A 57,671-nucleotide genomic window follows, 5' to 3' on the forward strand; every position below is an offset into this window, starting at 1 on the left:
AATTTTTTCAAAAATTTAAAAAATTATAGTTTTTATAAGAAATATGCATAAAACAATTATTTAATTAAAAATCAATAATTAATAAAATCATTAAATTAAATAAAGCCTTTTTAAATGAAATTGTAAATTAATTTGCTAAACACCTATTCGCAGAATATTTTTTAGAAGCACAAAAATAAATAAATTTTAATAAACAATATTAACCAAATGATAAAGTGAGACTATCCACATGATTGAATGGTTACAAAATGAATTAAAGCATAGTCCTGAAATACTCTTATTTTTATCTCTTGCAATTGGTTTTTGGATTGGTCAATTCCAGTTTGGAAAATTTCAATTTGGAGGAGTTGCAGGCTCATTACTTGTCGCGGTTGTATTAAGTCTAATTGGTGTCCCTGTCGATAATGGAGTTAAAGCTCTTCTATTTGCACTTTTTATTTATGCGGTTGGCTTCGAAAGTGGTCCCCAGTTTTTTAAATCGCTGGGACCACAATCAATAAAAGAAATCTTACTTGCGGTATTTATGGCCATTAGTGGACTGATTACTGTTTTGCTGATGGCAAAGATTTTTAATCTAGATAAAGGTTTAGCTGCTGGTTTAGCCGCAGGTGGAATGACGCAATCTGCAATTATTGGGACTGCTGGTGATGCCCTGTCTCGACTAGACTTACCACTTGCAGAAATTCAAAAACTCCAAGCGAATGTCGCTATTGGCTATGCCGTCACCTACATTTTTGGATCTCTGGGCGCAATTATTATCTGTGTGAATATCTTGCCGAAATTCATGGGGCGAGAAATTCACGATGATGCTTTAAAAGCAGAAGCTGAACGCCTTAAAGGTGCTTTTGAACTCGCTCCAGGTCAAGAGCTTGCCATACCTGAAATTGTCGGTCGTATTTATAAAGTCCAACAAGCAGCGGGACAAACGCTAGCAGAAATTGAAACCCAAACACCAAGCTTGACTATTGAACGGTTAAAACGAAAAGATAAATTGATTGATGTGAGCCCTGAACTCTCACTTCAAACTGATGATGTCGTACTTGTGGTGGGTCGTCGTGCCAGTGTAGTTGCCGCCGCTGATCATATCGGGACCGAACTCCAATCCTCAGCAGGAATGGAAATGGTCATGGAAACCACAGATATCATTCTTAGAAACTCTAAATATATTGACCGAACACTGGGTGATGTTAAAGCCAATACCCCTGCTTATTTAAAGCATGGCATTTACGTTCTCGGTATTAAACGTAATGAAGAAGCTCAACCTTTAAGTGATGACACGATTCTTCGCCAAGGTGATGTTGTGACAGTTTATGGCACTAAAAGTGACTTAGAACGTTTAATCAAAGAAGCCGGTAAAGCATTACCAGAAAGTCTTAAAACAGACTGGATTTTTCATGGTGCTGGTCTAGTGGTGGGCTTATTGATTGGCTTATTTGTCATTCGTATTGGAGATGTCCCTCTCACACTCGGTGCAGGCGGTGGCGCATTATTATCGGGCCTTTTATTTGGTTGGCTACGTAGTCGAAATAAAGTTCACGGCAATATGCCTTTAGCTGCATCACAACTACTTAAAGATTTAGGTCTTGCAGGCTTTGTCGCTGCCGTCGGCTTACAATCAGGTTTACAAGCAATTCAGACCATTAAAGAAAGCGGTCTGTCTTTATTTATGATTGGTGTCGTTGTCACGCTAGTGCCTTTAATTCTGTCCATGTTCTTTGCACGCTATGTGCTTCGTTATGACAATGTTGCAGTTATGGCAGGTGCCCTTTCGGGTGCACGAAGTGCAAATCCAGCATTCGGTGGAGTACTAGATAAAGCTGGAAACTCTATTCCAACCGTACCATTTGCCATTACCTATGCATTAGCAAATGTATTTTTGACTTTACTCGGACCACTCATTGTCGGTTTGGCCTAAACAAGTTTTTATATCTAAAACACTTACACTTCACGATAATTAAGGAGACACCCCATGGGGAATGTTGATTACTCAAAATATGCAAAACTAAGCCCATTTGAACTCAAAGATGAACTCATTGCATTAGCTTTAAGTCATACAGATCGTATGATGCTCAATGCGGGGCGCGGAAATCCAAACTTTCTTGCAACCGTACCACGCCGTGCTTTTTTTCAGCTTGGTTTATTCTCGGCAACTGAGTCTGAATTTTCATTTTCCTACATGCCAGAAGGGCTAGGTGGTTTTCCTAGAGCCGAAGGGCTACAGTCACGCTTTGATCATTTCGTACTAGAAAATCGAGACAAACCTGGTGTCGTCTTTTTGGGTAAAGCAATTTCCTATGTCCGTGATCAATTGGGGTTAGATCCAGATGCTTTCTTACTGGAGATGGTTGAAGGTATTCTCGGTTGTAACTACCCCGTACCAGACCGAATGCTTAAAGTCAGTGAAAAAATTATTAAAGAATATATTTTACGTGAAATGGGTGTTCAAGGAATGCCACAAGAAGGATTAGACCTATTTGCAGTTGAGGGTGGCACAGCTGCAATGGCGTATATTTTTAATTCACTGAAAGAAAATAAAATTATTTCTACTGGGGACCGAATTGCAATTGGTTCTCCAATTTTCACCCCTTATTTAGAAATCCCAAAACTCAATGATTATCAGCTTGAAGAAGTGCTGATTGAAGCAGATGCTAACCTTGGCTGGCAGTATCCAGAATCTGAATTACGCAAATTAGAAGACCCTTCTATCAAGGCATTCTTTTTAGTTAACCCAAGTAACCCTCCATCTGTGAAAATGAGTGACGAAGGCTTAGCGATACTGGCGGATATCGTCAAAAAACGTCCAGACCTGATTATTCTTACAGATGACGTATATGGCACATTTGCAGATAACTTTAAATCCTTATTTGCGATATGCCCAGACAATACAATTTTGGTTTATTCATTCTCGAAATATTTCGGAGCTACGGGTTGGAGACTCGGTGTAATTGCGCTCAGTAACAACAATATTTTAGATCAGAAAATTGCCAATCTCTCTAAAAAAGATAAGTTAGAACTCGAAGAACGTTATTCATCTTTGACCACCGATCCATCGAGCATCAAGTTTATTGATCGCCTTGTAGCCGACAGTCGAAATGTCGCCTTAAATCATACTGCGGACTTATCAACGCCACAGCAAGTTCAAATGGTACTTTTTGCATTATTTAATATGATGGATTCACGTCAAAGCTACAAAAAAGCGGTGAAATCTGTGGTTCGTGAACGTGATGCCACTCTATATCGTCAACTGGGTGTTGAAATTCCACAAGACCCAAATTCTGTCGATTATTACACATTGGTGAATTTGGAAAAAACCTCTCGCACTTTATATGGCGATGAGTTTGCTGAATGGATTATGAAAAATAAGAATCCAACAGAATTATTATTCCGTGTTGCGGATGAAACAGGTGTCGTACTTTTACCAGGTTCTGGCTTCGGCGTTCAGCATCCATCTGCTCGAGCATCATTGGCAAATTTAAATGAGTTTCAATATGCAGCCATAGGAACATCTTTACGCAAATTTGCCGAAGAAGCCTATGAGGAATTTAAAAAAGCCAATAAGAAAAAAGCGAAGTAGTTTCACGCTTTTATTGTAATATTTAAAAGATGGCTTAATGAATTGATGATTAAGCCATCTTTTAAATTATGTAGAATTTCTTTACCACAAAATAAATTATTTCAAAGCATCAATTATGTGCCTAAAAGGATTTCGAAATATTCCCGAAACGGCAAAATTTAGCTCACGTATTAAAATGACTAAATGCAAGATCTAAAGATTTAAAAAACAAAGACTGGAAAATCTCACAAAATTTAGCATGAAATTTTATTATTAATTTTATGCTTAATCGTTATTAAGTCATTGATTTTATAGTGATATATGGTGCGGCCAGCGGGAATCGAACCCACGACCCCAAGCTTCGGAAACTTGTACTCTATCCAACTGAGCTATGGCCGCGCGTGCACATCATAACAAAAAAATAAAGAAGTGAAAGCAACTATATATAAATCATTCATTTTTATGATTAGAGTTTAATCAATGTTCTAAGCATGCAACGCAGTATTCCCTGTAATTTACTTGGTTTATTCATCAAGATCGCTCACAATAGTCACACTCTATATGCTGTGAGAACTTCATGACCGATGCATTACTGATCAGAGATTTGTCCAAAACTTATCGTAATGGCTTTCAAGCCCTTAAAGGAATTAATTTAACCGTGCCAGAAGGTGAGTTTTATGCGCTTCTTGGACCGAACGGTGCTGGCAAATCGACGACCATCGGCATCATTAGTTCTTTAACCAAAAAGACCGCAGGTACTGTCGAAATTTTTGGTCATAATCTCGATACGCACCCATCACGTGCCAAGCAATGCTTAGGTGTTGTGCCACAAGAATTTAACTTTGGTCAATTTGAAAAAACATTCGATATTTTGGTGACGCAAGCAGGCTATTACGGTATTCCCCGTAAAATTGCAGAGCAACGTGCCGAACATTATTTAGAAAAATTAGGGCTTTGGGAAAAACGAAATACCCAAGGTCGTATGCTGTCAGGTGGTATGAAACGCCGCCTCATGATCGCACGTGCCATGATGCATGAACCAAAACTTTTGATTCTGGATGAACCTACTGCGGGTGTCGACATTGAACTGCGTCGTTCAATGTGGGATTTCCTGACGGAAATGAATGAAAATGGTACATCCATCATTCTAACGACCCATTATTTAGAAGAAGCTGAAATGTTGTGTCGCCGTATTGCTATCATCGACCGCGGTGTCATTAAAGAAGATACCTCCATGAAAGCATTCCTCAATCAATTACATGAAGAATCATTTATTTTTGACTTGGCTGAGCCAATTCAACCTCTGCATCTCGATATTATTGGTGTTCGCTTCAATTTAATTGATCCTGTAACGCTTGAAGTCACCATGGACAAAGCGCATACCTTAAATCAGCTATTCCAGTTACTTGAAGCACAAGGCATTCAAGTGCGTAGTATGCGCAATAAATCTAACCGCCTTGAAGAACTGTTTGTCAGACTTGTGGAGAAAAATTTGGAGGGAGCTACACCATGAATATGACTCAAATGCGTGTTGCCCTTTTCACATTAGTACATAAAGAAGTTCGCCGCTTTATGCGCATCTGGCCGCAAACTCTCTTACCACCAGCCATTACCATGAGTCTATATTTTGTGATTTTTGGTAATTTAGTCGGTTCTCGTATTGGGCAAATGGGCGGCTTTAGCTATATGCAATTCATTGTGCCTGGCTTAATTATGATGGCGGTGATTACCAATAGCTATGCCAACGTTTCCTCCAGTTTCTTTAGTGCCAAATTCCAAAAAAGTATTGAAGAATTAATTATGAGTCCTGTCCCTTTACATTTAGTCCTTTGGGGCTATGTCTTGGGCGGATTATGTCGTGGTGTACTGGTTGGGATTATTGTGACGGCTATGAGTCTGTTTTTTACTGACTTATATATTACCAACTGGTTTGTGACTATATATACAGTGATTGTGACCTCATTATTATTTTCATTAGGCGGTTTTATTAATGCTGTTTACGCCAAATCTTTTGACGATATTTCAATCATTCCAACTTTTGTACTTACCCCTTTAACTTATTTAGGCGGTGTATTTTATGCGATTAGCGCACTTAGCCCATTTTGGCAAAATTTGTCTTTAATTAACCCAATTGTCTATATGGTTAATGCTTTCCGTTTCGGAATTCTAGGTCATAGTGATGTGAACGTTTCGATTTCACTCACCGTGGTTACTTTATGTTGTGCTGTCCTTTACGGTATAGCGTATTATTTACTTTCTCGTGGCTCAGGAATGCGTGAATAATGAGTGTAGAACTTTCTTTACTCGGTAAAGACACCCAATATCCATCAACATATCAACCAGATATTCTTTTTCCAATTGCACGTGCTCAGGCACGTTCAAGCTATGCCCATATTGAGGGTATTCAACAGGGTAAAGACTGGTGGCATGTATTTGAAATTTCTTGGCTCAATGCTCAAGGTATTCCTCAAGTTGCGATTGGTCGCTTAACGCTGCCAGCTTCTTCGCCCAATTTAATTGAGTCCAAATCACTCAAGCTTTATTTTAATAGTCTGAACTTTACCCAATTCGATTCTGAAGCCACATTTATAGCTACTGTAGAAAAAGATTTATCTGCGGCTGCGGGCGCTACAGTAACAATTCAATTGTTCCAAGTGGATGATTTAGCCATTTATCAGCCCGAAGGCATCTGTATTGATGACTTGGTTCCTGAACGTCTGGAAAATCAACCCGATGCTTCCCTACTCAGTTTCGATCATGAAAATACAGACAACCTAGAAGTACAACTCTATTCACATTTACTGCGTAGTAACTGCCCTGTGACAGGTCAACCCGATTGGGGTACGGTATTTATCCGCTATCAAGGTAAAAAGCCTTGTTATCGCTCACTTTTAGCCTATATTATCTCCTACCGCCAGCATAATGGTTTCCATGAGCAATGTGTTGAACAGATGTTTGCCGATATCTGGCAAAATCTACAACCTGAAAAGCTTATGGTTTATGCAGCTTATACCCGCCGAGGTGGTTTAGACATCAATCCTTGTCGTGTATCGGATTTAACATGGATGCCTCGCCCAATTCGCTTGGCGCGACAATAAAATGAATAATACTGAGGTTAAATAACAATGCCTTTTTTTGGTTTTGTCCCTTCTGAAACACTATTAAATAGTATTCAAACAGGTCAGCAGAAGAAAAATTCAAGTGAAGCACTCTACCCTTTGCGCGATCAAACTGCTTTATTGATTAATGACGAAATTATTGACGCCATTTTAACGGAGTTAGTTCGTCGTTTTCCGCCGAGTGATAAACGTGATACTGCCGAAAAATTAGCAGGTTACATTAAATCTACGGTTGCGGTGCTATTGAAGCAACTTTTAAGTAAAGCTCCAAATGATGTGGTGAAACAATCGATTGAGTTTTCTGAAAAAAGCTTATTTAAAGATGCACAAGGTCAATATCGCGTAGGTGAAAGTTTAGATGCCAGCTTGGTGACTAATTTAAAGACTACATTTGCTGATATTCGTGCAGGTAGTGATACCAATAAAGCCGTTTTGATCGAATTATACAAACAGTTCGCAGAAGCCACTGTACGTCATTTCATGAATGATTTTAACAAAACCCTCGATTTAGGCATGATTAAGCGTAAAGCGGCAGATATCGGCTCTGCGGCGGTCATTAAAGCCGTACATATTGCAATTGATAAAATCTTCCCACATTTAACCAAGGAAGAATTGATTATTTTGGCTGAGTATCACGATACGTTGTTCCATCATTGATAGAAATTTAAACTATCGAAAACCTAGCTTTTGCTAGGTTTTTTTATTGCTAAATATTGATATACAGCATCCATACACAGGTATAAGGTAGCAGAGGCAAAATACGACCTAAGACTTTATTCTACAAATATCTTCCATGACTACTCTTCCACAGTCCAAATTCTTACGTCATGCACCCCGTGACGGTTTAAGCACAACTTTATTGCCATCGAAATGGCACAAATTACACTTAGATCCATGGTTATGCCTCTATTTATTGCTCACTGCATTATTAGGTTTAACTGTGCTGTATAGTGCTTCCGAACAAGACTGGAGTCTAGTGTCGAAACAAGCCATCAGTTTTGCGATTGGTTTTTTCACCATGTTAGGTTTGGCACAAGTTCCGCCAAAGGTGTATCAATCTTTTACACCTTATCTATATATAGTGGCACTGTTGTCACTTATTGGGGTCAAACTCTTTGGGGAAGTTCGTTTAGGTGCACAGCGATGGATTGATATTCCAGGACTGGGCAGTGTACAACCCAGCGAATTTATGAAAATTGCCATGCCCTTGATGATTGCATGGTTTTTATCTCGGCGGCCTTTACCCCCTAAAATCAGTCAGATTGGCATTTGTTTAATCTTTATTGGCATTCCCTTTATTTTAATTGCTGAACAGCCCGATCTTGGTACTTCATTACTGGTGCTTTCAAGTGGGATCTTTGTTTTATTTCTCAGTGGCTTGTCTTGGCGTTTGATTGCAACTGCAATCGGACTCGCAGCACTGATTATTCCTATTGCTTGGCAATTTTTACTGCATGATTATCAACGACAACGCGTTTTAACCTTGATCCATCCCGAAGCCGATGCACTGGGTACGGGTTGGAATATTATTCAATCAGAAACTGCCATAGGTTCTGGTGGAGTTTTAGGTAAAGGATACCTCTTAGGCACTCAATCTCACTTACATTTCTTGCCTGAAGGTCATACCGATTTTATTATTGCTGCATTTTCTGAAGAATTTGGGCTGATTGGTATTATCATATTGATTATACTGTACTTTGCAATCATTAGCCGAACGTTTCAAATTGGATTAAACAGTTTTCATAACTTTGGACGTTTAGTGGCAAGCAGTTTTGCTTTGTCATTTTTTGTATATGTCTTTGTCAATGCAGGCATGGTCAGTGGTATTTTACCGGTAGTGGGTGTGCCTTTACCTTTTATGAGTTATGGCGGTACTGCAATTATTACTTTAATGGCCACTTTTGGCGTTGTGATGTCAATTCATACACATCGATAATTTTTGGGATTTAACCTATATGACGAATTTGTCTATTTATAAAAAACTGAAGCGTTTATCTTTACTTATTGGTGCTTTTTCAATTACCAGTTTTTGCCAAGCAAATGATTTTGCCAATGATCCCCAATACTCCAGTTTCAAACAAAAAACCATGCAAAGCTATGGTTTAACTGCTGAACAAGTCGATTGGGCAATGAATGGCTCACGTAATCTTCCCAACATTATCAATATTATGAACCGACCTGGTGAAAGTAAGCCATGGTATGACTATAAAACCAATTTCATGTCTGAAAGTACCATTCAGCGTGGTGTTCGATTCAAAAATCAATATGCAGATACCTTAAACCGTGCGGAACAGCAATTTGGTGTTCCACAATCTGTGATTTTAGGCATTTTAGGGGTAGAAACAGGTTTTGGTGCAAATAAAGGCAATTTCATCACTCGAGATGCCTTAGCAACCCTTGCATTTGGTTATGAACGTCGTGCTGCCTACTTCCAAGATGAGCTGTCTGCACTGATTGCATGGACTTATAAAGATGGTGTGCCGGCCAACTCTGTCGTAGGGTCTTATGCAGGTGCAATTGGCTATCCACAATTTATGCCCAGTAACATTCCTAAATATGGCGTGGACTACGATGGAAATGGACATGTTGACCTAAGAAATTCAGCAGTCGATGCGATTGGTTCTATTGCAAACTATCTCGCGCAACATGGTTGGCAAAGAAATCAACCGATTGGTTTTGCGGCGCGTTACACAGGTTCGACACCTGATGCCATTATTGCCAAGAACCTTGAACAACCGACCCCTTATGGCGTATTAAAATCACAGGGTATTTCACCCATCAATCCAGTGGTACAAATTGATGATTTAGATATGATCAATGTCATTCAACTTCAAGAAAATTATGGTTCAATTTACTACATTACTTACCCGAATTTTCAAGTCATTACCACTTATAATAAGAGCCGTATGTATGCCACTGCTGTGTGGCAATTAGGTACTGAAATTGCTAGCCGCTAAGGCTAGCTTTTTACAGAAAGAAAATAAGTCAATCTTTTTTTTAACTATAAAGTGTATAAAATAGACAAATTAAATACAATGTTACAATATTGTATATTTATTAACCACAAAACAATTTAATTACCTACTTTTTGTAAAGATTTCGGTATAAAGACTAGACACCCTCACTGTGGCATGAATATTATCCATCTCGTCAAATGTAGTTGCACAAGTGAATAAATCGGCCCGTTTGCTTGTAATTCAAGGTTTTACTACTGAATTACTGCTCTGCAAACCCGCCTTTAGGAGATTTTATGCATTCTTCAATGAAATATATTCTTGCCATAACCACCACGTTCGCCCTGACCCAGTCACAGGCCGAATTGGTTCAATCATCATCATTAAATAATGACAATGATAATTCACGTTTAGCAGCACGTGTTTTAAACAAAGATGCTCAGAGTTTTAACTCTCACTTTTCAAATCTAAATAGCCTTTCAATTACTGAGAGTTCTGGAGATAAAATTCGCCGCGAAACCATTGCTGCGAAAATTGAAATCCCAGCAAATGAGCCCTCAGTCATTGACAAGTTAAATAATGTTGCGTCAAATACTGTTCGTCAATTTAGCCAAACTGGTGTTGCCTCATGGTATGGTCGTCAGTTCCATGGTCGTAAAACTGCAAATGGTGAAACATTTGACATGAATGCATTAACAGCAGCTCATCGTAGCTTGCCACTTAACTGCTACATTCGTGTGACCAACAAAAATAACGGCAAAAGTGTGGTTGTCAAAGTCAATGACCGTGGTCCATTCCATGGCAACCGTGTGGTCGATCTTTCTTATGGTGCTGCAAAACAACTTGGTATCACCAATGCAGGAACAGCAAAAGTAAGCATTGAACGCGTTGCAGGTCCCAATTCTTAATTTCACTGATGCACAATACATTTGATAAAAAGCCACGTCTAAGTGGCTTTTTTTATTTTCTAATTTAATTAATATGTTATTTTAAAAAAAAGACAAGAAATCGACAACCTGTCTGGGAAACGATCTAATGACAAAATCAATCCAATATTTAACAACTTCGCATTTAAAAGTTTTTGCTCTAATGAGTACGGTTTTATTGTCTGCTTGTAGCTACTCCATCTCAAAACATATTCATCGCGGTCAAAAAATAGACCCCAGACAGAATTCTACCTTTATTCTGCATGGTGGCCCTATTCTAACCATGCAAGGCGATACCCCGACATACGTTGAAGCGATGTTGGTTGAAAATGGGATGATCAGATTTACTGGCTCTCTTGCTGAGGCAAAGCGACTCAATCTGCGTGCGCAACGTTTTAACTTAAAAAACCACACCGTTATTCCTGGGCTCATCGATGCGCATAGCCATGCCAACAGTGTCGGCTTACAACAAACCGTTGCTAATCTTTATGCCCCGCCAGATGGCAAAGTCACAGATATCCCCTCTCTGATTCAAGCAATGCAAATATGGAAAAATAATAATCCTGCTTTCATTCAACAAGCTTCGGGGTGGATTATCGGCAACGGATATGATGATGCCCAATTAACTGAAAAGCGCCATCCTACCGCGACTGAACTAGATAAAATCTCAACCGACCAACCTGTCATTGTTTTACATCAATCTGGTCATTTGGCCACGGTCAACACCAAAGCACTCGAACTACTCAAAATTGATGCCCAAACACCAAATCCAACTGGCGGTGTTATCCGTCGTAAAGCAAATTCTAAAGAACCCAATGGCGTACTTGAGGAAAGTGTGGTTTTTAAAGCCATGATTCAAATTTTCCAACATATGCCACCTGAAACCATGGAAAAAATGGCACTCACAGCGGTACAGACCTATGTCAAAAATGGATACACTACCATTCAAGAAGGTCGAGCAGATGCAGGGACTTCAGAGATGTGGCGCGATTTAGCGAAAAATGGCAAATTACCTGTAGATTTGGTGGTCTATCCAGACATTAGCACCGAAAAAAACTATATGCTGCAACATGGTACCAACCGAGAATATAAACACCACTATAGAATTGGGGGCGTTAAAATTAGTCTGGATGGATCTCCACAAGGTAAAACCGCTTGGCTGACCAAACCCTATCTAATCCCACCTGAAGGTCAAAAAAAATCTTATCGTGGTTATGCCGCCTTCCCTCAACAAAGCACAGTACAAAATCTGATTGATTTAGCCTTTCAAAATAATTGGCAAATTTTAGCGCATGCCAATGGTGATGCTGCTATTGATCAGTATTTAAATACCATTGAAAAAGCTACAGCTAAATTTCCAATCCAAGATCGACGCAATGTAATTATTCATGCGCAAACCATGCGGGAAAACCAACTAGACAAAGCCAAAGAACTAAAACTCATTCCTTCTTTCTTCTCTCTACATACTTATTACTGGGGAGACTGGCATATTCATGAGACTTTAGGTCTTCAACGCGCTCAAAACATTTCTCCTACTGGCTCAGCCTTAAGAAAAGGGATTTTATTTACCCAACATCATGATGCACCCGTCATTCCCCCAAATAGCATGATGACTTTGGACACTACTGTAAATCGTGTCACACGAAGTGGTGAAGTTTTAGGTGAAGATCAACGCGTCAGTCCTTATCTTGCGCTCAAGAGCATGACCAGTTGGGCCGCCTATCAATATTTTGAAGAAGACAGCAAAGGAACACTGGCTCCAGGGAAAGTAGCTGATTTTGTGATTCTGGATCAGAACCCCATGACTATACCGAGTGATCAAATTAAAAATATTAAAGTGCTTGCTACTTTCAAAGAAGGCAAAGAAGTTTTTCACGCAGGAAATTAGATTTGTAAATGCATCGCTAAGCGCAGTTCAAAATCATTGAGCTGCGTTAATGCATGACAAAACAAATGATAAAAATGGACTAAAATTTAATTTCAAATTTTGACCTCAGTTGTTTTCTATTTTATAGTTTCTTCGAAACATGAATAAAAAAAGTACAATAAGCAATTGCAGGAGCAACACATGAAAACTATCACCGAATGGTTCGATGAATACAGTGAAAGCCACCAAAATAAAACCAATAAAATGATTCACTGGCTTTGCGTACCGACAATCCTATTTTCAATTATTGGTATTTTGGCGCATTTTAGTGTGCTACTTACTGCTCTCATTGTGGCCCTCACTCTTATTTTTTATAGCCGACTTGATCTTGTTTTGGCTGTGGCAATGGCTGCCCTCTTATTCATAATGGCATGGCTGATTTTAATTTTACCTGTTGGCGTGGGTTTTTATATTGGATTGTTCATTTTTGCTTGGATTGGGCAGTTTTATGGGCATAAAATTGAAGGAAAGAAACCTTCTTTCTTTAAAGACCTCCAATTCCTCCCCATTGGCCCAATTTGGTGTATGGATGCATATCTAAATAAACTGGTACCCAAATTAAAAACCCATGCTAGAGCGAAAATGAACGCCATTTAGCGCATAAGTATAATTTTCACAGTGGAATTTGATCTTTTAGATGTTTTCCACTGTGAACCCGATTAAAACACCCAAGCTTCTAGTGCATAAAAAAACAGCAAACTCAAAGCCAAACTGATTAAAATTTTTCTTAAAAAGAAGGATACAAGAACGCAAAATATCGTGGCATAAAAATAACTATTGCCCTGCAACGATCTCCATTCACCGTGATCAAAAAAGATAATCGGTATACAAATTGCGCTTAATAAACAGGGTGCTGAATATTTCAACATTCGCTCGAAAAACATCGGGAATTGAATAGCAACTTTAGGTTCTAAAAACAGATAACGATTAAAAAATACAATTGCAGCCAACAAAAAAATAAATGACCAACTCATGTTTTTTGCTCCCAGTGTTCCAGACACACCGCAACAAACATTCCCAACATGCCAGAGATTAAAATTGAGGCTTCTATATGCAACGCGGTTAAACACAGCGAGCTTAGAATTGTGGTGATGACACCAACCAAACTCATCCAATTTTTAATAAAGGGAACAATAATCGCCACCAAAACAGCAACGATAGAAAAATCTAAATGCAAGTTCGACAAATTAGGAACTGTCGAAGCCAAATAAATTCCCAATAGACTAAATAGCACCCACGCGAGATAAAAACATAAGCCTGCACCCAATAAATAATATGGTCCACGCAGTTGCTTGGTCATGGCGACTGCAAATAATTCATCCGTCAATAAAAATCCCAAAGGAATTCGGTAATAACTCGCCAAAACCGAAATATCTTTGCGCAAGGTTAAGGCATAAATAAAATGCTGACTGGTTAAGAAAAATACTGTAATTGCAATTGTAAGTGCTGTTGCATCCGCAGACCACATTCCCAAACTTACCAGTTGTGCTGCTCCCGCAAACACAACCGCCGACATCGCTACTGCCTGTGGAATGCTCAGTCCTGCATCAATGGCAACTGAACCCGCCAAAATCCCCCATGGTAGTACCGCAATCGATAAAGGAACGATATCGATTGCGCCTTGGATAAAATCTTGCGACTTATGATAGGCCCTAGCTCTTAATTGCTGTTGAGAAAGATCCATAACAACATCTACTGAATAAACACATCTATAAAATAGGCGTTTTACAGAAGGATGATCTTGTACAAAATTGCTGAATAATCATGAAATAATCAAAGCATGAAACGAAGCGAATAATCTTAATTAAATTTATAAACTTGAATCATTTAAATAACACATTAAAATTAGAATCACTTCTTCTAACGTAGACTCATCACGTATTGCAAAGGTGTCACTCCCACCGATTTTTTGAAATGCCGATTAAAATGACTCTGATCTGAAAAGCCACATAAATCGGCCACCAAAGCAATATTTTCACCGCGTTTTAACAGTTGCTTCGCTTGATGCAAACGAAACTGAATGAGCCATGCATGTGGTGGAAGACCCGTATATTTTTTAAATTGTCGCAAAAAATGCCAAGGGCTTAAACCTGCTGTTTCTGCCAGCTCATTCAGTGAATAATCTTTTTCAGGTGCACTCGCCAATAAATCTTTAATCATCAATATACGATTTTGCGCTTCAGGCAATGGCAACTCACCCAGCTTAGTACGGCTGTGATGTGACATTAAATAAGCCAGCGTAGATAGGTATAAAGTTTGTTTAAACAATTGATTATCTTTATTTTCTAATAAGTCGAATAGCAAGCTAAGTTGTTGTGCCAAGCCTTCATCCTGAATCACTGCATGGGGAAACCACGGCATGGTTCCTGAAGGTTGGAAAAGGTCTTGACTCACATCTCTTAACATTTCAGGTGTCGGATAAATGGCGCGATAACGCCACCCTGTTTCCACTGCAGATGAACCCGTATGCACTTCATCTGCATTCACCAAAATGATATGCCCTTTAGGTGCAATATGCAGTGCACCTGTCCGATAAAAAGACTGCGCACCCTCTTCTATCACCCCGATGCAATAGCCTTCATGCACATGTTTAGAGAATTGCTTTTGTATATACGAAGCATTCAGTAACTCTAAGCCACCCAATTCTTGGACATGCTTAAATTTAACAAACTCATGCTTCACTTCGCTCATACAATTAATTCTTCATTCATGCCAGTCAAACCTATTGCACATGCAAAATAGCATGTCTATTTTTGCTGTATAGAACAAAATTGCTCTCTGATTTTTTATTGATAAATTCTTCCTTGATGTTTTAACCAACCACCAATGTGCTGCCGCTCTGGATCATGATGCGTCCAATGAATTATCCCACCCTTCGGGTTGTATTCATATTCACCATAAAACTCAACCGTATCCCCTTTTTGTACATTTTCTATTCTGGGTGCTAAATCAATATTATGTGCGACCAATACTGTTAATCCGTTCTTTAATAACAATATAAATTTCTGGTGCCTTGAGCCTTCATGATCATCCGCAAGAATCGCTTTGACCACACCACTTGCACGGACTTGAACATTATTTTGTTGTTGCTGAAATGCCTGTTGTATTTTCTGACGATCATCAACTGTTGATACTGTTTCCGATGGCGTTGTGATCGGAGATTCATTTTTAGGAGGCGTATGCTGTTCTCGGTTTATTCCTAGATATGCAGCAATAAGCACTAGAATAACGACGCCTATTCTCAAATTTGTTTTATTCATCATTTTTTATCCTTTTTATTTGATATAAAAAAAGCCCCAGAAGGGGCTTTTTTTTGCAAAATAAAATTATTTTGCAGCAGCTTGAGCAGCAGCAACTTCTTCAGCAAAAGAAAGTTCAGCTTTTTTCTCAATGCCTTCACCCACTTCGAAACGAACGAATTGAGCAACAGTTGTACCAGTCGCTTTTAATACGTCAGCAACTTTCTTATCGTTGTCAATTACGTACATTTGACGCTCAAGTACAACTTCGTTCAAGTATTTCTCAACTGAACCAGTGACCATCTTCTCAACGATGTTTGCTGGCTTGCCAGATTCAATCGCTTTCGCTTCAGCAATTTCTTTCTCTTTCGCGATAAGCTCAGCAGAAACGCCTTCAGCAGTTACAGCAACTGGGTTGAACGCAGCAACGTGCATTGCAACACCTTTACCAGTGTCAGCTTGACCAGTATAAGCAACTACAACACCAATTTTTAAACCGTGTTTGTAAACTGCAAGGTTTTCACCTTCAACAATTTTAGCACGACGTACTTGGATGTTTTCACCGATTTTTTGAACAAGAGCAATACGCGCTTCTTCAACAGTCGTGCCATCTTCAAGTTTAAGTTCAGCAATTTTAGCAGCATCAGTTTCGCCAGCAGCAAGTGCAGCAGCAGCAACTTTCGCAGAGAAGCCAGCAAAGTTTTCGTCTTTAGCAACGAAGTCAGTTTGGCAGTTTACTTCTAAAAGAATAGCTTTGTTGCCTTCTTGAGCAATCGTGATCGCGCCGTCAGCAGCGATGTTACCCGCTTTTTTAGCAGCTTTAGCTTGACCAGATTTACGAAGGTTATCAATCGCTAATTCGATGTCACCGTTCGCTTCTGTTAATGCTTTTTTACATTCCATCATTGCTAAACCAGTACGGTCACGCAATTCTTTAACCATGCTTGCAGTAATAGCAGTCATGTGTATCTCCTAAAAATCGGTAGAAAATGAATTCTTTTTAGAACAGAAACGGCCCAGAGGGATGCTCATGGGCCGTCTGCATACATGACGCTTACTTTGCCACCATCACATGTCGCAAAAATGACAAGCTTGCGTCAAAACGCATTAAGCCTCAGGAGCTTCTTTAGCAGCTTCGTCGCCTTTTGCTTGTGCATTTGCTTGTGTTTGAGCGTACTCTTTACCAGCAAGGATCGCATCAGCCATAGCAGAAGCGTAAAGTGTTACTGCACGGATCGCATCGTCATTACCCGGGATAACGAAATCTACGTTGTCTGGGTTAGAGTTTGTATCAACGATACCGATTACAGGAATACCAAGGTTTTTAGCTTCTTTAATCGCGATTGATTCGTGGTCAACGTCGATTACGAATAATGCGTCAGGTAAACCACCCATGTTTTTAACGCCGCCTAAAGCACGTTCAAGTTTGTCCATCTCACGAGTACGCTCTAAAGCTTCACGTTTAGTAAGCTTAGCAAAAGTACCGTCTTGAGATTGAGTTTGAAGGTCTTTCAAACGGTTGATAGATTGGCGAAGTGTTTTCCAGTTCGTCAACATACCACCTAACCAACGGTGATCTACATATGGTTGACCAGCGCGTTGAGCTTGTTCACGGATGATGTTAGAAGCAGCACGTTTAGTACCAACGAACAATACTTTGTTCTTTTTGCTTGCAAGATTGTTAACAAAGTTCAAAGCATCGTTTAACGCAGGAACAGTGTGCTCAAGGTTGATGATGTGAATTTTGTTACGCGCACCAAAAATGTATTGACGCATTTTTGGGTTCCAGAAACGAGTTTGGTGACCAAAGTGCGCACCTGCTTGAAGAAGGTCGCGCATGCTTACGTTGTAATCTGCCATTTTCTTTACCTTAAAGTTTGGGTTAGGCCTCCATATATCCGCATTCTCCACCCTTAAAAGGGCACCCAGAGTAATGTGTCGATATATGTGCGGATTTTTTACCTATTTCAATCAAATGACTCGTAAAGATATTCACGAAAAAGCATTTGATAAAATGGGCGGCTATTTATACCATAGTCACATATAAATTTCCAAAAGTTTTTAGAGATCATGAATACAACTTATCAAGCTCCCCGTCGATTAATTAAAACTGCCGATGAAATTGAAAAAATGCGTGTGGCGGGACGACTGGCGGCAGAAGTGTTGGATATGATCAAACCGCATATCAAACCAGGGGTAACAACCCTCGAATTAGACACGATTTGTCACGATTATATTGTGAATGTACAAAATGCGATCCCTGCATGTTTAGGTTATGGTGCGGCACCAGGCCGTCCAGCATTTCAACATACCATTTGTACTTCTGTGAACCATGTGGTGTGTCACGGTATTCCATCTGAAAGTAAAATCTTAAAGAAAGGCGATATCTTAAATATTGATGTCACTGTGATTAAAGATGGTTATCACGGCGATACCAATATGATGTACGTGGTGGGTGAAGAGACATCTATTCTTGCTGACCGCTTATGTAAAGTTGCTCAAGAAGCCATGTATCGTGGTATTGCGACGGTTAAACCAGGTTCGACCATTGGTGATATTGGTTTAGCGATTCAAAAATATGTTGAATCAGAACGCTTTAGCGTCGTTCGTGAATACTGTGGTCACGGTATTGGTACGGTATTCCATGACGAACCTCAAGTATTGCATTATGGTCAAGGCAACAGTGGCATGATTCTGGAAGAAGGCATGACCTTTACCATTGAACCAATGGTCAATGCAGGCGTATGGCAAACTAAGTTATTGGGTGACAAATGGACAGTTGTGACCAAAGATCATAAGCTTTCTGCGCAATATGAACATACCATTTTAGTCACTAAAGATGGCGTTGAAATTTTAACAGCCCGTCCTGAAGAAGATTTATCTCGTTTTCAGACTGAAACCGTGTCATTGGCTTAAAATCTAAGTCAGTTGTCAAAAAGGTCACCTTCGGGTGATCTTTTTTTATATCCCCAAATAACCATCCCAAACTATTTTCTTTTTCATTAATAAGTATTTAGAAAAGACTCAAATAAGTTGTGCCACGTGCGCTCACTCTTTTTAGAAATAACATGATTGATTGATAAGTAACAGAACCATAAAAAAATCACGGTAATTTTCACAATTTTTTAAAACTATACCTGTTCGAAAACAACAGTTTTCTTTCGCTGCTCTATTGAATAATGCCCCTGAATAAAAATGATGAAAATGGACATGGAGTCCCCTATGCAGAAAACAGGATTAGCATTTTCAATTGCGATGACCCTTATCCCTACATTTAGCCATGCTAAATTCCCTTATTTCAGCCTAGAAGATGGTGATGGCTTTAAACGTTTTTCCATTTCTGTGGGTGCATTACATGTTATGCCACAAGGTCAAGCCCAACCATTTCGAGTCAATACGGCTGTCAAGGAAGGTGAAACTGCAAAGGTCGGCACTATTCAGGCACAAACCGTTTTAGACAATATTCGATCAGGCAGTGACGTTAATCCACTGTTGAAAGCAGCTCTTAAAGGATTGGCTGCAATTGATGCTCCCGTCCCTTCAAGTCTCAGCGGTACTGCCCAAATACACGGCTTAAGCCAATGGGACAATGCAGGTACTGGACTTCAGGCAGATGATGTTACAACTTTAGGCATCATGAGCAATTATTTCTTTACCGACCATGTTTCCGTTGAAGTCAAAGCAGGGATTCCCCCTAAGGTCGATTTACAAGGTCAAGGAAAAATCTATGCTCCCTTTTCAGCCATTGCCAGTCCTTTAGGCAGTGTTTTAGGTCAACTGGAACTTGAAAATGATATTTTGATTACCGATTTGTCTGCTCATGGCACTGCTGCTTCGGCTCGGGCATGGACACCTGCATTTGAATTGCAATATCACTTTGGCAAAACTGGGGTGAATAAGTTTCGTCCCTATGTCGGTTTAGGTGTCATGTATGCTTATTTTAATGAATTAGAAATGAACCCACGCATTGAACAAGATTTAATTGCCGCTGGTCATATGATTGCCAATATTAAAGAAGGTCAAGCTGGCGGATCTTTGGAAGGTAAAACCAGTTCAGCCAACCCTCAAGTGGATCTTGAAGCATCTGATACCTTTGCACCTATTGCCACAGTTGGATTTACCTACGATTTTAATAGCAATTGGTTTGCTGTTGGTTCGGTCAGTTATGCTCAACTCAGTAATGACACCACCATTACCGTGACCGATGCCAAACTCGGTGAACTTATCCGCTCCAAAGCCGATATTGAGATCAATCCAATTCTCGCTTATGCAGGCATTGGTTATCGCTTTTAAAATTTGAAAACTCATTCGGATTTCTCTTCATGGTATTCATTCAAATAGTATAAATACCGTGGAATAACTCCTGAGTTTTATCCCCCCAACTTTTCATCTAAAGTGCATTGTTCTGATGCACTTTTATTGAATGCTTTAAAGAATGAATTATTTTTGATCAGATTTTATCCCTTTTTATCCAGCGGGGTTTTCTCAGAATTTCATGACCTCTGAACTCATGTTGACCAACAAACTCACGTGTTTAATCACAGTATCCGTTGAATCAAGCCAAAATCACACTTTTGGCATATTGCTTGCATTTTAATCTATAAGATGAATCAACGTCGATTCACACAGTACATAGACGGCCAACGATGTCCGTTCTGATCGGATTACAAGTCACTCGAAAAGCTTGTAAACAAAATTACGCTCAGTTCAGGGGATGGTTATGTCTTCAACAATAAATAGCGATGCAAAAAAAGCGACACAAATTAAACTTTTTAATTTTTCTACACCCGCCATGCGTGCGTTCCATATGACTTGGCTCGCATTCTTTGTCTGCTTCTTTGCATGGTTTGCCTGCGCACCGCTCATGCCTGTAATTAAAGGCGAATTTAATTTAACCAAAGATCAAATTGCCAACATTAATATTGCAGCCGTTGCGATTACTATTTTAATTCGCCTGATTGTCGGTCCATTGTGTGATAACTATGGTCCCAGAAAGACCTATACGGCCCTTTTATTACTCGGCAGTATTCCTGTATTTGGGGTTGCCGCTGCCAATACCTACGAATCCTTTTTATTTTTCCGTTTACTGATTGGTGCCATTGGCGCGAGTTTTGTCATTACCCAATATCACACCAGTATTATGTTTGCACCGAATGTCGTGGGTACAGCGAACGCAGCAGCGGCGGGTTGGGGTAATGCAGGCGGCGGCGCAACACAAGCCCTCATGCCGCTTATTCTTGGGGCAATTGTAATGTTTGGTGTAGAACAAAGCATGGGATGGCGCATTGCTCTGCTTGTACCAGGCATCATGATGGTGATTGTGGGCATCTTATATTGGAAGCTCACTCAAGATTGCCCTCAAGGGAATTTTAAAGAACTTCGTAAAGAAGGCATTGAGGTAGGAAGTGGCAAAAAAGGCGGTACAGCAATTTTGCTGCAAGCTGCACGAAATTACCGCGTTTGGATTCTATTTATATCTTATGCTGCATGTTTTGGTATTGAAATTTTCATTCATAACGTTGCTGCAATGTATTATGTAGACCACTTCAATATGGGCCTTAAAGAGGCAGGTTTAACTGCGGGTATCTTTGGTCTATTGGCACTTTTTGCTCGTGCTTTGGGTGGCATTGTTTCAGATAAAATTGCAATCGTAAAAGGCCTAGATGGACGCACCAAAGTACTCTTCACGCTGGTCTTACTTGAAGGTTTATTCTTAATCGTATTCTCTCAAATGAATACCGTCACACTCGCCATTATCAGCATGACCGTATTTGCACTCTTTACCCATATGGCATGTGGGGCAACTTATGCACTGGTGCCTTTTATTGACCGTGATGCTTTAGGAGGTGTTGCAGGGATTATTGGTGCTGGGGGTAATGTGGGTGCAGTAGCCGCTGGCTTTTTATTGAAAGGCGTATTAGACGTACAAACTTGTCTATTCATCCTTGGTGGTTTAGTCACAGTTGCGGCCTTTAGTGTCATTTTAATTCGCTTTTCAGTTGAACATAAAACCAAAGAAAAACAACTTTTTGATCAAGCTGTATTAGAACGAAATAGTTTAGCGTAAAACTTTAAATCCTCAGGTACAGATGTGTGTGTATTCACGCTCTGTACCTGATCAAAATAACCTACTCTTTCTTCTGTAAAACATTAACTTGATTCATAGACCCATAAATCACTCATTAATATAAAATTAATTCTTGAATGTATAAATCCTGATAAATGACAAATCCACGGCATCAAATGTTGAACTATTTCTAATCCAACAATGTCCTAAATATGCAAATAATGACTATTTCAGTAGCTTTCACATATTCATAAGGCTGCACTAATCCCCCAATCATTACGTCACTTTTCAAATATTTTAATCACATATCGAATGTAATCGATATATTGCGTACAATACAACCAAACTCATATTTCAAAGACGAATGCGGCAATGACCCAAAGTCAATTTTCAAAACCTCTTATTTATATGCTGATTGGCAGTGCTATCATTTTGGCGCTTTCGCTAGGTGTTCGACATGCATTTGGACTCTATTTGGTTCCTATGAGCCATGAATTTGGTTGGGGGCATAACGTTTTTAGTTTAGCAATTGCTTTACAAAACCTCATTTGGGGTGCCGTACAGCCCTTCACAGGGGCTTTTGCCGATAAATATGGCAGTAAAATTGTCGTCACAGTAGGAGGTATTCTCTACGCGATTGGCTTATTACTCATGTCCGTCAGCTCAACTGGCTTTATGCTGAATGTCAGTGTCGGTCTGATTTTAGGTTTGGCTTTATCTGCAACCTCTTTTCCTGTTTTGTTATCAGCAGTAGGTCGCGCCGCCCCCCCTGAAAAACGTAGTTTGGCTATGGGCATTGCCAGTGCCGCTGGCTCGTTTGGACAATTTATTATGCTGCCATCCACCTTATTGCTATTGCAAAATATTGGTTGGTCAGCCGCTTTAATTGTCAGTGCGATTTTAATTGCCTTTATTGTTCCGCTCGCTTGGATGCTAAAAGCACCCATGTATGTTGCACCGAATAACCAAACGTCAAGTAGTGCACCTACGCTCAGTTTTAAACAAATTTTGAACATTGCAAAAGCCCATAAACCTTTCTGGTTTTTATCTTTAGGTTTTATGGTGTGTGGCTTCCAAGTGGTCTTTATTGGTATTCACCTTCCAGGGTATCTGATTGATCATGGTTTTGATGCAACCACAGGCACCGTGTTTCTCGCTTTAGTGGGATTATTCAATATCTTTGGTACTTACAGTGCGGGCTGGTTAGGGGGAAAATTTTCCAAACCTAAACTGCTCATGGGTTTATATGCGCTGCGCGGCATCGCTATTATTGCTTTTCTAGCCTTACCGTTAAGTACATGGACAATCTATAGTTTTGGCGTCATTATGGGATTATTATGGTTATCTACCGTCCCATTAACCAACGGGATTGTCGCCAATATGTTCGGCATTCGTTATTTGTCTATGCTCAGCGGTATTGTATTTTTTACCCATCAAGTCGGTTCATTTTTTGGTGGATGGCTCGGTGGCGTGAATCATGACATGACAGGAAATTATCAAGCGGTTTGGATGATTTCAATTGCACTCAGTGTTTTAGGTGTACTGGTTCATTTCTTTGTCGATGAAAAGGCGGTGGTCCATGAATAATTCATCTGTATTTTGGATTAAAACTTCTGTTGTGATGCTCATCCTCAGTTTATTGACGCTTGCAATTATTTTATGGATGCAAACCCCACAGCTATTTGAATATTTCAATCAGGCATTTTGTCCCCATTAATCGTCTAAAGATTGACTCTACTTTTCATAAACTCAGCATTTATTCTTATTTCAAAAAATGCTGAGTTTTTCTTAGTTTAAAACAACAAGAAATTTAGAGTAATAACAATGACCAGTCTTACACAACTTTCTCAAGCCATTCACGATGCACCGCAGTGGCATTTAGCTGAAGCTCTTCAACATTCAAATGAAATTCAAATTACCCCCTTGAAAGATCAAGCTTTAGGCGCAGTTGTGACAGGCTTAGATGCACGTAAAGCGCAGTCTGGCGAAACCATTTTCCGTCTTAAACAAGCCCTAGCAGAGCATTTAGTTTTGATCTTTAAACAACAAAGTTTAGATGATTTACAATATCTAGCTTTTGCCAGCTACTTTGGTTCCATTTTCCGCCCAAGCGCTGATAATCCAGTACTTGCCAGCCAATCGGACACTGGTGTCCCGCCTGATGTTGTCCCTGTGTCAAATGCAGTGGGGCAAGGAGACTACACTGGTCACGGCGAGCTAAGTCCACATGCCGATCACCAATGGACACCTATTCCCTCTTTCGGCTCACTGCTTTATGCCATTGAACTTCCACAGAACGGTGGACAAACCACTTGGTTCAATACCATTAAAGCCTATGACGCCCTCTCAGATGAGATTAAAAAGAAAATCGACTCGTTACAGCTCATTACCTATAACCCCTTTGTCCGTGCACAAAGTAATACAGGGACAAGTGGTTATGCAGACTCACCCTACTACCGCTTTAAAGATCAACCGATTTTAGGACATGCCTATCCACATCCACTTGTACGCATTCACCCTGAAACGGGACGTAAAGCGTTGTGGCTGAATACGCGTTCGGAAGTTGAATTGGTCAATGTGAATGATATTGAAGGGAGTGAACTCATCGCCGAACTACGCGCACATATTCTAAAATCAGAGTTCCGCTACGAACATCAGTGGGAAACGGGAGATATCGTGTTTTGGGACAATCAAGTCACTTTACATTCGAGAACACCCTTTCCCGCAGAACAACGTCGCCTATTAAAACGTATTAGCTTGGCAGGTGCTCGACCTTTCTAAACGATATTTATCATTCCTCAGCGCATAAAAAAGCCCATTCATTAAAATGGGCTTTTTATTCACTTCACTGAATGTTTAGAACAAACGGTTCATACCATTCAAAGTCGCTACACGGTACGCTTCAGCCATTGTTGGGTAGTTAAATGTCGTTTCCACAAAATACTTGATGGTATTATTTGGACTGTTCATCACTGCTTGACCAATGTGAATAATTTCCGCAGCGTTATTACCAAAACAATGTACGCCCAAAATTTCCAAAGTATCGCGGTGGAACAAAATCTTCAATTCACCGACAGTATCGCCTGTAATTTGCGCACGAGCTAAATGACGGAAAGATGCCTGACCCACTTCATACGGAATTTTTTCTTCCGTTAATTGCTGTTCGTTCTTACCAATCGAAGAAATTTCTGGAATGGTGTAAATCCCTGTAGGAATATCAACTACGGGTTCAACACCTTCTTCACCACTCATGTTTGCCCCCGCACAACGACCTTGGTCATAAGCAGCAGAAGCCAGCGATGGCCAACCAATTACATCACCCGCAGCGTAAATATTCTCAACTTCCGTTTGATATTGATCATTCACAGTAATTTGACCGCGGCTGTTTGGCGTAATACCAACATTCTCTAGTCCAAGACCATCTGTATTACCCGAGCGGCCATTACACCATAAAATCGCATCAGCCTTAATTTTCTTACCACTGAGCAAATGCATCACCACGTGATCATCGAAAGTTTCAAGATGATCAATCTGTTCATTATGACGAATCAATACACCCTGCTCACGCAAGTGATACGACAAGGCATCTGAAATTTCATCATCTAAATAGCTGAGCAATTTCATTTGGGTATTAATTAAATCAACTTTATGATCTAAACCAATGAAAATTGACGCATATTCGCAGCCAATTACACCTGCGCCATAAATGATGATTTTCTGGATCGAGAAATCCAAATCCAAAATTTTATCTGAATCAAATACACGTGGATGATTAAAATCAAGCATGGCAGGACGATACGGACGGCTACCCGTCGCAATCACCAACTGCTTGAACATGATGGTTTCTTTAATCCCTTCAGGCGTAAAAACCAAAATTGTATTTTGATCTTGGATATAGGCACGGCCGTGGAAAATATCAATCTTATTACGATCGTAAAAACGCGAGTGCGTCTCAACTTGTTGCTGAATGACTTTATGCGCATTGCGTAGCACTTGTTTCATGGTGAATTGCTTCCAATCCCCCACTTTTTGGAACATTGGATCGCGTTGATAGCGAATAATGCTCGATACTGTTTGACGCAATGCCTTACTTGGAATTGTGCCAACGTGGGTACAGTTGCCCCCCAATTGCTCTCGCATATCAATAATTGCAACACGCTTGCCCGATTTAGCAAGTTTCATTGCCGCGCCTTCGCCAGCAGGACCCGAACCGAGAACGACCGCATCGTATTTCACGAAAGTTCCACTAACGACCTCTTTCTTACGTGCCATTCAACGCTCCTTTTCTATAAATCTGTGTCTATTTTCGCTCTATTATGACTGAAAATAGCTGACTTTGCTGTATTTCATAGTCATATATTGAATGATGACGACATTTAGAAAATGAATAGTGTTTTTGCCCTATCAATGTGCAATTCCGTTATAATATTTGCATATCTCTCCGTGTAAACAGTGGAAAAGTTGAATATGTCTGAAAGCCGTAAACCTGAACAGGGTGTCAAACTTCGTGGTGCAGAAAAAGTTTCACGTATTCCTGTCAAAGTTGTTCCTACGGTTGAAGTGCCTCGTAAGCCAGACTGGATTCGTGTCAAGATGACAGCGCCTGAGGAAGTTCAACGCATTAAAACAACTTTACGGGCGCAAAAATTACATACCGTATGTGAAGAAGCTGCCTGTCCAAATTTACCAGAATGTTTTGGCGGTGGTACGGCAACCTTTATGATTATGGGTGACATCTGTACTCGTCGTTGCCCATTCTGTGATGTTGCTCATGGCCGTCCAAATGCGCTTGACCCAGATGAACCACGTCATATGGCTGAAACCATTTCAAATTTAGGTTTGAAATATGCAGTTATTACCTCGGTAGACCGTGATGATCTATTGGATGGTGGCGCACAGCACTTTGTCGATTGTATTAAAGAAGCGCGTAGTTTAAGCCCGAAAACCTTACTCGAAATTTTGGTGCCAGACTTCCGTGGCCGTATGGATATTGCCTTACGCATTATGACCGAATGCCCACCAGACGTGTTTAACCACAATATTGAAACTGTGCCACGTTTGTATAAAGCGATGCGTCCGGGTTCAGATTACCAACACTCTTTAACGTTACTTAAAATGTTTAAAGAATACTGCCCAGACGTTCCAACCAAATGTGGTTTGATGGTCGGTATTGGTGAAACTGAAGAAGAAGTCATTGCACTATTAGATGACTTACGTGCGCATGATGTGGACTATGTGACTATCGGTCAGTATTTACAGCCATCTAAAGAACATGCACCGATTGACCGTTTTGTCAGCCCAGAAGAATTCGAGCGTTACGCTGAACATGGTCGTAAACTTGGTTTTAGAAACATCTGGTCTGCACCAATGGTTCGATCAAGTTACTTTGCTGACCGCCAATACTATGGCGAACCTGTACCCGCAGTGCGTCGTAAAGTAGATCCAGCAAAGAAAATTGCAGTGCAAACGATTGAAGCTTAATTAAGTCTTTGATTTAAAAACCCTTTAAATACATTATTTAAAGGGTTTTTTATTATCATGAACATCACTTAAAGCGATTACACTATATCCAGTAAACGTTAAAACTATAAAAAAACTCATTTACTTCAAAGCGAACTTGATAGCCCAACTGAGTCAATTCAGCCGAAAGCTCCCGAATTTCACTTAGCGGCAAGTGCTTAGGTAAAACAGCAAATACGGCGGTATTCCCCTGCTGAGCACTTTCTTCAATTAATTTTGCTAAGCGCTCTTTATAAAGGTTGATATCCAATTTGGCGGTTGCCGTAAGAATTTTGGCATGTTCGGCTGTAATAAAGCTCATTCTTGTTCTCTTGGTATTGATGAATTATTTCTTTTGATCATAGCAAACAGAATAGAGATAAAGTTGAAAAATTGTACGGATTTTTATCTTTCAATTTCTAACATGACCTATTTTCAAAAATTGAGATAACCTCACTTTTTTTAAAAATATCATCAATCATAGAACTGCTCTTAAAATAAGCATACTTTACCAATAAGTATAAAACTATCCATAAAATGCATCATCATAAGTCAAATTAACTAATTTAATTTTCACATAATTTATTAGAAGTATTGAATTGCTTGAGAAAGCAAAATTGGCATAAGGATTGCTATATATCAAATACATAGATTGGAGATAGATTAAGTAAAGGTTAAACTTATGTTGAAAATTAAACTTATTTCATTGGCTGTATTAACGACATTGAGCTCAGCATTCACCTATGCCGATGATTTCAAAATTCTTAAACAAATATCTGAAAAACCAATCTTACTTAAAGAGGGTACATATAAAGGCAACTACTATGTGCCATCCACACTAAATACCATTACTTGGGGCTATTTACCCAATCGAGATGCAAAACCAGTTTTGACCGTAAATTCTGGAAGCCTTGTCACATTCGATACGGTCTCCCATGAAGGTTTACTTGAAGATCAAGGCCGTGATGCAGACAAATATTTCCAATCTAAAGGGGCCAAGTCTGAATATATTTTAGATGAAGCCAAAAAAATTACCCAATCCAAACTAGCACATGACTTCCATAAAGATGGTCCGCACATTGTTACAGGGCCAGTTGCCATTGCAGGTGCTGAGCCTGGGGATATTTTAAAAGTCGAAGTGATTAAGGTCGAACCACGTGTACCCTATGGTGTAATTTCGAATCGACACGGCAAAGGAGCATTGGTCGGAGAATTCCCAAAGAGACCTCAACAAGATAATCCATCTGCTGAACATCCTGAACGTTTCGGCAATGTTTCAATTTTCACCCCAATTGAAAAGAATGCTCAAGGTGAATATGAAGGCGTATTAAAAACTGCATCAGGTAAAGCAATTCGTTTCCCGCTTTATCCTTTTATGGGCATTATGGGGGTAGCTGCAAATACTTCTGAACCTGTTCACTCTGTACCACCGGCATTGTATGGTGGAAATATTGATATTAATGAGCTTGGTGCGGGTGCAACTGCCTATTATCCAGTACAAGTCAAAGGTGCACTTTTTTACACAGGCGATAGCCATTTCTCGCAAGGTGATGGTGAAGTCGCACTGACAGCATTAGAAGCTTCAGCACGTGCGACCCTCAAATTTACACTCTTGAAAGCAGGTAAAGATAAAATTCCGGGACAAGAAATTAAACAACCTTTAGCAGAAAATGCAGAGTTTTGGATTACTCCTGGTTTAGATGCCGATCTAGATGAAGCAATGAAAAAATCAACCCGTGAAGCAATCCGTTTTTTACATCAAGAATATGGTATTGATGAGGCGATAGCTTATGCTTACTTAAGCGCTGCAACAGATTTCGAAGTTTCACAGGTGGTTGACCGCACTAAAGGTATTCATGCCAAAATCCGCAAAGCCGATTTTAAAGAGTTTGAGTCAAAAAATCCTAGCAAATAACTGATAATGAAAATGAAGGTGATTTGGCAATCACCTTTTTCAAATCTGCAACATCATTCTCTTAGATCCAACATATCTTGCCTGTTTCGGCTCACCATTGTTTACAACTCATCACTACATTTATACGTCAGGCAATTGATTAAAAAATCAGCTAAATTATAAACTATCTATATACGCTACAGGATAAGAATAATGACAAGATTCAAACCGTGCATACACTTATTACGATAAGGATACATGGATAATTTAAGCCAATGAAAACGATTCGATCCCATGTGTACTAGAACGAATTGGTCTGTGTCGATAAGTTAAATCCTCCCTAAAACTTAAAGACCTTCAAATGCTAGACTCAGGTATGATCCAAAGAATTCCAGCTCAAAATGTCATTCATCCCAGTCCTATAAGTTTGCGCATAAAAATCTTTACAGGAGGTTGATATGAATTTTCTAACAAATTTATTGGTCGCAAAGCCTCTTTCCATTTTCGGGATTGCCTGCATCTTTTTTGTCGGCTATTTAATCGTACGTAATTTTAGCCACCAGCATAGCGCGAAATATTTAGGACTGACCGCAATTTTATGGCTGCTTTATGCGCTCTGGGAATTTTTAGTTCAACTCAAATCACCAAACGCTAATATCCGTATTGATTTACTGATTATCTGGCCAGTAATTTTAATATTAACTTTAATTTCAATGCTGTTGCTGTTTTTTAAAAGTGAGAAATAAAGAGCTAAGCGGGCATATACTCCGCCTCTAAAAAGAACCAGTCGTTTCCCACTGGTCAAGGAAAAAGCGGCGACCCTATCTAAAGAAAAACGATTCTTTTATGGTTAGATAGAGCCGTATCTTGATTTATAAGTATTGTTATTGCGCAGTGTATCCACCATCCATAACTACAGCCCGCTCTGTAATTCACATCTTCTTTGAACTGTACAATCACACGTCGATAGTCATATAAAAATACACTGATAATACCGACAATCAATGTCAAACCTACCGCCCAGCAGGTTATTTTTCAGGGATTGATGCATCGTTATGTGCTTATCCGTTTTGTCATCAAAACAAAATAAGGATTCAAGTTAGTGAACCTATGGCTTAAGCAGGATTCAGGTTAAAGTATAAATAAATCTAATCATCTGTAACTTCATTGTTTTTTGCATTTTATGTGAAAAAGGCTCAAAATCAAGCCAGACCTCATCTTTCGCTTAGCCCTTGTAGTACACACCTACTTATGACTTTAAAACAACTAAAAGCCTTCTTAGCCCTCGCTCGCAGCTTGAACTATGCCAATGCATCAAATGAACTCCACCTGAGTCAATCTGCTTTAAGCCTCACCATCAAAACCCTAGAAGAAGAGTTAGGTGGAAAACTTTTTAAGCGAAACACGCGTCGAGTAGAATTAACCTTTGAGGGAAAATCCCTAATTCCTTATGCCAGAAAACTATTGGCAAACTGGGAAGATATGGAAAAAGATGTGAAACAACGTTTTAAATTACAACGTGGTACGCTCAATATTGCCTCTATGCCTTTTGTCACACACGCAATCATGCCGAACGTGATTCAAAATTTTTTAAGCTTACATCCCAATATTAATTTTTCTATTCATGACATTACCAATGAGAAAATTATTGAAAATGTGCTCGATGGTATTTTTGAACTCGGTATATGTTTCGAACCACAACAGATTGATACACTTGAATTCTTACCGCTATTCAATGAAGATTTTCTCGCGTTATTACCCAAAGCACATGCTTTAGCCCATGCAACTTCAATTACATGGAAAGATCTCTGTGCCAATCCTTTCGTGACCTTGCAACAGCCTTCGATTGTGCGTCATCTGATTGAAGAAAATTGCAAAAATAATGATATTCAATTGGACTTAAAAGTGGAATGTCATCAAATCAGTTCGTTATCGAGTTTTGTTGCGCTTGGCATTGGGGTCAGTGTAATTCCACGTCATTTTCAGCAATTTATTGATACTGAAAAAAATGTACTGATTGAATTACAAGATCAGGATCTAATTAAACCTGTTGGAATTATTTATAAAAAGAATTTTGAGATTTCTAATATCACAGCGCAGTTTATCGAAACCTTAAAACAATACAATTATAAAAATCACATATAAATTAATAAATTACAATTACTCTCTCCTCCTTCCTCACTCACTTATCTGATTTGATTACAAGGTTCTGCCATTTTTTATGCTGAATTTTGTCTATTTTCCACCCCATTATTGAGTTTTCCTGATTAACTGTTTGAAAATTTAAACTTCATTCTACGCACGAGCAATGCTAATAATGAGTTCATACAAACTAAGGGATTTAGAGAAGTTGATATGAATAAGCTATATTCAAATGCAACACTTGCTTTGCAAGATGTCGTGCAAAATGGACAAACGATTGCAGTCGGTGGTTTTGGCTTATGTGGTATTCCAGAAGCGCTGATTGAAGCACTCAAACAAACTGGGGTAAATGGCCTCACCTGTATTTCAAACAATGCAGGTGTCGATGATTTCGGTTTAGGCAAACTCTTACAAACCAAACAAATTAAAAAAATGATTTCATCTTATGTCGGTGAAAATAAAGAATTTGAACGCCAATATTTAAATGGTGAACTCGAAGTTGAACTTACCCCACAAGGCACACTGGCAGAAAAATTACGTGCTGGCGGTGCAGGTATTCCTGCTTTCTTTACTAAAACAGGTGTCGGCACGCTGATTGCCGAAGGCAAAGAACAACGCGATTTTGACGGTAAACCGTATATTCTCGAAAACTCATTAACGGCAGATGTTGCATTGGTCAAAGCCTATAAAGCTGACAAAGCAGGTAATTTAATCTTCCGTAAAACTGCCCGCAACTTTAATCCTGAATGTGCAATGGCAGGCAAATTTACTGTAGTTGAAGTAGAACACGTGGTTGAAATTGGTGAACTCGATCCCGATGACATTCATTTACCCGGTATCTATGTCAACCGCATTATTTTAAATGCCACGCCAGAAAAACGCATTGAACAATTAACCATTAAGCAGGAGGCTTAATCATGGCTTGGACACGCAATGAAATGGCTGCACGTGCTGCACTAGAACTCGAAGATGGATTTTATGTGAATCTTGGTATTGGTTTACCGACGCTGGTTGCCAACTATATTCCAGAAAACATCAATGTCTGGTTACAGTCTGAAAATGGTTTATTGGGTATAGGTGAATTCCCTACGGAAAAAACGGTTGATGCTGACCTCATTAACGCGGGCAAACAGACCGTGACCGCACGTAAAGGCGCTGCATTTTTCTCAAGCTCTGAATCTTTTGCCATGATTCGTGGTGGTCATGTCAACATCGCCATTTTAGGTGCCATGGAAGTTTCAGCACAAGGTGATCTTGCTAACTGGATGATTCCGGGTAAAAAAGTCAAAGGTATGGGCGGTGCAATGGACTTGGTTGCTGGTGTGCAAAAAGTCGTTGTGCTGATGGAGCACTGCGCCAAAGATGGTAGTCCCAAAATTGTGGAACAATGTACCCTACCACTGACTGGCCAAGGTGTAGTCAATCGCATTATCAGTGACTTAGGTGTAATGGACATTACACCTGAAGGGGTCAAACTAATTGAGCTAGCGAAAGATGTTAGCTTAGAACAAATTCAAGCGGTTACTGGCGTACCATTAATTGTCGATAACGTTCAAGAAACGGTAAGCGCATAAATCAGATGAGTTAAAGCAGCTTCGGCTGCTTTAGTTTTGATTTAACAAGAACGGAACAGATATAAATACACGGAGATAAACATGAATAAAGACATCGTCATTGTTGCTGGTAGCCGAACTGCAATGGGAAGTTTTCAAGGCGCATTATCGAGTCTTTCAGCCCCAGAACTTGGCGCAGCCGTTATTCAAGAGACTTTAAACCGCACAAACGTTGCCGCTCAGGATATTGATGAAGTGATTATGGGCTGCGTTCTACCTGCAGGCTTAAAACAAGCTCCAGCTCGTCAAGCCATGCGTCTTGCGGGTGTACCCGACCATGTCGGTGCAACCACCATCAATAAAATTTGCGGTTCAGGTATGAAAGCTGTGATGCAAGCTGCCGATGCCATTTGCGCAGGTAATGCTGAAATTGTCATGGCAGGTGGTATGGAATCCATGAGTAATGCACCTTATTTACTACCAAAGGCACGTGCAGGTTACCGTATGGGTCATGGCGAAGTGAAAGACCATATGTTCCAAGAAGGTCTAGAAGATGCAGAAACTGGACTTTCAATGGGGGTTCTGGCACAAAAAATGGCGGATAAAAAAGGCTACACTCGCGAGCAACAAGATGCGTTTGCAATTCGTTCTTTAACTCGTGCACAAGCGGCTATTCAAAATGGTTTTTTACAAGCTGAAATTGCACCCGTGACCGTGTCGAGCCGCAAAGGTGAGGTCGTTGTGGCACAGGATGAAAATCCGTTTCATGCCAATATTGATAAAATTCCAAACTTACGTCCTGCCTTTGCCAAAGATGGCACCATCACCGCAGCCAATTCAAGTTCCATTTCAGATGGTGCATCTGCCATGTTGGTGATGTCGGCTGAACAAGCGGCAGCTCGTGGTTTAACCCCACTGGCCCATATTCGTGCTACAGCAACCAACTCTCAACATCCTTCAGAATTTACCATTGCGCCTGTGGCTGCAATTGAAAAAGTCCTGAAAAAAGCAGGATGGTCTGTAGAAAATGTAGATTTATGGGAGATCAATGAAGCCTTTGCTATGGTGACCATGGCAGCTATTGATGCTTTCAATCTGGACCCTGAAAAAGTCAACGTAAACGGCGGTGCATGTGCATTGGGTCACCCATTGGGTTCTTCAGGTTCCCGCATTATTTTGACTCTTATTTATACCTTAAAACGCTTGGGTAAAAGCAAAGGTGTGGCTACGTTATGTATTGGTGGTGGTGAAGCGACTGCCATTGCCGTTGAGCTTGTCTCTTAACTGTCAAGTTTCGAAAAAATCATACAGATCAAAGTGATAAAAGGTTAAACTTTTATCACTTTTTTAATGAAGAAGAGTGACACAAATGTCTCAGCAAGATTATGAAAATGGATTAAAAGTTCGTACCGAAGTCATGGGAGAAAGTTTTGTAAAACGTGCCCAAGACAATACCGTACCCTTTACTCAACCGTTACAAGATTGGATTAATGAACATGCTTGGGGCTCGACTTGGCAACGTGAAGGTGTGTTACCTCGTAAATATCGCTCACTAATAACCCTTGCCTTTTTAACTGCACTCAAAAGTCCCACTGAACTGAAAGGACATGTCCGCGGTGCACTCAACAATGGTGCAACAGTTGAAGAAATTCAGGAAGTGTTATTACATAGCTTGCCCTATTGCGGCGCGCCCGCGACACAAGAAGCCTTTCGTGCAGTTTTAGAAGTCATTACTGAATATCAAAATAACAATTCATAACCTACCACCTATTTAGAGCCATCTCTTATGGCTCTAGAAGTCTTATTTTAAACCTTATAGATTTTGTGCAATTGTATATACGAGTATCAGGCTTAATTGCAGCCCTACCACAACAGCGAACCACTTCCAACCCTTTTGTTTTAGCACGATCTTATTCGGATAAGTTACTGTTTTTATCATTCTCTATCTCCAATACAGTTTTATTGCTAAAAAGAAAGAAACATATTTTTAGATTATTTATTAAGCAAATTTTACACCAACTTTTTAGATCCTGACACGATTAAAATTATTCAATCTTTATTCTTATTCTGTTTTAAGGTCACACAACCACATCTACAGGAATGTTAGAATAAACAAGAAAAAGAATTGGGATAACAATGAAACGTATAGCTACCCTAGCCACTTTCTGTCTGTTCGTATTTCTAAATACGCAAACAACCTCTGCCAATTTCTTTCAAAATCTTGAAATTTTTCGACCAAAAAATACAATTCATAATATTTCTTATGGATCAGATACATTACAAAAATTAGATGTCTATCTCCCGAAGTCCAATCACTCAAACCCAAAAAATCAAAAACTTGCACCCATTTTATTGATCATTCATGGTGGAGCTTGGAGTATTGGAGATAAGTCTCATCAAGGTTTGATTCAACATAAAGCGACCTATTGGAATCAGCAAGGTTGGGTGGTAATTTCAGTGAATTATCGCTTAGTCCCTAAAGTCACCGTGCAACAGCAGACACAAGATATTGCGGATGCACTGAGTTTTGTGCAAAAGAATGCCTCAAATTGGCAGGCTGATAATCGAAACATCGTGATTATGGGACATTCAGCAGGCGCACATTTGGTCACCTTACTGTCTACTCACCCAGAATGGATTTCCAACTTTCCCAAACCATGGAAAGCAACGATTGCCTTAGATAGTGCTGCCTATGACTTAGAAGCCACCATGTCGAATCAACACGCTCAATTTTATGATCGTGTTTTTGGGTCTTCTACCAAGAACTGGCGTTCAGTCTCCCCTAAAGCACAATTAAAACATGCAATACCTGCTTTTCTTGCAGTCTGTTCAACAGTTCGCCCTGATCAGCCTTGTATACAAGCCCATTCATTTATTCAACAAGCCAAAGCTTTAGGCACGACCACAGCCTATTTACCTCTACCCTTATCTCATGCCAAAATTAATCGGAACTTGGGTCAAAATAACGACTATACCCGTCAAGTTGATCAATTTATGCAACAGCATTTACAACATTAATATCTAGGCAAAAAAAAGCCACCCGAAGGTGGCTTTTTTAATGTGTTATGGATTAACCAATAAACTTACGTGCATTACGGAACATACGTAACCATGCACCATCTTCAGTCCACTCTTCAGGTTTCCATGAATGCTGAATCGCGCGGAAATTACGCTCTGGATGCGGCATCATAATGGTTGCACGACCATCCTTAGAGGTTACGCCTGTAATCGCTTCTGGAGAACCATTCGGGTTTAATGGATAGTGTTGAGTTGGGTTACCATGACTATCTACATAACGTAAAGTCACTTGATTGCCCGCATTTAAGGCAGCCAATTGATCAGCAGTTGCAACTACACGACCTTCACCATGCGCAACGGCGATTGGAAGAATCGAACCTTCCATACCTTCAAGTAATACAGAATGTGACTTTTCAATACGAACATTCACTGCACGTGCTTCAAACACTTCTGAAGTATTGCGATGGAAACGCGGCCAAGCATCTGCACCAGGAATTAACGGTGCAAGTTGCGACATCATTTGGCAACCGTTACACACACCTAAAGTGAATGTTTCTTGACGGTTAAAGAATTTCTCAAATTGATCACGTAAGCGTGGGTTAAACAGCACTGATTTTGCCCAGCCACCGCCAGCACCCATGACATCTCCGTAAGAGAAACCACCACAAGCCACTAAACCTTCGAAGTCATTTAAATCAACACGACCCGCAAGTAAATCACTCATGTGCACATCGACGGTATTAAAACCAACTTTGTCAAATGCAGCCGCCATTTCAGTTTGGCCATTTACGCCTTGTTCACGCAAAATCACCATACTTGGACGACGTAAATTAATAAACGGCGCTTCAACTGGCTCATTCAGATCAAAAGTAGGCTGTGCAATGATACCTTGATGTGAATTGTCTGCAATTAAAGCAAATTCTTGATCAGCAGTTTCAGAGTTATCACGTAAACGTTGAATTTGGTGAGAGACTTCAGCCCAAGCTTGCTGTAAATCAACACGTGGCAAAGTCAAACCATTGATCGTTAACTGATCTGTGTTATTGACTGAACCCACAACTGAGATGGCATCTTTTAAGCTTGATGCTGCAACTTCGTCTGCAAGAGTCGCCCAGTCAGAAGTACTAATTTGAAGCACTGCGCCAATTTCTTCTGCGAACAACGCTGCTGTAGATTGATTTTCTAGTGCAACACCTAAACGTGAAGCGAACATCATTTCCGCAACAGTTGCCAATAAACCACCATCACCAATGTCATGGTAAGCTTGAATTAAGCCACGGTTGTTCCAGTCTTGTACCAAATCAAAGAAAGCTTTGAAATCCGCAAAACTGTCAACATCTGGAGTAACCGAACCAATCGCTTTATAGACTTGCGCAAGGATCGAACCACCTAAACGGAATTGACCTTTAGATAAATCAATACGAACCAATACAGAATCAGTATTTTTCAATTCAGGCGTTAAGGTTTTACGTACATCATTTACAGGTGCAAATGCGGTAATCACACCACTCATCGGAGAAGTTACAGCCTTGTCCTGACCTTCGTCATTCCAAGTCGTACGCATCGACAGTGAGTCTTTACCGACTGGAATTGCAATGCCTAAAGCAGGACACATTTCCATACCAATCGCTTTCACACCTTCAAACAAGGCTTGGTCTTCACCTTTTTGCCCTGCTGCTGCCATCCAGTTTGCCGACAATTTAATGTCACTGATCTGCTCGATATTGGCACACATGATGTTTGAAATTGATTCTGCAACTGCTAAACGCGCAGATGCCGCAGGGTTTAACAACGCTACAGGTGGACGTTCACCCATTGCCATCGCTTCGCCTGTATAACCTTGTAAGCTGGTGGTTGTTACTGCTGCATCTGCAACAGGTACTTGCCAACGACCTACCAACTGATCACGCGCAACCATACCCGTAATCGAGCGGTCACCAATCGTGATTAAGAATGATTTAGAAGCAACTGTTGGATTTTTTAACACACGGAAAATCGCGTCTTTCAAGCCCACTTGAGCAGCATCAAAATCATCACCCTTACGTTCAATCGTTTCGTATGAACGGCTCATACGTGGTGTACCACCAAGCATGACTTGCATTGGCATATCCACTGCTTTGTTGTCGAACAATGGATCGTTTACAGTCAATTGACGAGCTTCAGTCGCTTCGCCTAATACCGCAAACGGACAGCGTTCACGCGCACAAATTGATTCAAATAAGGCTAAAGATTCTGGTTTGATCGCGAGTACATAACGTTCTTGCGCTTCGTTTGACCAAATCTCCATTGGAGACATACCTGATTCAAGCGAAGGAATCTTACGAAGGTCTAGAATCGCACCGAGTTCGTGATCATTGACCAACTCAGGCATCGCATTAGAAATACCACCCGCACCTACGTCATGTACAGAAACGATTGGGTTTTCATTTTCCATGCGCCAGCAGGTATCAATCACTTCTTGGCAACGGCGTTCCATTTCTGGGTTTTCACGTTGTACAGAAGCGAAGTCTAGGCTTTCACCCATCGTACCACTATCTACAGATGATGCAGCACCACCACCAAGACCGATCAGCATCGCCGGTCCACCTAAAACGATGAGTAAATCACCCGGTTGAATCGCATCTTTTTCTACGTGGTCAGGACGGATATTACCGTAACCACCTGCAATCATGATTGGCTTGTGGAAACCTTTCACTTCACCGTTTACATTCTGTTCGAAAGTACGGAAATAACCATTTAACGCAGGACGACCAAATTCGTTGTTAAACGCAGCACCACCTAATGGGCCTTCAATCATGATTTGAAGTGGCGATGCCATACGCGATGGTTTACCGTAGTTTTCTTCCCACGGTTGTTCAAAACCAGGAATATTCAAGTTCGATACAGTAAAGCCTGTTAAGCCTGCTTTTGGCTTACCACCACGACCTGTCGCACCTTCATCACGGATTTCACCACCTGAACCCGTTGCAGCACCTGCAAATGGTGCAATTGCTGTTGGGTGGTTATGGGTTTCCACTTTCATCAGGATGTGAGCAGCTTGGCTCTTATACTTATACGTATAGTGACCTGTGTCTTCATCTTTTTTCGGGTAGAAACGTTGTGTGTCATAACCCACAATGACTGATGCATTGTCTTTATAAGCAGACAAAACATCCGTTGGTGATTCTTTATAGGTATTTTTAATCATTTGGAACAATGACAATGGTTGTACTTCACCATCAATCGTCCATTCAGAACCGAAAATCTTATGACGACAGTGCTCTGAGTTTGCTTGAGCAAACATCATCAGTTCGATGTCATGCGGATTACGACCCAGCTTGTTAAAAGCAGCCGTTAAATAATCAATTTCTTCATCAGACAACGCAAAACCAAATTCCGAATTGGCTTGTACCAGTGCCTGTTTACCTTGACCCAAAATATCAATTGAATTTAAAGGTTTTGGTGCAGTTTCTTGAAATAATGCCACAGCATCATCAATACTGCTGAATACGCTCTCTGTCATACGGTCATGTAAAGCCAGCTTTACTTCATTCGATACTTCAGAAATACCTTTTAAAGTAAACAAAACACCGCGTTCAAGGCGGTGTATCGGGGTATTACAGTTGGCAAAAATATCCGTCGCTTTAGAAGACCACGGCGAGATTGTACCCACGCGAGGTGTCACCAAAATTTGGACGTCATCATTCGATGCTTGGCGAATTTGAAAAACTTCGCCATCATTTAATAATTGTAAGGCAGATTGCTGCTGTTGCTCGTTGAGCGCTTGGTCAAACAGATAGACCCATTGGCTTTCTATTGATTGAACAGAACTAATTGACGCTAGACGTGATAATAGTTGAGTTTTCTTAAAAGAAGAATGTGCTGGTGCACCGGCCACGATAAACATGCTGATTTTGGCTCCACGGGCAAGTCTTTTGAACTTTACCGCAATGTGACTTTGAAGAGAGTCACATATTCTACTGTGAAAAGGTCAAATCAGCTAGATGGATAACCCTGATTATGTAACCTAATCCTGCAAGAATTTCATTTACAACCGCTTTATTACGCTTTTTTAGATAAAATGACTTAAAAATAAATAACTAGATTGACTACTCAAGCTGAAATAGTGTGAATTTTTTCATAAAAAAAATTCGTTGTTGCTCAAAAACAATCAAAATTCCTTTTCAATCCTCTACCCTTCAATTTAAACCTCCACGCTTCTTTATTTACATTGCAACCGACAAATCCTGTCGCACTGCTCTAGTGCAACCCAATATTTTTTGGCATGATTTAAGCAATCCTTCTATGAAACATAATAAATGGAACAAATGCGTTGGTTAGAACTGCTTTCCACAGTTCGCATTGGTCGTAAAAAACAAAGTACAGAACAAGCACGAAGCCCTTTTCATAAAGATTATGATCGTATTATTTTTTCGCAAAGTTTTAGACAGCTCAATCGTAAAACTCAAGTCCACCCACTAACGCAACATGATGGCATTCATACGCGCCTCACGCATTCACTTGAAGTATCGTGTATAGGCCGCTCATTGGGTATGCTGGCGGCTGAGAAAATAAAAGACGAACTCCCTGTCTGGATTTCCCCTGCCGATGTTGGTGCCATCATTCAAGCTGCATGTTTAGCACATGATATTGGCAACCCCCCTTTTGGACATGCAGGAGAATACGCCATTCGTGAATGGTTTGATGATGCCTCACACGGCAACTTTCTGGCAAAACTCACCCCAGAAGAAGAAGCTGATGTGCGTCAATTTGAAGGTAATGCACAAGGTTTACGCTTACTGACCAAAATTGACTATCATCCTAATGATGGGGGCATGCGTTTAACCTATGCCACTTTAGGTGCATATCTAAAATATCCATGGTTATCCAAAACCATTGCCGAACAAGGCAATACCCCAGCCAGCATGCGAGCCAAATTTGGTTGTTATCAATCTGAAAAAGAAATATTGGGGCAAATTGCCGAACAACTTGGACTCATTCAATTGGCAAAAGATCGTTATTGCCGTCATCCACTAACCTATTTATTAGAAGCCGCAGACGATATTTGCTATGCCCTGATTGATTTAGAAGATGGCATTATTCTGAATATGTTGAGTTATGAAGAAGTTGAACCCATTTTTCTTGATTTAATTGCGGACTATGGCAAGCCTTCAGAACTCTCGATGGATACCACTTGGCAGCAAAAAATTGCCGCATTGCGTGGTCGAGTCATGAAACGTTTAGTTGATGAGGTGACTACCGCCTTTGCCAAACATCATTATGAAATTCTGACAGGACAACTGAAAGGCAGCTTGTTGCAGTATTGTTCCGAAGACATTGAGCTTGGAATTAACCGTGCTAAAGAACTGGCACGCGATAAAATCTTTGAACACCCACAAAAAGCAGGTTTGGAAATTATCGCCCATCAAAGTTTACAGAATATTTTAGATGCTTTTATTCCGCTTACGACGCCGCACAAAACCTTAAGCTTTAAAGAACAACGCTTGTTTACCATTTTACACCGTTCAGGTGCGCGTTTTGGCAACAATCATTATGAAAATATTATGCAAGTACTGGATATTATTTCAAAGTTTTCCGATCATCAGGCTTATAATCTGTCGCAAGAACTGCAAGGGAATAAAATAGGATTCTTTTAATGCTTCGATTTATTGATCAAGGGATAAGCAGCTTATCTCTTCTCAAACCTGAAATTTGGGTGCATTGCCCAGCATGTCAAAAGCTCGCAAAAATTATTGAAATAAAAGAGCGAGAATTGGAAACAGTAAATATCTTTTGCACTCAGTGTACATATCGCAAAGCGTTACAGTATATCCATGTCCAAAGTTATGACTACATGAGTTATTACTTTAATTTAAATCAAAATATGGCTGAATGGAGCGGTGCATGTGAAGTCGAAATAAATACGAAATGTACAATATGTAAAGAAGGAAAATATAAATATCTTAGGCAATATGCCCGTAAATCACTTATACCAAGAGAAATAACTGTAAGCTGTAATTTTTGCCTCCGAGAAAATAGATTTGATGACTCTGCCTATACTTTAAGAAAAATCAGTTACTCAAAAGTTGGCTTTGATCCTTATTATTCATATCCATTATTTTTAAATATTGCTGTTCGACAAGGTCAAATTTGTGTTTATAACCCAACTCATTTAGAAATATTGAAAGATTTTATTCAAGCAGATCTAAGACAGCGTAAATTTCCAAATTATAATCGCAGTTATTTTTCACGCTTACCTGCTTGGATAAAATCCACGAAAAATCGCAAAGAAATCCTAAAAGCCATTTTACGTTTAGAACAAATGGTATCTACTATTCAACCTTTAACAGATAAGTGAAAGACTCGATGATTGGATGTTTAATTGGTGAAGTATTTGCCCTCGAAGCCCCAACCGTATTGCTCAATGTGAATGGGGTCGGCTATGAAATCGACACACCTTTAACGACATTTTGCCAATTACAAAAAGGACAAAAAGTTACGCTATGGACGCATTTGGCGGTTCGTGAAGATGCGCAATTACTATATGGTTTTTTACACCAACAAGAAAAAATCATTTTCCGTACATTGTTAAAAGTGAATGGTGTCGGCCCAAAAATGGCACTCGGTATTCTTTCCACACTCAGTGTAGACATGCTGATTCATACGGTTGAACATGAAGATGTGAACACCTTAGTTAAAGTTCCGGGCGTTGGCAAAAAGACTGCGGAACGTTTGATGATTGAACTACGTGACCGCTTTAAAGCCATGTCATCGGGCTCAGTCCCAAGTAACTCAACAGTTGAACAAATCCAATTTACAGGAAACTCAGCCGTTGCCGAAGCTGAAGCGGCTTTACAATCTTTGGGCTATAAACCATTAGAAGCGCAGAAATTGGTAAATGCTGCAAAAGGCGATTTTACTGAAGCCAGTGACATTATCCGTGCAGCACTTAAGTCGATGAATAAATAATTCAAATAGACACACCAATACACCTAAATTCGATACACGAAGGCGACAAGGATGTCGCCATGTTGGATTGGGATATAAGGACATATCCTCAATCCAACACAAGATTTACTTGCAGACTCTAAAATATATTTTAAAGTCTTCATTTTGATCTTTCAAAAGTAAGGCAATGCCTACACAATGGCACCTAACCATAAATCATAATTTGAGGCTGTGCCTCGAAAGTTCAGCCAGAGATTTATTCAACCATTATGCAAGACCGTCTCATCGGTGGTTCCGAAAAACCCGAAGATCATATTGATCGCGCCATCCGTCCAACTTCACTAGATGACTATCTTGGTCAACCTGTGGTACGCGAACAAATGGAAATCTTTATTGGTGCCGCACGTGGTCGTGCAGAAGCACTCGACCATACTTTGATTTTTGGTCCACCTGGGTTGGGTAAAACCACACTGGCCAATATTATTGCGCGTGAAATGGGCGGAAACTTGAAATCGACTTCAGGACCTGTATTAGAACGTGCAGGTGATTTGGCCGCTATGCTGACCAATCTTGAAGAAGGCGATGTGCTATTTATTGATGAAATTCATCGTCTTTCACCAGTCATTGAAGAAATTCTGTACCCTGCAATGGAAGATTACCAACTCGATATCATGATTGGTGAAGGTCCTGCTGCACGCTCAATTAAATTGGATTTACCGCCATTTACACTTGTCGCAGCCACCACTCGTGCAGGTTTGCTCACCTCCCCACTACGTGACCGTTTCGGGATTGTACAACGTCTTGAATTTTACTCGGTGGCAGATTTAACCCATATTGTCACGCGTTCTGCCAATTTAATGGATGTACCGATTACCCGTGAAGGCTCGGCAGAAATTGCGCGTCGCGCTCGTGGCACACCACGTATTGCCAATCGACTATTACGTCGAGTTCGTGACTATGCGCAAGTGAAAGGTACAGGCGAAGTGACCCAAGACATGGCGCAACGTGCACTCGATATGCTCAATGTTGATAAAGATGGTTTAGACACCCTAGACCGCCGTTACTTAAGCATGCTGCTTGAGCGATTTGATGGTGGTCCAGCAGGTATTGAAGCCTTAGCTGCTGCCATGGCTGAAGATTCAGGCACATTGGAAGATGTGATTGAACCATATTTAATTCAACAAGGCTATGCCATGCGAACTGCGCGTGGGCGTATTGCCACCAATATGGCGTATTTACAGTTTGGGATGACGCCACCTGAACCGAAAGAAAAATAAATAAGAAAAAGGGAGATTAAATCTCCCTTTTTCTTTTCAAAAAAACTCAAAAAATAGCGGTTATTTGAGCCGAACAACTCGTCTATCTCATGATAAATTCGAGCATTCACAATATAAGTCGATACCTTAAAAATCAAAAAATATGCCTACATGGTTTTGCCTTCCGTTTATCACAAGGCTGTGTATTGCATGAAACCATTCCGATTATCCTGTTTTGTTACATCGCGTCTACTCTGTAGTCCCTTAAGTTTTGCCGATTGGATTAACACTGCTGTCGAAAAAAATGAAGCACAAACTATCCAACTACGTCATCACATTCATCAACATCCAGAACTGGGAAACATGAAGTTTCAGACCTCTAAACTGATGCAACAGCAGCTTAAATTTTATGGTATAGGAGTGAAAGCAGGATTTGCCAAAACAGGGGGAATTGGCATATTCAAATGCATTATGCTGTCTAGATTATCAACCCATTCCCTTTAAGCCCAAAGGCTCAATTTGCAAACAAGCTAAAGCTCCCTCACCTCTTCCACTAACATTAATTCACACGCCCCATTGCCTGTATCTTCACGACTGAGTGAACTGCGCCACATCCAGCCATCCGCCGATTTTACTTCGACCAAATGTCCTTTTAAGTAAATTAGGTCATCTTGATCAACATCCTCCAATTGTTTTTCAATGGATGCATTCGCAGGAATTAAATGTGTATTGGCACTTTGTGTTTCAATTTCATGGCGTGGAATAGGTGGCTGATTTTCATAACGCCAGTAATACCAGCGATTACTCTGACGTATCGAAAGCTGTTTATAAACTGTTGGATCTGCCATCGCGCCCCATCCTAAGGCAAAATCAACAGGGCTAAGCTCTGCTTCACGTCCAGAACGATAGTTTTCCCGTGATAAAACCCTAAATTGCCCCTCATAATTCGCCAAATTGGTCATGGTATAACCATTAAAGGTTTGAACTGTGTCACTGACTCGCTGATGATCTTGAGCATTTTCAATCGTAGGACTTGGCTTCCACCAATAAATGAGTCCTGTAACAATCACAATCAACCAAATTAAATAGGCCCGACGGCTCATCTTTTCCCCCAAAAATGCAAATCGAAATATCCATTTTTATTATTCAAACTTAGCCTCATCCATTTTCAGATTGAAATCTTGTGCCATTGGACGGTCATTTCAAACTGCTAAACTTCATGGCATTACCTAGCCCATGACTCAGCCCCATTATAGCTGCAATTATTCTAAGCAGCTTTGGACAAGCACGGGCTTCGAAACACCATATTAAATCTAGACATGGAACACTATCATGGCGAATAAATTCGAATTTCAAATTCGTGTATATATTGAAGACACTGACGCAGGCGGTATTGTCTATCATGCCAACCATATTCGCTTTATGGAACGTACCCGTACCGAATGGTTACGTGCCTCTGGTGTAGACCATTACTGGCACCAAAAAGACTACAACTTCGTAGTGCACAAAATTAATGTTAAATACATGCGTCCAATTCTCATGGATGACCTCATTACTGTTACAGCAAGTGTAGTTTCGTGTAAAGCTACGTCTTTTGTATTGCAACAAAATATTTATCGTGGTGAAATCTTGTTGGCTTCTGGCGAAGTCGAGTTAGCATGTATTAGTGCAGAAATGAAACCTCGTCGTTTGCCAGATGAAATTCGCGATCTAATTCGTAAAGAGTTAGAACAAATCTAAGAAAACTCGGCTCCAGTGTAACTATGGCAAATCAATTAGACTCCACACTTCACGTTTCAGACCTCATTTTACAAGCAAGTCCTGTCGTACAACTGGTGATGCTTTTACTTTTATTTGCATCACTCTACAGTTGGTTTTTGATTGCCAAGTTACATCAGAGCTATAAAAAAGCCCAAGCAGATGATGAACATTTCCAAAAAATCTTCTGGTCGGGTGCCGAACTCAATACCCTTTACAACAATGCTCAACTCAACTCTAAACGTGTCGGGCTAGAAGACATTTTCTATCAAGGTTTGGGTGAATACCTCAAACTTAAAAAACGTCATGCAGCAACGCAACAAACCATCGAAGGTACTGAACGTATTTTACGTGTTGGTTTAAGCCGTGATCAGGGTAATTTAGAACAAGGTTTAGGCGCTTTAGCCAGTATTGGTTCTGTCGCACCTTATGTGGGCTTGTTCGGAACTGTTTGGGGCATTATGAATGCCTTTATTGGTCTGGCAGATGTCGATCAAGTGACCTTAGCGACCGTTGCACCTGGCATTGCGGAAGCCTTGATTGCAACTGCGATTGGTTTATTTGCAGCGATTCCAGCCGTTCTAGCCTTCAACCATTTTACTGCTAAAGGTGAAGCTGTTTACTCAGACCGTGCTCTGTTTGCAGAAGAAATGGTGGCGCTATTACAACGTCAGTCGGTAGGTTCTGTTCAGGAAAATGACTGATGGCGATTCAACGTTCAGGACGCTTTGAGCGCATAAAAAAACCATTAAAGAGCGACATGAATGTCGTGCCCTATATTGACGTGATGTTGGTGCTTTTGGTGATCTTTATGGTCACCGCCCCAATGATTACCAGTGGTATTAAAGTCGATTTACCGCAAGCCAATGGCACTCCACTACAGTCTGAAGATGCTCCTTCTATTGTCTCTTTAAAAGCAGACGGCACATATTTCTTAGAACAAAAAGGTCAAACGACAGGGCCGCTTGCACTGACAGAACTCACTCAACTATTAGTCGAGTCTCAAGCGCAAGCTCAACAAAATAACAAAAAACTCAATGTTGTGATCAATGGTCATCAAACTCGTCCTTATGGAGAAGTGATGGCGTTAATGTCAAGCCTTCAAGATGCAGGCTTAACCCAAGTTGGCTTACTGACCGAACCTTTAAAGTAATATGAAGAATTTTCAAAAGCCACCTTTCAAACAAAACGCAATTGCACTGGGTTTTACCTTCGGTGTGCATGTACTTGCGGTTGTTGGCTTGCTTTATTTAGGAATGAGTAAACCCCCTAAACCACCAGAGCAAATCAAAACCATATTAATTAAACCGCAAGATTTACAACCTACTCCACGCGAAGAAACTGAATTTTCAGAAACTGCGCATGAAAATATTGCCCCTGAAATTACGCAAACTGCTGAGCCGAGTGTAGAACCTACTCCTGTCATTCCTGTGGCGCCACCAAAAACCAACACCACTGAGCAGCAGGCAGCACGTTTAGCTCAGGAAAAGGCAAAAGCAGATGCTGCCGCTAAAGCGCAAGCAGATGCAAAAGCCAAAGCACAGGCGGATGCTACTGCAAAAGCCAAAGCTCAGGCAGATGCCGCTGCAAAAGCCAAAGCTCAGGCGGATGCCGCTACGAAAGCACAAGCTCAAGCAGATGCTGCCGCGAAAGCCAAAGCGCAGGCGGATGCTGCTGCAAAAGCTAAAACTCAAGCAGATGCTGCCGCGAAAGCCAAAGCGCAGGCGGATGCTGCTGCAAAAGCTAAAACTCAAGCAAATGCGGCTGCAAAAGCCAAAGCGCAAGCCGATGCTACTGCAAAAGCCAAAGCACAGGCAGATGCTACCGCGAAAGCTAAAGCACAGGCAGATGCCGCTGCAAAGGCCAAAGCTCAGGCAGATGCCGCCGCAAAAGCCAAAGCGCAAGCCGATGCTACTGCAAAAGCCAAAGCGCAAGCCGATGCTACTGCAAAAGCTAAAACTCAAGCAAATGCGGCTGCAAAAGCCAAAGCACAGGCAGATGCTGCTGCAAAAGCTAAAACTCAAGCAAATGCTGCCGCGAAAGCCAAAGCTCAGGCAGACGCTGCCGCGAAAGCTAAAACTGCTGCAAAAGCACAAGCCGATGCGGATGCAAAAGATCGCGCTGAAGCAGAAGCTAAAGCCTCTGCTGCGAAGAAAGCAGCGGAAGAAGCTGCCAATAAAAAAGCTGAAGCAAAACGTATTGCCTCTACAGCAAAACGAGACTTTGAAAACAAAGTCAAGCGTGCGTGGAATCCACCAGCGAGCGCATCGGGTCAGAAAGCCAGTGCTCGAGTCACCTTAAGTGAGAGTGGTGCAGTTTTATCTGTCGTCGTCAATTCAAGCGACCCAGATATGAAAGCCAGTGTCGAAGCAGCAGTTCGTGCAGCGGCACCTTATCCAATGCCTTCAGACCCTGATGCACGGCGCGAAGCACGCACATTTACCTCATCTTTCACAGCTCAATAATCACAATCGCCATGCAAAAAGCATGGCGATTAAGTATTTTCACAGTGTTATAACAGTTTAGCCATAATGTAATGCTTTAAATCATGAAAATTCATGCCATTATGTTAGGCAATTTCACACAACCCACAAAAATTGACGTTTTAGAGTATACAGCGAATGATGGAAAATACGCGTAAACATCTACTTGGTTTAGCAATCATGACAGCTTTTCTACCTGTCATTGCACAAACTGCCCATGCTCAACTTCATTTAGAAATTGCAAAGGCACCAGAGCAAGCTCCCAAAATTGCGATTATTCCATTTAGTAATGATCAAACCATTTATTCTATTGTTGAAAATGACCTGAATCGTTCAGGAAAATTTAGCAGTGCATCGCAAAACTTACCTGCAAGTGCAAGTATGAATAATCCCAATGCTGCTGCATGGCAGACCGCTGGCGTGCCTTATGTCGTCACTGGGGAAATCAAACAAAATGCTGCTGGAAGTTATGAAGTTCATTACCAACTTTATGATGTTGAAAAAAAACAATATCTGCTCAACGAATTATTGACCGTACCCACTTCACGTGTACGTCAAGCCGCACACATGATCAGCGATGCCATTTACCAAGCATTAACAGGCATTCAGGGAGATTTTAGCGGGCGTATTGCCTATGTGCTCCGTAATCCTGCAACACCTGAGCAGCGCTATACCTTACAAATTGCAGATACCGATGGTGAACAGCCTAAAACCATTCTGACCGCGCGTGATCCAATCTTGTCTCCTGCGTGGACACCCGATGCACAAAAAATTGCTTATGTGTCATTTGAAAGCAAACGTCCAGCGATTTATGTGCAAGATTTGTCGACAGGTCAACGTGAAAAACTGGCAAGCTTCCGTGGCTTAAATGGCGCACCGAGCTTCTCTTCAGATGGAAAATCCATGTTATTTACTGCATCCATGCATGGTAATCCAGAAATTTATCAAATGGATTTAAATACACGTCAGTTACAGCGTATGACCAATGACAGCGCTATTGATACCGAAGCACGTTACGCTCCCGACGGTAAATCCTTTATTTTTACTTCAGACCGTGGTGGATCACCACAAATTTACCGTTACAGCCTCGCAGATGGCAGTAGTAAGCGCCTTACCTTCCGTGGTGCATTCAATGCTCGCGGCACTTTAAGTGCTGATGGTAAAAAAGTGGCATTGGTACATCGTCCAAGTGGCAGCAGCTACAAAGTTGCAATTCAAGATATTAATACGGGGATCACCAATATTCTGACCCCAACCAGTCTGGATGAATCCCCGAGCTTCTCTCCAAATGGTCAAATGGTGGTTTATGCCACTCGTGAAGATAACCGTGGCTTGCTCTCTATTATGTCAGTCGATGGTCGTTTCCGTATGAATTTACCAAGTGAACAAGGTGAAGTTCGTGAACCTGCTTGGGCACCTAAATAATTTTTAAAAATCTATCTTTATGGAGATGAAGATGAACGCTATTCAACTATTGGTTTTACCTGTTTTGGCTTCAGCCCTGATTATGACTGGATGTGCCAGCCGTAAACCTGCAGCCGAAATTCAAACAGGTCAAACACCAAATTCTGCTGGTACAACAGTCAGCACTGAAGGATTAAGTGAAGATGCTGCGTTAAATGCACAAAATCTTGCAGGTGCATCTTCAAAAGGGGTTACGGCTGCAAACAAAGCTTTTTTAGCTAAACGTGTGGTGCATTTTGACTACGATAGCAGCGATCTTTCAAATGAAGATTACCAAACACTTCAAGCTCACGCCCAGTTCCTTATGGCAAATGCAAACTCGAAAGTTGCGTTAACTGGTCATACTGATGAACGTGGTACGCGTGAATACAATATGGCACTAGGTGAGCGTCGTGCTAAAGCAGTAGAAAGCTTCTTAATCACCAATGGTGTAAGCCCGACTCAATTAGAAGCGGTCAGCTATGGTAAAGAAATGCCAATCAATGCAGGGCATGATGAGAATGCGTGGAAAGAAAACCGTCGCGTAGAAATCAACTACGAAGCTGTACCACCTTTATTAAAATAAGAAGGTCTACAGACATAAAAAAGCGCTTTAAAATTAAAGCGCTTTTTTATATGCATTAAGCAGGTTTCTGCTCATCTTCTTCATGCTCATGCTGCATGGATTCAATGAGGTCATGCTTATTGAAATCTTTATATTCAGGCTTGGCTTCATATTCTTTCCAAGCTTCTTTCACCTTTTCAGGACTAATATCATCTAAACTAATGCCTTCATTTTGCGTTGGCATGGCATCAAACTTTTGTGTAGTCATTCTGCTGCTCCTCAATTCTTCTTCATCCTTCACATCAACATAGCATTATCCCTAAAAGTTGCAAGGGCAAAATCAAGCCAAATAATCGAGTTTAATTTTTCTTTTGCGGCATTCTCATCTAAACTAGCTGTCTAAATTTTTTTTGCTCAATTTGATTGGTTTTCACTCGGAGTTTTCCTGCCATGGCATACCTCACCCTTTCCCAATTCTTAGAACAACAAACTGGGAATCTTACACCTGAGCTTGCAAAAGTCATTGATACTATTGCAAATACGTGTAAAACCATTGATCAAGCTTTACAAAAAGGCGCGCTTGCTGGGGTATTGGGCAGTGCTGAACATGAAAATGTACAAGGTGAAGAACAGAAAAAACTGGATGTGATTTCAAATGACTATTTAATTGATGCATTAAAAATTCATCCACATGTTGGTGGTTTAGCATCAGAAGAATTAGATGACTTTACTCCTGCCCAAGAAAATGGCGAATATTTAGTGTTATTTGATCCACTTGATGGTTCAAGCAACATCGACATTAACATGTGCGTAGGTACTATTTTCTCAATCTTGCCTGCAAAAAATGCGGTGACTCAGTCTGCGGATTTCATGCAAGCAGGCAACCAGCAAGTTGCTGCGGGTTATGTGCTTTATGGCCCATCAACCATGATGGCATTAACAGTCGGTGCGGGTACGGTATTCTTTACCTTTGACCCAGAAACTCAACAATTCTTACTCACCTCTGAAAATATTCAAGTGGCAGCAGATACTAAAGAATATGCTATTAACTCATCAAACCAACGTCACTGGGAAAACCCAGTAAAACGTTATATTGAAGAACTGCTCGCAGGTAAAACAGGTCCACGTGAAAAAGACTTCAACATGCGTTGGGTTGCATGTATGGTGGGCGACATTCACCGTATTCTTTGCCGTAGCGGTATTTTCATGTATCCATACGACCTTAAAGATCCGAAAAAAGCAGGTCGCCTGCGTTTAATGTATGAAGCAAACCCTATGAGTATGCTGATTGAACAAGCTGGCGGTGCTTCTACAACTGGTCGCGTTCGTATTCTTGACATTCAACCGACTGACCTACACCAACGTGTCCCTGTGATTATTGGTTCTAAAAACGAAGTCAATTTAGTGACTGGCTACCACAACTAATTTTTTTAAATGCGCATAACCATCTGACGCGTTATGCGCATGAGTCTCCTCCATGTCAATTATTTTCCTTGAATCAAAAGACAATCCAAAGATTAAACATCTCCGTGGTTTAATAGAGCAAAGTAGCTACCGTAAAAAGCAAGGTCAAACCGTGCTTGAAGGGACACACTTAGGCTTAGCTTGGGTTGAAAAAAAGAAAAAACTCAATTCTATTTTCACCACTGAAAATGCACTCGAACACCCCGATATTTGCGATATTTTAGATGAATATGAAGGTGCTGTTTTTGTCATTGCTGAAAGCTTATATCGTGACTTAAGCACATTGGGGACCACTTTGCCATTCTTGGCAGTTGTAGACTTACCAAGTTCAAGTCAAAGTGTAGACTTTAGCTTGGATACCCTGATTTTGGAAAACATTCAAGATCCAGGCAATGTGGGCACACTACTCCGCTCTGCTGCGGCAGCGGGTATCAAGCAAGTGATTTGTACCAAAGGTTCTGCAGCACTCTGGTCACCACGTGTATTACGCGCAGGCATGGGTGCACACTTCTCCCTCAACACCTATGAAAACGTTGCCATCGAAGATGTACTCGACCGCTTTGAAATTCCAGTGTATGTGACCAGCTCGCATCAAGCTGAAAGTTTATATCAAAAAGATTTAACACAAGCTTGTGTCTGGATCTTAGGTAATGAAGGCCAAGGCGTTTCTGACTTTGCTTTAGCACATGCTCAAGCACTAAGCATTCCACAGCCAGGTGGTCAAGAATCTCTCAATGTCGCTATTGCGGGTTCAATCTGCTTTTTTGAAATGGTACGCCAACGCATCTAATACACTTTTATTTTAAATTGTCTCGTCTAATTTCAAAAATAGATTACACTTGAAAAAATAATAACGGATATTGTCAACCAAACCATTATTTCCAACGTTATTAAGGATATGTATTGGAAATAATGGTGATAATCCAATGACAGGGTTTTCCATCTCTATGGATTTAGCGCCGAAACAGTCTCAGTCCGAAAATTTAAGTGCTTTAAAAAGTACGGTTGAACAACGTCTGAAAAATTTTATGCAAGACGTAACTGGACGCGCACTCGTGATGATGGAAAATGCAACGCAAGGACAACAAGGCATCGCAATGGATCTGGTCCAAGAAGCCTTTATTTCTTTGCATAAATCCTATTCAGAGAAGTCGACTGAAGAATGGTATCCCCTGTTTTACACCATTTTAAATAACAAACTGCAAGATTGGCGTCGTAAAGAAGCTCGTCGCTCTCAGCCTTTTTCATTGTTTAAAAAGGTGAGTCTAGATGAAGATGATCTTGAAATTCAGGATGTTATTGATGAAACAACGCCTAGCCCACTTGAGTTTCTGGATCAGGCAGTCACTATTGAAGAAATTCAAGCTGCGATTCGCCAACTGCCAGTTCGTCAACAGCAAGCGTTTATGCTTCGGGCTTGGGAAGGATTTGACACGCAAACGACTGCTCAAATTATGAATTGTAGTGAAGGCAGTGTAAAAACACATTATCATCGCGCGATTCAAGGTTTGCGATCTGCGTTATCGCATTTGAATCCATATTCGGGAGGGTCATCTGAATGAAACAAGATGATTTCTTAAAACAAATCACTTCCAAACTTGATGGTCTTGCTCAGCAACATAAGGCAAAACCTGTCGTGATGAATCATGTTTTGGATCATATCCAGCAAAAAAAATCATCACGCTTTGTTTATTTCAAAATGACTGGGTTTGCTCTGGCAGCAGCAATTGCAGGAATTGTGGTTTTACCAAATTCTATCGATATGTCTGAAAAACCACAGAATCAAGTTGTAGTAACACCAAAACTCTCTCCGCAAATGGTTGAGGATTTGGAAATGTTAATGGTTTTAGGTGAGGACAAAGTTCCACATGGCAGCTAGACGTTTAGCTTTTGCTTTTTGTGCACTCGGTTTCTTGCAAACAAGTTTTGCAGGTTTTGAACGTTTTTGGATTTTTTCTAAAGATGCCAACACACAAGTGGCCGAAACATGGGAAACACTTTCTGAGCAAGAACAGCGTGCATTAATCAAACGCTATCAATCTCTCAAAGAAATTCCAGATGAACAAAGTAGCAGCTTACAACAGCGTATGGACTGGTTCACACAGTTACCTGAACAAGAGAAACAAAAAATGCGTGAAACTTGGCAGCAAATGAGCAGTCAAGAACGTAATGATTTGCGTGCACGTATGCAAAAAGCCACACCCGAAGAACGCATTACCATACGTGAAGAGTATATGAACAAATACTTACATCACACCACTGAACAGCATTAAGAACACTTTAACAGCAATAAATAACAGTATATAAAAAGCCAATCTACAATAAGTAAGATTGGCTTTTTATATTTCTATTTCATCTTTAAATATTAACCCCATCGGTACTCAACGAGGTTAATGCTTCCATTTTGCTTAATGCTTTTTTGTTGGACTATGACGGCGATACAAACCTAAACCGAATAAACCCAGTAAACTCCACCACCCAATTGAACCGCCACCACCGCCAGATGTGACTGTATTCTTAGCTGTGTTATTTAAATAAATTTTTGCTCGATTTGAAGCCAAACCTTCGGCATCAAATACGGTATATTCCATAATCTGGTCGAATGGGCTGTAATTATTTTTTACCTGCACCACCAAATCGCTCGAATAACAGGTATCTCGCATTGCACTTCCTGGACATGGCCCATTCGGAACTGACGGGTCAATCATCATCGCGCTTGGTAAACTATCCAAGCGAATTGCCAACTCCTGACCTGCTTCATTATGATAAAAGTCGGCTTTGTTCAGTCCAGCAATACTGCCTTTTGGACCATCATCATCAAAATCATTTTCTAGTGGATGCAACGAAATTTTCTGGCTAGATCCATATTGCAAGCTGTAAGTATCCTCTTTTGCAATTGGGGAAATATTGGTAAAACTCGCACTTAATAAGCCTGATGTTGTTTTGGTGGCATCTGTTTTCGAGGTGATGCTGTAAGTACATAAAGCATTCTCACCAATAGTAGAAATACTATCATCTAGGCGATAAAACATAATTCGTTTAAGTTCTGGTACCCACTCACATTTCAACTTCGGATCTTGATCGCCAATAAATTGAAAGCTACTGCCCTCACCAGAATAATGTCCCATACCCAATACCTGGGTATTAATCGTATAGTTTTCTGCATTTAATGCCTTAACCTGTGATTCATTATTCACCCATTGTTCATCAGGCAATGCGAGTGCAAACGGATCAATATAAATCGCACGATACTTGGCATACTTTTCAGTATTGCTCTTCAAGTCTTTAAAAGCAGTCAGCTCAGCTTGATATTGCGTCAAATATTTCCCATCCGTCGATTTATCATCCAAACGTGCTTGATATAAGTCAATCGCTTGCTGATAGTCATCCACCATTTGCGAATAAGATAAGTTCTTTAAATTAATAATATCAGCCGCAGTTAAGCGCATCAGCTCAACCGAACCAATATCACAGGTATTTTTCATACTTGGATTAAGAATCAACGTTGCATCCGTAATGCGACTAAATCCACGTTGATCAACATCACTACACCCAATCGCATTCAGATTCACCAGATCATTCGCGGTCTGATTATCTTTTGGATAGTACAGTGGTAGATATTCTGTATTGGCATTTGGTCCTGTATACGCAGTTAGTAATGTTCCCATCGAAATATTACTGACATCAATATTGGTATTGGTTCCTGAAATATTACTTTCATAAGCCACCTTCGGTAGATTACATTGCCCTGTTACAGCAGCCAATTGCAGGGCATTATTGATTGCAGTCATATTGAGTTTGGCATCGGTCACATTCCCGTTATTCAATGCATAACGACATGACTGCCCCGAATTATAAGCCAACACATTAAATGAAATATTTTTACTACCTAATTGATCGTAAAGTAGCGTACTGGCCGCATTGTTCTCAACAATCGTATTACTGAGCAATATCAGCGTACTATTTTCACTTAAATTTGCCTGCGCAGCATTCGACGAAACATTTTTAATAATCGCCCCTGTACTGATATTTGCCTGATTTTTGGCAATGGTATTGGTTTGCAGTAAAGTCGATGCTTCACCACAAAGATCCAACATACTCTGATTATTTACCGCGCCATTGGCAACAATACTGCTATTTTGAATAGAGATTGTCGGCTTCGTGAACAACAAGTTGTTTTGGCAGGTCATCGCCAAAACACTGCCTTGTCCTGCTTGGTTACCCTGAATTAAAGCATGATCGATCGTAAGCGCAATGTCACCATCAAGGTAAATTGCACCACCTTGTGCCGCACGTGAATTTATAATGGCAACATTGGACAAATTAATATCCGCACCAGCATAAATAGCTCCACCCAATCCAGTGCTTACAGCATTCGCCAACGTTAAGTTTTTAAATGAAGTCCCATATTTTGATAAAGAACTATTCAATATTCGCGTTTGATTTTCGCCGCTGATGGTTGTTTTAATCGCCGTCGTGGCAGGATATGTATTTGTTAATACATGCTTCTTGGAATAATCAAGCGGCTCAGCACCATAAATCTCAATCACCGATTGTGGGACTAATTCACGCTTCAGTGTATATGTTCCCTCTTTTAACTGAATCCGATCTTTTTGCCCTAAACGTGTATCACCTGCATTACATCCACCAAAAGCTTTATTATCAGCGGCAGTTTTTATGGCTTCGCGTAAAGAACATTGATTTAGATTCTCACCATCCTCATCATCAAACGTAGTGACATGAATAAACGTATCTTCTGCTGCCATCAATGACATCGCAGAAAGCACCATTAACGTCAGTAAACCTTTTTTATAATTTTTCACGGTCAATTCCCTTGCCTATTTCTTGTAACGACGTAATCCAATCAGTCCCAATAAACCGAATAAACTGAATACCCCTGCACTCCCGCCCGAAGTTTTCACTTTACTGCTTTCCATTTGTCCAGCTGGTGCCTGAGAGACTTGCACTTTTATCTCTAAATAAGGGTTTTGAGAATCATTGAATCGTGTAGTTGTCGTGACTAAGCGAATCTTGAAAATATCAGCACCATGCCAGTTTCCATTCGGCTTATACTGAATGTTTCCTTGCTCATCTATGGTTAAAGTCCCTTTAGGCTGAGTAATTGTTGGAACGACCTGTAAGCATCCATCTTGCCAAGCACCACCCGCTGGATTCGCACCCAATAAGGCTTCACATTGATCTTTCGGTAAAAGCTCTCCATCCCCCAGCAAATCAGCAACCGACATTTTCGCAACTTCACCGTAATTGATATCATCCCCGATTAACGCGATTGTTGTTGGAAACACCAACTCAACAGCACCACGGTCACACAGGACATTATTTGAATCACGTACCTGCCCACGCTGATCACTTGATTCACATTCGACCCGTGCAGTATCAGAACCTGTAGCTTGTTTACCCTTATTAACGATTAAAGAATCACTCAAGTTTTGATAAGACACCAATAAGCGCGGCTTAAAGTAACCTAAAAAGTTACTCGTTCCCTGATTAAATGGACAGACTAAACTTTGTCGATCTAAATTTGCACTGCTACATTTTCCTTCAATTGTACTGCCCGCAACTAAAGCAGTTTGGGTCAAAATGTCATTCGGATACTCTGCTAATCCTTGTCCACACATCGCCGAAACTAAATTATTTTGTAAAATGCTCTGATCACCAGACTCAAATTTACAATCCTGCTGATTTGTAATTGGATACGGATTTCCCACCAAAATACTATTAGCCAAAAAAGCTTTGCCCTGTGGAGCAACAAATTGGATGCCTTGTGCGTTCCCAATCATGGTCAGGTTATTTAAGCCAATGCCATCACGTAAATTCAGCAAATAACCTTTATTCTGTAGAAAAGTACTGTTCTTAATAAAGT

General features: G+C 40.5%; 55 protein-coding genes, 1 tRNA gene and 1 pseudogene (1 of these 57 running past the window's edge). 42 read left to right on the forward strand and 15 right to left on the reverse strand.

Annotation, left to right across the window (positions count from 1 at the left end):
- Positions 1–229: 229 nt before the first annotated feature.
- On the forward strand, positions 230–1,915 hold the full coding sequence (gene aspT, locus DCO44_RS03830; RefSeq protein ID WP_116759290.1) for an aspartate-alanine antiporter: 1,686 nt from the start codon (positions 230–232) through the stop codon (positions 1,913–1,915).
- A 54-nt stretch (positions 1,916–1,969) separates the two neighbouring features.
- Positions 1,970–3,574 carry a bifunctional aspartate transaminase/aspartate 4-decarboxylase gene (locus DCO44_RS03835; RefSeq protein WP_116759291.1) on the forward strand — a complete coding sequence of 535 codons (1,605 nt, stop codon included), beginning with the start codon at positions 1,970–1,972 and terminating at the stop codon, positions 3,572–3,574.
- A 301-nt stretch (positions 3,575–3,875) separates the two neighbouring features.
- Here the strand turns inward: DCO44_RS03835 and DCO44_RS03840 are convergent.
- A tRNA-Arg gene (locus DCO44_RS03840) sits at positions 3,876–3,952 on the reverse strand.
- A gap of 178 nt (positions 3,953–4,130) precedes the next feature.
- Between DCO44_RS03840 and DCO44_RS03845 the strand changes: the two genes are divergently transcribed.
- The 9 genes from DCO44_RS03845 (at position 4,131) to DCO44_RS03885 (ending at position 13,076) form a co-directional block, all read left to right on the forward strand.
- Positions 4,131–5,066 (forward strand): ABC transporter ATP-binding protein, encoded by a 936-nt coding sequence (locus DCO44_RS03845; protein WP_116759292.1) that lies wholly within the window; start codon positions 4,131–4,133, stop codon positions 5,064–5,066.
- Positions 5,063–5,836: an ABC transporter permease gene (locus DCO44_RS03850; protein ID WP_116759293.1), complete on the forward strand. Its 774-nt coding sequence runs from the start codon at positions 5,063–5,065 to the stop codon at positions 5,834–5,836. Before DCO44_RS03845 ends, DCO44_RS03850 begins: the two co-directional genes overlap by 4 nt.
- Positions 5,836–6,651, forward strand: coding sequence for an NADPH-dependent 7-cyano-7-deazaguanine reductase QueF (gene queF, locus DCO44_RS03855; protein WP_116759294.1), 816 nt, complete (start codon positions 5,836–5,838; stop codon positions 6,649–6,651). The genes DCO44_RS03850 and queF overlap by 1 nt, the downstream gene beginning before the upstream one ends.
- 27 nt (positions 6,652–6,678) lie before the next feature.
- Positions 6,679–7,329, forward strand: a complete 651-nt coding sequence (locus tag DCO44_RS03860) for a hypothetical protein (RefSeq protein WP_116759295.1) — start codon at positions 6,679–6,681, stop codon at positions 7,327–7,329.
- Between the two features lie 136 nt (positions 7,330–7,465).
- Positions 7,466–8,608, forward strand: a complete 1,143-nt coding sequence (gene rodA, locus DCO44_RS03865; protein ID WP_116759296.1) for a rod shape-determining protein RodA — start codon at positions 7,466–7,468, stop codon at positions 8,606–8,608.
- Positions 8,609–8,627: 19 nt separating this feature from the next.
- The gene (gene mltB / locus DCO44_RS03870) at positions 8,628–9,629 is read left to right on the forward strand and encodes a lytic murein transglycosylase B (protein WP_116759297.1); all 1,002 of its coding nucleotides are present in this window, start codon (positions 8,628–8,630) and stop codon (positions 9,627–9,629) included.
- A gap of 293 nt (positions 9,630–9,922) precedes the next feature.
- A complete protein-coding gene (locus DCO44_RS03875) occupies positions 9,923–10,534 on the forward strand; it encodes a septal ring lytic transglycosylase RlpA family protein (RefSeq protein ID WP_116759298.1) in 612 nt (203 codons plus the stop codon).
- Positions 10,535–10,661: 127 nt separating this feature from the next.
- A complete protein-coding gene (locus DCO44_RS03880) occupies positions 10,662–12,440 on the forward strand; it encodes an amidohydrolase (protein ID WP_228157502.1) in 1,779 nt (592 codons plus the stop codon).
- A gap of 180 nt (positions 12,441–12,620) precedes the next feature.
- Positions 12,621–13,076 (forward strand): DUF962 domain-containing protein, encoded by a 456-nt coding sequence (locus DCO44_RS03885; RefSeq protein WP_116759299.1) that lies wholly within the window; start codon positions 12,621–12,623, stop codon positions 13,074–13,076.
- Between the two features lie 62 nt (positions 13,077–13,138).
- Here DCO44_RS03885 and DCO44_RS03890 read toward each other — a convergent pair whose 3' ends face one another.
- From DCO44_RS03890 to rpsB, 6 genes are all read right to left on the reverse strand, one after another.
- Positions 13,139–13,453 carry an AzlD domain-containing protein gene (locus tag DCO44_RS03890; protein ID WP_116759300.1) on the reverse strand — a complete coding sequence of 105 codons (315 nt, stop codon included), beginning with the start codon at positions 13,451–13,453 and terminating at the stop codon, positions 13,139–13,141.
- On the reverse strand, positions 13,450–14,163 hold the full coding sequence (locus DCO44_RS03895) for an AzlC family ABC transporter permease (protein WP_116759301.1): 714 nt from the start codon (positions 14,161–14,163) through the stop codon (positions 13,450–13,452). The genes DCO44_RS03890 and DCO44_RS03895 overlap by 4 nt, the downstream gene beginning before the upstream one ends.
- Before the next feature lie 176 nt (positions 14,164–14,339).
- Positions 14,340–15,170, reverse strand: coding sequence for a helix-turn-helix transcriptional regulator (locus DCO44_RS03900; RefSeq protein ID WP_116759302.1), 831 nt, complete (start codon positions 15,168–15,170; stop codon positions 14,340–14,342).
- Positions 15,171–15,265: 95 nt separating this feature from the next.
- A complete protein-coding gene (locus tag DCO44_RS03905; RefSeq protein ID WP_116759303.1) occupies positions 15,266–15,742 on the reverse strand; it encodes a DUF3465 domain-containing protein in 477 nt (158 codons plus the stop codon).
- A gap of 63 nt (positions 15,743–15,805) precedes the next feature.
- Positions 15,806–16,681 (reverse strand): translation elongation factor Ts, encoded by an 876-nt coding sequence (gene tsf / locus DCO44_RS03910; RefSeq protein WP_016167396.1) that lies wholly within the window; start codon positions 16,679–16,681, stop codon positions 15,806–15,808.
- Positions 16,682–16,825: 144 nt separating this feature from the next.
- Positions 16,826–17,578 carry a 30S ribosomal protein S2 gene (rpsB, locus tag DCO44_RS03915; protein ID WP_116759304.1) on the reverse strand — a complete coding sequence of 251 codons (753 nt, stop codon included), beginning with the start codon at positions 17,576–17,578 and terminating at the stop codon, positions 16,826–16,828.
- A gap of 210 nt (positions 17,579–17,788) precedes the next feature.
- On the opposite strand from rpsB, the gene map reads away from it, so the two are divergent.
- From map to DCO44_RS03940, 6 genes are all read left to right on the forward strand, one after another.
- Positions 17,789–18,634, forward strand: a complete 846-nt coding sequence (gene map / locus DCO44_RS03920) for a type I methionyl aminopeptidase (protein WP_116759305.1) — start codon at positions 17,789–17,791, stop codon at positions 18,632–18,634.
- Positions 18,635–18,940: 306 nt separating this feature from the next.
- Positions 18,941–20,011: an OmpW/AlkL family protein gene (locus DCO44_RS03925; RefSeq protein ID WP_116759306.1), complete on the forward strand. Its 1,071-nt coding sequence runs from the start codon at positions 18,941–18,943 to the stop codon at positions 20,009–20,011.
- A 427-nt stretch (positions 20,012–20,438) separates the two neighbouring features.
- A complete protein-coding gene (locus tag DCO44_RS03930; protein ID WP_116759307.1) occupies positions 20,439–21,785 on the forward strand; it encodes an MFS transporter in 1,347 nt (448 codons plus the stop codon).
- A 372-nt stretch (positions 21,786–22,157) separates the two neighbouring features.
- Positions 22,158–23,372: an MFS transporter gene (locus DCO44_RS03935; protein WP_116759308.1), complete on the forward strand. Its 1,215-nt coding sequence runs from the start codon at positions 22,158–22,160 to the stop codon at positions 23,370–23,372.
- Positions 23,365–23,502 carry a hypothetical protein gene (locus tag DCO44_RS16585; protein WP_165815680.1) on the forward strand — a complete coding sequence of 46 codons (138 nt, stop codon included), beginning with the start codon at positions 23,365–23,367 and terminating at the stop codon, positions 23,500–23,502. The genes DCO44_RS03935 and DCO44_RS16585 overlap by 8 nt, the downstream gene beginning before the upstream one ends.
- A gap of 107 nt (positions 23,503–23,609) precedes the next feature.
- Positions 23,610–24,566, forward strand: a complete 957-nt coding sequence (locus tag DCO44_RS03940) for a TauD/TfdA dioxygenase family protein (protein ID WP_116759309.1) — start codon at positions 23,610–23,612, stop codon at positions 24,564–24,566.
- A 75-nt stretch (positions 24,567–24,641) separates the two neighbouring features.
- Here the strand turns inward: DCO44_RS03940 and sthA are convergent, their stop codons facing one another.
- Entirely contained in the window at positions 24,642–26,057 is a 1,416-nt protein-coding gene (sthA, locus tag DCO44_RS03945) for a Si-specific NAD(P)(+) transhydrogenase (protein WP_116759310.1), read from the reverse strand.
- 195 nt (positions 26,058–26,252) lie between these two features.
- On the opposite strand from sthA, the gene lipA reads away from it, so the two are divergent.
- Complete coding sequence (lipA, locus tag DCO44_RS03950) at positions 26,253–27,266, forward strand: lipoyl synthase (RefSeq protein WP_116759311.1); 1,014 nt, start codon at positions 26,253–26,255, stop codon at positions 27,264–27,266.
- An 82-nt stretch (positions 27,267–27,348) separates the two neighbouring features.
- Here lipA and DCO44_RS03955 read toward each other — a convergent pair whose 3' ends face one another.
- Positions 27,349–27,606, reverse strand: coding sequence for a hypothetical protein (locus DCO44_RS03955; protein WP_044739361.1), 258 nt, complete (start codon positions 27,604–27,606; stop codon positions 27,349–27,351).
- A gap of 360 nt (positions 27,607–27,966) precedes the next feature.
- On the opposite strand from DCO44_RS03955, the gene DCO44_RS03960 reads away from it, so the two are divergent.
- The 7 genes from DCO44_RS03960 to DCO44_RS04000 all read left to right on the forward strand — a co-directional run bounded on the left by DCO44_RS03960 (position 27,967) and on the right by DCO44_RS04000 (position 34,632).
- Positions 27,967–29,199, forward strand: coding sequence for an acetamidase/formamidase family protein (locus DCO44_RS03960; protein ID WP_116759312.1), 1,233 nt, complete (start codon positions 27,967–27,969; stop codon positions 29,197–29,199).
- A 437-nt stretch (positions 29,200–29,636) separates the two neighbouring features.
- The gene (locus DCO44_RS03965; protein WP_116759313.1) at positions 29,637–29,924 is read left to right on the forward strand and encodes a hypothetical protein; all 288 of its coding nucleotides are present in this window, start codon (positions 29,637–29,639) and stop codon (positions 29,922–29,924) included.
- Positions 29,925–30,429: 505 nt separating this feature from the next.
- A complete protein-coding gene (locus DCO44_RS03980) occupies positions 30,430–31,323 on the forward strand; it encodes a LysR family transcriptional regulator (RefSeq protein ID WP_116759315.1) in 894 nt (297 codons plus the stop codon).
- Positions 31,324–31,533: 210 nt separating this feature from the next.
- Positions 31,534–32,235 carry a CoA transferase subunit A gene (locus DCO44_RS03985; protein ID WP_116759316.1) on the forward strand — a complete coding sequence of 234 codons (702 nt, stop codon included), beginning with the start codon at positions 31,534–31,536 and terminating at the stop codon, positions 32,233–32,235.
- A gap of 2 nt (positions 32,236–32,237) precedes the next feature.
- The gene (locus DCO44_RS03990; RefSeq protein WP_116759317.1) at positions 32,238–32,894 is read left to right on the forward strand and encodes a CoA transferase subunit B; all 657 of its coding nucleotides are present in this window, start codon (positions 32,238–32,240) and stop codon (positions 32,892–32,894) included.
- Between the two features lie 81 nt (positions 32,895–32,975).
- Positions 32,976–34,157 carry a thiolase family protein gene (locus DCO44_RS03995; RefSeq protein WP_116759318.1) on the forward strand — a complete coding sequence of 394 codons (1,182 nt, stop codon included), beginning with the start codon at positions 32,976–32,978 and terminating at the stop codon, positions 34,155–34,157.
- Between the two features lie 85 nt (positions 34,158–34,242).
- The gene (locus DCO44_RS04000) at positions 34,243–34,632 is read left to right on the forward strand and encodes a carboxymuconolactone decarboxylase family protein (protein ID WP_116759319.1); all 390 of its coding nucleotides are present in this window, start codon (positions 34,243–34,245) and stop codon (positions 34,630–34,632) included.
- Positions 34,633–34,686: 54 nt separating this feature from the next.
- On the opposite strand, the gene DCO44_RS16925 is transcribed toward DCO44_RS04000, so the two are convergent.
- Positions 34,687–34,812: a KGW motif small protein gene (locus tag DCO44_RS16925; protein WP_265735813.1), complete on the reverse strand. Its 126-nt coding sequence runs from the start codon at positions 34,810–34,812 to the stop codon at positions 34,687–34,689.
- Positions 34,813–35,009: 197 nt separating this feature from the next.
- Here DCO44_RS16925 and DCO44_RS04005 point away from each other — a divergent pair, with 197 nt between their 5' ends.
- On the forward strand, positions 35,010–35,891 hold the full coding sequence (locus DCO44_RS04005) for an alpha/beta hydrolase (RefSeq protein ID WP_116759320.1): 882 nt from the start codon (positions 35,010–35,012) through the stop codon (positions 35,889–35,891).
- 52 nt (positions 35,892–35,943) lie between these two features.
- Here the strand turns inward: DCO44_RS04005 and purL are convergent, their stop codons facing one another.
- Positions 35,944–39,777: a phosphoribosylformylglycinamidine synthase gene (gene purL, locus DCO44_RS04010; RefSeq protein ID WP_116759321.1), complete on the reverse strand. Its 3,834-nt coding sequence runs from the start codon at positions 39,775–39,777 to the stop codon at positions 35,944–35,946.
- Between the two features lie 412 nt (positions 39,778–40,189).
- On the opposite strand from purL, the gene DCO44_RS04015 reads away from it, so the two are divergent.
- The 5 genes and pseudogenes from DCO44_RS04015 to DCO44_RS04035 form a co-directional block, all read left to right on the forward strand.
- Positions 40,190–41,527, forward strand: coding sequence for a deoxyguanosinetriphosphate triphosphohydrolase (locus DCO44_RS04015; protein WP_116759322.1), 1,338 nt, complete (start codon positions 40,190–40,192; stop codon positions 41,525–41,527).
- Entirely contained in the window at positions 41,527–42,228 is a 702-nt protein-coding gene (locus DCO44_RS04020) for a hypothetical protein (protein WP_116759323.1), read from the forward strand. Before DCO44_RS04015 ends, DCO44_RS04020 begins: the two co-directional genes overlap by 1 nt.
- An 8-nt stretch (positions 42,229–42,236) precedes the next feature.
- Positions 42,237–42,839: a Holliday junction branch migration protein RuvA gene (gene ruvA / locus DCO44_RS04025; RefSeq protein WP_116759324.1), complete on the forward strand. Its 603-nt coding sequence runs from the start codon at positions 42,237–42,239 to the stop codon at positions 42,837–42,839.
- A 248-nt stretch (positions 42,840–43,087) separates the two neighbouring features.
- Positions 43,088–44,095: a Holliday junction branch migration DNA helicase RuvB gene (gene ruvB / locus DCO44_RS04030; protein ID WP_116759325.1), complete on the forward strand. Its 1,008-nt coding sequence runs from the start codon at positions 43,088–43,090 to the stop codon at positions 44,093–44,095.
- Positions 44,096–44,284: 189 nt separating this feature from the next.
- Positions 44,285–44,539: pseudogene (locus tag DCO44_RS04035) on the forward strand (amidohydrolase); the annotation flags it as partial.
- A 65-nt stretch (positions 44,540–44,604) separates the two neighbouring features.
- Here DCO44_RS04035 and DCO44_RS04040 read toward each other — a convergent pair.
- Positions 44,605–45,177: a hypothetical protein gene (locus DCO44_RS04040; RefSeq protein WP_116759327.1), complete on the reverse strand. Its 573-nt coding sequence runs from the start codon at positions 45,175–45,177 to the stop codon at positions 44,605–44,607.
- 229 nt (positions 45,178–45,406) lie between these two features.
- Here DCO44_RS04040 and ybgC point away from each other — a divergent pair, with 229 nt between their 5' ends.
- From ybgC to pal, 6 genes are all read left to right on the forward strand, one after another.
- The gene (ybgC, locus tag DCO44_RS04045) at positions 45,407–45,814 is read left to right on the forward strand and encodes a tol-pal system-associated acyl-CoA thioesterase (RefSeq protein ID WP_044739346.1); all 408 of its coding nucleotides are present in this window, start codon (positions 45,407–45,409) and stop codon (positions 45,812–45,814) included.
- Positions 45,815–45,837: 23 nt separating this feature from the next.
- Positions 45,838–46,536: a protein TolQ gene (gene tolQ / locus DCO44_RS04050; protein WP_016165954.1), complete on the forward strand. Its 699-nt coding sequence runs from the start codon at positions 45,838–45,840 to the stop codon at positions 46,534–46,536.
- A complete protein-coding gene (gene tolR, locus DCO44_RS04055) occupies positions 46,536–46,985 on the forward strand; it encodes a protein TolR (protein ID WP_116759328.1) in 450 nt (149 codons plus the stop codon). The genes tolQ and tolR overlap by 1 nt, the downstream gene beginning before the upstream one ends.
- Position 46,986: 1 nt before the next feature.
- Complete coding sequence (locus DCO44_RS04060; RefSeq protein ID WP_116759329.1) at positions 46,987–48,297, forward strand: cell envelope integrity protein TolA; 1,311 nt, start codon at positions 46,987–46,989, stop codon at positions 48,295–48,297.
- 159 nt (positions 48,298–48,456) lie between these two features.
- Complete coding sequence (gene tolB, locus DCO44_RS04065) at positions 48,457–49,740, forward strand: Tol-Pal system beta propeller repeat protein TolB (RefSeq protein ID WP_165815682.1); 1,284 nt, start codon at positions 48,457–48,459, stop codon at positions 49,738–49,740.
- 31 nt (positions 49,741–49,771) lie between these two features.
- Positions 49,772–50,344, forward strand: coding sequence for a peptidoglycan-associated lipoprotein Pal (gene pal, locus DCO44_RS04070; protein WP_116759331.1), 573 nt, complete (start codon positions 49,772–49,774; stop codon positions 50,342–50,344).
- A 55-nt stretch (positions 50,345–50,399) separates the two neighbouring features.
- Here the strand turns inward: pal and DCO44_RS04075 are convergent, their stop codons facing one another.
- Positions 50,400–50,591, reverse strand: a complete 192-nt coding sequence (locus DCO44_RS04075) for an NF038105 family protein (protein ID WP_116759332.1) — start codon at positions 50,589–50,591, stop codon at positions 50,400–50,402.
- A gap of 182 nt (positions 50,592–50,773) precedes the next feature.
- On the opposite strand from DCO44_RS04075, the gene DCO44_RS04080 reads away from it, so the two are divergent.
- The 5 genes from DCO44_RS04080 (at position 50,774) to DCO44_RS04100 (ending at position 54,060) form a co-directional block, all read left to right on the forward strand.
- Entirely contained in the window at positions 50,774–51,748 is a 975-nt protein-coding gene (locus DCO44_RS04080) for a class 1 fructose-bisphosphatase (protein ID WP_116759333.1), read from the forward strand.
- A gap of 52 nt (positions 51,749–51,800) precedes the next feature.
- Positions 51,801–52,577 carry a TrmH family RNA methyltransferase gene (locus DCO44_RS04085; RefSeq protein WP_116759334.1) on the forward strand — a complete coding sequence of 259 codons (777 nt, stop codon included), beginning with the start codon at positions 51,801–51,803 and terminating at the stop codon, positions 52,575–52,577.
- A 157-nt stretch (positions 52,578–52,734) separates the two neighbouring features.
- Positions 52,735–53,349 carry an RNA polymerase sigma factor gene (locus DCO44_RS04090; RefSeq protein WP_116759335.1) on the forward strand — a complete coding sequence of 205 codons (615 nt, stop codon included), beginning with the start codon at positions 52,735–52,737 and terminating at the stop codon, positions 53,347–53,349.
- Positions 53,346–53,666, forward strand: a complete 321-nt coding sequence (locus DCO44_RS04095; RefSeq protein WP_116759336.1) for a hypothetical protein — start codon at positions 53,346–53,348, stop codon at positions 53,664–53,666. The genes DCO44_RS04090 and DCO44_RS04095 overlap by 4 nt, the downstream gene beginning before the upstream one ends.
- The gene (locus DCO44_RS04100) at positions 53,656–54,060 is read left to right on the forward strand and encodes a DUF3106 domain-containing protein (RefSeq protein ID WP_116759337.1); all 405 of its coding nucleotides are present in this window, start codon (positions 53,656–53,658) and stop codon (positions 54,058–54,060) included. Before DCO44_RS04095 ends, DCO44_RS04100 begins: the two co-directional genes overlap by 11 nt.
- Before the next feature lie 135 nt (positions 54,061–54,195).
- Here the strand turns inward: DCO44_RS04100 and DCO44_RS04105 are convergent, their stop codons facing one another.
- Together DCO44_RS04105 and rbtA are read right to left on the reverse strand one after the other, a co-directional pair.
- Positions 54,196–56,610 (reverse strand): CSLREA domain-containing protein, encoded by a 2,415-nt coding sequence (locus DCO44_RS04105; RefSeq protein WP_116759338.1) that lies wholly within the window; start codon positions 56,608–56,610, stop codon positions 54,196–54,198.
- Between the two features lie 15 nt (positions 56,611–56,625).
- Positions 56,626–57,671, reverse strand: partial view of a rhombotarget A gene (rbtA, locus tag DCO44_RS04110; RefSeq protein WP_116759339.1) — the 3' portion only. The gene runs 775 nt beyond the window's last position; only the last 1,046 of its 1,821 coding nucleotides appear in the window; its start codon lies beyond the right edge, outside the window; its stop codon occupies positions 56,626–56,628.

The organism is Acinetobacter sp. AM (assembly GCF_003105055.1).
GTDB classification, from domain to species: domain Bacteria; phylum Pseudomonadota; class Gammaproteobacteria; order Pseudomonadales; family Moraxellaceae; genus Acinetobacter; species Acinetobacter tibetensis.

What these genes read in the sequence shown, in the direction of transcription:
- aspT (WP_116759290.1), top strand. Translation starts at nt 230, where the DNA reads ATGATTGAATGGTTACAAAATGAATTAAAGCATAGTCCTGAAATACTC.
- DCO44_RS03835 (WP_116759291.1), top strand. Translation starts at nt 1,970, where the DNA reads ATGGGGAATGTTGATTACTCAAAATATGCAAAACTAAGCCCATTTGAA.
- DCO44_RS03845 (WP_116759292.1), top strand. Translation starts at nt 4,131, where the DNA reads ATGACCGATGCATTACTGATCAGAGATTTGTCCAAAACTTATCGTAAT.
- DCO44_RS03850 (WP_116759293.1), top strand. Translation starts at nt 5,063, where the DNA reads ATGAATATGACTCAAATGCGTGTTGCCCTTTTCACATTAGTACATAAA.
- queF (WP_116759294.1), top strand. Translation starts at nt 5,836, where the DNA reads ATGAGTGTAGAACTTTCTTTACTCGGTAAAGACACCCAATATCCATCA.
- DCO44_RS03860 (WP_116759295.1), top strand. Translation starts at nt 6,679, where the DNA reads ATGCCTTTTTTTGGTTTTGTCCCTTCTGAAACACTATTAAATAGTATT.
- rodA (WP_116759296.1), top strand. Translation starts at nt 7,466, where the DNA reads ATGACTACTCTTCCACAGTCCAAATTCTTACGTCATGCACCCCGTGAC.
- mltB (WP_116759297.1), top strand. Translation starts at nt 8,628, where the DNA reads ATGACGAATTTGTCTATTTATAAAAAACTGAAGCGTTTATCTTTACTT.
- DCO44_RS03875 (WP_116759298.1), top strand. Translation starts at nt 9,923, where the DNA reads ATGCATTCTTCAATGAAATATATTCTTGCCATAACCACCACGTTCGCC.
- DCO44_RS03880 (WP_228157502.1), top strand. Translation starts at nt 10,662, where the DNA reads ATGACAAAATCAATCCAATATTTAACAACTTCGCATTTAAAAGTTTTT.
- DCO44_RS03885 (WP_116759299.1), top strand. Translation starts at nt 12,621, where the DNA reads ATGAAAACTATCACCGAATGGTTCGATGAATACAGTGAAAGCCACCAA.
- DCO44_RS03890 (WP_116759300.1), bottom strand. Translation starts at nt 13,453, where the DNA reads ATGAGTTGGTCATTTATTTTTTTGTTGGCTGCAATTGTATTTTTTAAT.
- DCO44_RS03895 (WP_116759301.1), bottom strand. Translation starts at nt 14,163, where the DNA reads ATGGATCTTTCTCAACAGCAATTAAGAGCTAGGGCCTATCATAAGTCG.
- DCO44_RS03900 (WP_116759302.1), bottom strand. Translation starts at nt 15,170, where the DNA reads ATGAGCGAAGTGAAGCATGAGTTTGTTAAATTTAAGCATGTCCAAGAA.
- DCO44_RS03905 (WP_116759303.1), bottom strand. Translation starts at nt 15,742, where the DNA reads ATGATGAATAAAACAAATTTGAGAATAGGCGTCGTTATTCTAGTGCTT.
- tsf (WP_016167396.1), bottom strand. Translation starts at nt 16,681, where the DNA reads ATGACTGCTATTACTGCAAGCATGGTTAAAGAATTGCGTGACCGTACT.
- rpsB (WP_116759304.1), bottom strand. Translation starts at nt 17,578, where the DNA reads ATGGCAGATTACAACGTAAGCATGCGCGACCTTCTTCAAGCAGGTGCG.
- map (WP_116759305.1), top strand. Translation starts at nt 17,789, where the DNA reads ATGAATACAACTTATCAAGCTCCCCGTCGATTAATTAAAACTGCCGAT.
- DCO44_RS03925 (WP_116759306.1), top strand. Translation starts at nt 18,941, where the DNA reads ATGCAGAAAACAGGATTAGCATTTTCAATTGCGATGACCCTTATCCCT.
- DCO44_RS03930 (WP_116759307.1), top strand. Translation starts at nt 20,439, where the DNA reads ATGTCTTCAACAATAAATAGCGATGCAAAAAAAGCGACACAAATTAAA.
- DCO44_RS03935 (WP_116759308.1), top strand. Translation starts at nt 22,158, where the DNA reads ATGACCCAAAGTCAATTTTCAAAACCTCTTATTTATATGCTGATTGGC.
- DCO44_RS16585 (WP_165815680.1), top strand. Translation starts at nt 23,365, where the DNA reads ATGAATAATTCATCTGTATTTTGGATTAAAACTTCTGTTGTGATGCTC.
- DCO44_RS03940 (WP_116759309.1), top strand. Translation starts at nt 23,610, where the DNA reads ATGACCAGTCTTACACAACTTTCTCAAGCCATTCACGATGCACCGCAG.
- sthA (WP_116759310.1), bottom strand. Translation starts at nt 26,057, where the DNA reads ATGGCACGTAAGAAAGAGGTCGTTAGTGGAACTTTCGTGAAATACGAT.
- lipA (WP_116759311.1), top strand. Translation starts at nt 26,253, where the DNA reads ATGTCTGAAAGCCGTAAACCTGAACAGGGTGTCAAACTTCGTGGTGCA.
- DCO44_RS03955 (WP_044739361.1), bottom strand. Translation starts at nt 27,606, where the DNA reads ATGAGCTTTATTACAGCCGAACATGCCAAAATTCTTACGGCAACCGCC.
- DCO44_RS03960 (WP_116759312.1), top strand. Translation starts at nt 27,967, where the DNA reads ATGTTGAAAATTAAACTTATTTCATTGGCTGTATTAACGACATTGAGC.
- DCO44_RS03965 (WP_116759313.1), top strand. Translation starts at nt 29,637, where the DNA reads ATGAATTTTCTAACAAATTTATTGGTCGCAAAGCCTCTTTCCATTTTC.
- DCO44_RS03980 (WP_116759315.1), top strand. Translation starts at nt 30,430, where the DNA reads ATGACTTTAAAACAACTAAAAGCCTTCTTAGCCCTCGCTCGCAGCTTG.
- DCO44_RS03985 (WP_116759316.1), top strand. Translation starts at nt 31,534, where the DNA reads ATGAATAAGCTATATTCAAATGCAACACTTGCTTTGCAAGATGTCGTG.
- DCO44_RS03990 (WP_116759317.1), top strand. Translation starts at nt 32,238, where the DNA reads ATGGCTTGGACACGCAATGAAATGGCTGCACGTGCTGCACTAGAACTC.
- DCO44_RS03995 (WP_116759318.1), top strand. Translation starts at nt 32,976, where the DNA reads ATGAATAAAGACATCGTCATTGTTGCTGGTAGCCGAACTGCAATGGGA.
- DCO44_RS04000 (WP_116759319.1), top strand. Translation starts at nt 34,243, where the DNA reads ATGTCTCAGCAAGATTATGAAAATGGATTAAAAGTTCGTACCGAAGTC.
- DCO44_RS16925 (WP_265735813.1), bottom strand. Translation starts at nt 34,812, where the DNA reads ATGATAAAAACAGTAACTTATCCGAATAAGATCGTGCTAAAACAAAAG.
- DCO44_RS04005 (WP_116759320.1), top strand. Translation starts at nt 35,010, where the DNA reads ATGAAACGTATAGCTACCCTAGCCACTTTCTGTCTGTTCGTATTTCTA.
- purL (WP_116759321.1), bottom strand. Translation starts at nt 39,777, where the DNA reads ATGTTTATCGTGGCCGGTGCACCAGCACATTCTTCTTTTAAGAAAACT.
- DCO44_RS04015 (WP_116759322.1), top strand. Translation starts at nt 40,190, where the DNA reads ATGGAACAAATGCGTTGGTTAGAACTGCTTTCCACAGTTCGCATTGGT.
- DCO44_RS04020 (WP_116759323.1), top strand. Translation starts at nt 41,527, where the DNA reads ATGCTTCGATTTATTGATCAAGGGATAAGCAGCTTATCTCTTCTCAAA.
- ruvA (WP_116759324.1), top strand. Translation starts at nt 42,237, where the DNA reads ATGATTGGATGTTTAATTGGTGAAGTATTTGCCCTCGAAGCCCCAACC.
- ruvB (WP_116759325.1), top strand. Translation starts at nt 43,088, where the DNA reads ATGCAAGACCGTCTCATCGGTGGTTCCGAAAAACCCGAAGATCATATT.
- DCO44_RS04040 (WP_116759327.1), bottom strand. Translation starts at nt 45,177, where the DNA reads ATGAGCCGTCGGGCCTATTTAATTTGGTTGATTGTGATTGTTACAGGA.
- ybgC (WP_044739346.1), top strand. Translation starts at nt 45,407, where the DNA reads ATGGCGAATAAATTCGAATTTCAAATTCGTGTATATATTGAAGACACT.
- tolQ (WP_016165954.1), top strand. Translation starts at nt 45,838, where the DNA reads ATGGCAAATCAATTAGACTCCACACTTCACGTTTCAGACCTCATTTTA.
- tolR (WP_116759328.1), top strand. Translation starts at nt 46,536, where the DNA reads ATGGCGATTCAACGTTCAGGACGCTTTGAGCGCATAAAAAAACCATTA.
- DCO44_RS04060 (WP_116759329.1), top strand. Translation starts at nt 46,987, where the DNA reads ATGAAGAATTTTCAAAAGCCACCTTTCAAACAAAACGCAATTGCACTG.
- tolB (WP_165815682.1), top strand. Translation starts at nt 48,457, where the DNA reads ATGGAAAATACGCGTAAACATCTACTTGGTTTAGCAATCATGACAGCT.
- pal (WP_116759331.1), top strand. Translation starts at nt 49,772, where the DNA reads ATGAACGCTATTCAACTATTGGTTTTACCTGTTTTGGCTTCAGCCCTG.
- DCO44_RS04075 (WP_116759332.1), bottom strand. Translation starts at nt 50,591, where the DNA reads ATGACTACACAAAAGTTTGATGCCATGCCAACGCAAAATGAAGGCATT.
- DCO44_RS04080 (WP_116759333.1), top strand. Translation starts at nt 50,774, where the DNA reads ATGGCATACCTCACCCTTTCCCAATTCTTAGAACAACAAACTGGGAAT.
- DCO44_RS04085 (WP_116759334.1), top strand. Translation starts at nt 51,801, where the DNA reads ATGTCAATTATTTTCCTTGAATCAAAAGACAATCCAAAGATTAAACAT.
- DCO44_RS04090 (WP_116759335.1), top strand. Translation starts at nt 52,735, where the DNA reads ATGGATTTAGCGCCGAAACAGTCTCAGTCCGAAAATTTAAGTGCTTTA.
- DCO44_RS04095 (WP_116759336.1), top strand. Translation starts at nt 53,346, where the DNA reads ATGAAACAAGATGATTTCTTAAAACAAATCACTTCCAAACTTGATGGT.
- DCO44_RS04100 (WP_116759337.1), top strand. Translation starts at nt 53,656, where the DNA reads ATGGCAGCTAGACGTTTAGCTTTTGCTTTTTGTGCACTCGGTTTCTTG.